Source organism: Streptomyces sp. NPDC107538, from assembly GCF_055657445.1.
On the sequence record NZ_JBVKAY010000004.1, the window covers coordinates 456,851 to 514,331 of the forward strand.

General features: G+C 71.9%; 53 protein-coding genes (2 of these 53 cut by a window edge). 22 read left to right on the forward strand and 31 right to left on the reverse strand.

Going from position 1 to position 57,481, the window contains the following annotated elements; translation table 11 throughout:
• A protein-coding gene (locus ACZ7MG_RS16505; protein ID WP_471380047.1) for a metal ABC transporter permease crosses the window boundary here: on the forward strand, positions 1–171 show its final stretch. 774 nt of this gene lie to the left of the window's left edge; only the last 171 of its 945 coding nucleotides appear in the window; its start codon lies beyond the left edge, outside the window; its stop codon occupies positions 169–171.
• A 71-nt stretch (positions 172–242) separates the two neighbouring features.
• Positions 243–656, forward strand: coding sequence for a Fur family transcriptional regulator (locus ACZ7MG_RS16510; protein WP_471380046.1), 414 nt, complete (start codon positions 243–245; stop codon positions 654–656).
• Here ACZ7MG_RS16510 and ACZ7MG_RS16515 read toward each other — a convergent pair.
• The 5 genes from ACZ7MG_RS16515 to ACZ7MG_RS16535 form a co-directional block, all read right to left on the reverse strand.
• Entirely contained in the window at positions 653–2,044 is a 1,392-nt protein-coding gene (locus ACZ7MG_RS16515; protein WP_471380044.1) for a histidine-type phosphatase, read from the reverse strand. The genes ACZ7MG_RS16510 and ACZ7MG_RS16515 overlap by 4 nt on opposite strands.
• Before the next feature lie 176 nt (positions 2,045–2,220).
• The gene (locus ACZ7MG_RS16520) at positions 2,221–2,742 is read right to left on the reverse strand and encodes a YcxB family protein (protein WP_471380042.1); all 522 of its coding nucleotides are present in this window, start codon (positions 2,740–2,742) and stop codon (positions 2,221–2,223) included.
• 3 nt (positions 2,743–2,745) lie between these two features.
• Complete coding sequence (locus ACZ7MG_RS16525) at positions 2,746–3,594, reverse strand: isoprenyl transferase (protein WP_471380040.1); 849 nt, start codon at positions 3,592–3,594, stop codon at positions 2,746–2,748.
• Positions 3,595–3,669: 75 nt separating this feature from the next.
• Positions 3,670–4,419 carry a DNA repair protein RecO gene (recO, locus tag ACZ7MG_RS16530; RefSeq protein WP_471380038.1) on the reverse strand — a complete coding sequence of 250 codons (750 nt, stop codon included), beginning with the start codon at positions 4,417–4,419 and terminating at the stop codon, positions 3,670–3,672.
• Positions 4,420–4,505: 86 nt separating this feature from the next.
• Positions 4,506–4,736, reverse strand: coding sequence for a hypothetical protein (locus ACZ7MG_RS16535; RefSeq protein WP_471380036.1), 231 nt, complete (start codon positions 4,734–4,736; stop codon positions 4,506–4,508).
• Between the two features lie 299 nt (positions 4,737–5,035).
• On the opposite strand from ACZ7MG_RS16535, the gene ACZ7MG_RS16540 reads away from it, so the two are divergent.
• The 3 genes from ACZ7MG_RS16540 to ACZ7MG_RS16550 all read left to right on the forward strand — a co-directional run bounded on the left by ACZ7MG_RS16540 (position 5,036) and on the right by ACZ7MG_RS16550 (position 9,992).
• Positions 5,036–5,632, forward strand: a complete 597-nt coding sequence (locus ACZ7MG_RS16540; protein WP_471380034.1) for an HD domain-containing protein — start codon at positions 5,036–5,038, stop codon at positions 5,630–5,632.
• Between the two features lie 237 nt (positions 5,633–5,869).
• Positions 5,870–8,965, forward strand: a complete 3,096-nt coding sequence (locus ACZ7MG_RS16545) for an AfsR/SARP family transcriptional regulator (protein WP_471380032.1) — start codon at positions 5,870–5,872, stop codon at positions 8,963–8,965.
• A gap of 370 nt (positions 8,966–9,335) precedes the next feature.
• Entirely contained in the window at positions 9,336–9,992 is a 657-nt protein-coding gene (locus ACZ7MG_RS16550) for a M15 family metallopeptidase (protein WP_471380030.1), read from the forward strand.
• Between the two features lie 201 nt (positions 9,993–10,193).
• Here ACZ7MG_RS16550 and ACZ7MG_RS16555 read toward each other — a convergent pair whose 3' ends face one another.
• Positions 10,194–10,652 carry a protein-tyrosine phosphatase family protein gene (locus ACZ7MG_RS16555; protein ID WP_471380548.1) on the reverse strand — a complete coding sequence of 153 codons (459 nt, stop codon included), beginning with the start codon at positions 10,650–10,652 and terminating at the stop codon, positions 10,194–10,196.
• Between the two features lie 80 nt (positions 10,653–10,732).
• Positions 10,733–11,473, reverse strand: a complete 741-nt coding sequence (locus ACZ7MG_RS16560; protein WP_471380546.1) for a FadR/GntR family transcriptional regulator — start codon at positions 11,471–11,473, stop codon at positions 10,733–10,735.
• 290 nt (positions 11,474–11,763) lie between these two features.
• Between ACZ7MG_RS16560 and ACZ7MG_RS16565 the strand changes: the two genes are divergently transcribed.
• From ACZ7MG_RS16565 to ACZ7MG_RS16585, 5 genes are all read left to right on the forward strand, one after another.
• Positions 11,764–13,395, forward strand: coding sequence for an ABC transporter substrate-binding protein (locus tag ACZ7MG_RS16565; protein WP_471380028.1), 1,632 nt, complete (start codon positions 11,764–11,766; stop codon positions 13,393–13,395).
• A 1-nt stretch (position 13,396) separates the two neighbouring features.
• Positions 13,397–14,356, forward strand: a complete 960-nt coding sequence (locus ACZ7MG_RS16570; protein ID WP_471380026.1) for an ABC transporter permease — start codon at positions 13,397–13,399, stop codon at positions 14,354–14,356.
• A gap of 79 nt (positions 14,357–14,435) precedes the next feature.
• Positions 14,436–16,433: a dipeptide/oligopeptide/nickel ABC transporter permease/ATP-binding protein gene (locus ACZ7MG_RS16575; RefSeq protein ID WP_471380544.1), complete on the forward strand. Its 1,998-nt coding sequence runs from the start codon at positions 14,436–14,438 to the stop codon at positions 16,431–16,433.
• Positions 16,430–17,479, forward strand: a complete 1,050-nt coding sequence (locus tag ACZ7MG_RS16580) for an oligopeptide/dipeptide ABC transporter ATP-binding protein (protein ID WP_471380024.1) — start codon at positions 16,430–16,432, stop codon at positions 17,477–17,479. Before ACZ7MG_RS16575 ends, ACZ7MG_RS16580 begins: the two co-directional genes overlap by 4 nt.
• 15 nt (positions 17,480–17,494) lie before the next feature.
• Complete coding sequence (locus ACZ7MG_RS16585) at positions 17,495–18,436, forward strand: dihydrodipicolinate synthase family protein (protein WP_471380022.1); 942 nt, start codon at positions 17,495–17,497, stop codon at positions 18,434–18,436.
• A 32-nt stretch (positions 18,437–18,468) separates the two neighbouring features.
• Here ACZ7MG_RS16585 and ACZ7MG_RS16590 read toward each other — a convergent pair whose 3' ends face one another.
• The 5 genes from ACZ7MG_RS16590 to leuA form a co-directional block, all read right to left on the reverse strand.
• Positions 18,469–19,149: a response regulator gene (locus ACZ7MG_RS16590; RefSeq protein ID WP_471380020.1), complete on the reverse strand. Its 681-nt coding sequence runs from the start codon at positions 19,147–19,149 to the stop codon at positions 18,469–18,471.
• Complete coding sequence (locus tag ACZ7MG_RS16595; RefSeq protein WP_471380543.1) at positions 19,146–20,438, reverse strand: sensor histidine kinase; 1,293 nt, start codon at positions 20,436–20,438, stop codon at positions 19,146–19,148. Before ACZ7MG_RS16595 ends, ACZ7MG_RS16590 begins: the two co-directional genes overlap by 4 nt.
• A 90-nt stretch (positions 20,439–20,528) precedes the next feature.
• Positions 20,529–22,631, reverse strand: a complete 2,103-nt coding sequence (locus ACZ7MG_RS16600; RefSeq protein WP_471380018.1) for an MMPL family transporter — start codon at positions 22,629–22,631, stop codon at positions 20,529–20,531.
• Between the two features lie 224 nt (positions 22,632–22,855).
• Positions 22,856–23,587, reverse strand: a complete 732-nt coding sequence (locus tag ACZ7MG_RS16605) for a tellurite resistance TerB family protein (protein WP_471380016.1) — start codon at positions 23,585–23,587, stop codon at positions 22,856–22,858.
• Between the two features lie 240 nt (positions 23,588–23,827).
• Entirely contained in the window at positions 23,828–25,549 is a 1,722-nt protein-coding gene (gene leuA, locus ACZ7MG_RS16610; protein ID WP_471380014.1) for a 2-isopropylmalate synthase, read from the reverse strand.
• Positions 25,550–25,967: 418 nt separating this feature from the next.
• Here leuA and ACZ7MG_RS16615 point away from each other — a divergent pair, with 418 nt between their 5' ends.
• From ACZ7MG_RS16615 to ACZ7MG_RS16630, 4 genes are all read left to right on the forward strand, one after another.
• Entirely contained in the window at positions 25,968–27,038 is a 1,071-nt protein-coding gene (locus ACZ7MG_RS16615; protein ID WP_471380012.1) for a M4 family metallopeptidase, read from the forward strand.
• 20 nt (positions 27,039–27,058) lie between these two features.
• Positions 27,059–27,325, forward strand: coding sequence for a protealysin inhibitor emfourin (locus ACZ7MG_RS16620; RefSeq protein ID WP_086762788.1), 267 nt, complete (start codon positions 27,059–27,061; stop codon positions 27,323–27,325).
• Positions 27,326–27,436: 111 nt separating this feature from the next.
• Positions 27,437–28,780: a GH1 family beta-glucosidase gene (locus tag ACZ7MG_RS16625; protein WP_471380011.1), complete on the forward strand. Its 1,344-nt coding sequence runs from the start codon at positions 27,437–27,439 to the stop codon at positions 28,778–28,780.
• A 330-nt stretch (positions 28,781–29,110) separates the two neighbouring features.
• Positions 29,111–31,075 (forward strand): protein-arginine deiminase domain-containing protein, encoded by a 1,965-nt coding sequence (locus tag ACZ7MG_RS16630; RefSeq protein WP_471380009.1) that lies wholly within the window; start codon positions 29,111–29,113, stop codon positions 31,073–31,075.
• A 73-nt stretch (positions 31,076–31,148) separates the two neighbouring features.
• On the opposite strand, the gene ACZ7MG_RS16635 is transcribed toward ACZ7MG_RS16630, so the two are convergent.
• Positions 31,149–31,862, reverse strand: a complete 714-nt coding sequence (locus ACZ7MG_RS16635) for a bleomycin resistance protein (protein ID WP_471380008.1) — start codon at positions 31,860–31,862, stop codon at positions 31,149–31,151.
• A 77-nt stretch (positions 31,863–31,939) separates the two neighbouring features.
• A complete protein-coding gene (gene era, locus ACZ7MG_RS16640; protein ID WP_179203269.1) occupies positions 31,940–32,902 on the reverse strand; it encodes a GTPase Era in 963 nt (320 codons plus the stop codon).
• Between the two features lie 154 nt (positions 32,903–33,056).
• Here era and ACZ7MG_RS16645 point away from each other — a divergent pair, with 154 nt between their 5' ends.
• Entirely contained in the window at positions 33,057–34,370 is a 1,314-nt protein-coding gene (locus ACZ7MG_RS16645; RefSeq protein ID WP_471380005.1) for an ammonium transporter, read from the forward strand.
• Between the two features lie 3 nt (positions 34,371–34,373).
• Positions 34,374–34,712, forward strand: a complete 339-nt coding sequence (locus ACZ7MG_RS16650; RefSeq protein WP_471380004.1) for a P-II family nitrogen regulator — start codon at positions 34,374–34,376, stop codon at positions 34,710–34,712.
• A gap of 93 nt (positions 34,713–34,805) precedes the next feature.
• Here ACZ7MG_RS16650 and ACZ7MG_RS16655 read toward each other — a convergent pair whose 3' ends face one another.
• A complete protein-coding gene (locus ACZ7MG_RS16655) occupies positions 34,806–35,282 on the reverse strand; it encodes a hypothetical protein (protein WP_471380003.1) in 477 nt (158 codons plus the stop codon).
• A 405-nt stretch (positions 35,283–35,687) separates the two neighbouring features.
• On the opposite strand from ACZ7MG_RS16655, the gene ACZ7MG_RS16660 reads away from it, so the two are divergent.
• A complete protein-coding gene (locus ACZ7MG_RS16660; RefSeq protein ID WP_471380002.1) occupies positions 35,688–36,083 on the forward strand; it encodes a hypothetical protein in 396 nt (131 codons plus the stop codon).
• Positions 36,084–36,105: 22 nt separating this feature from the next.
• On the opposite strand, the gene ACZ7MG_RS16665 is transcribed toward ACZ7MG_RS16660, so the two are convergent.
• The 6 genes from ACZ7MG_RS16665 to ACZ7MG_RS16690 all read right to left on the reverse strand — a co-directional run bounded on the left by ACZ7MG_RS16665 (position 36,106) and on the right by ACZ7MG_RS16690 (position 40,746).
• On the reverse strand, positions 36,106–36,465 hold the full coding sequence (locus tag ACZ7MG_RS16665) for a cytidine deaminase (protein ID WP_471380001.1): 360 nt from the start codon (positions 36,463–36,465) through the stop codon (positions 36,106–36,108).
• A 16-nt stretch (positions 36,466–36,481) separates the two neighbouring features.
• Positions 36,482–36,841, reverse strand: a complete 360-nt coding sequence (locus ACZ7MG_RS16670; RefSeq protein ID WP_471380000.1) for an MmcQ/YjbR family DNA-binding protein — start codon at positions 36,839–36,841, stop codon at positions 36,482–36,484.
• Positions 36,838–38,145 carry a hemolysin family protein gene (locus tag ACZ7MG_RS16675; RefSeq protein ID WP_471379998.1) on the reverse strand — a complete coding sequence of 436 codons (1,308 nt, stop codon included), beginning with the start codon at positions 38,143–38,145 and terminating at the stop codon, positions 36,838–36,840. Before ACZ7MG_RS16675 ends, ACZ7MG_RS16670 begins: the two co-directional genes overlap by 4 nt.
• Positions 38,142–38,639 (reverse strand): rRNA maturation RNase YbeY, encoded by a 498-nt coding sequence (gene ybeY / locus ACZ7MG_RS16680; RefSeq protein ID WP_033530060.1) that lies wholly within the window; start codon positions 38,637–38,639, stop codon positions 38,142–38,144. The genes ACZ7MG_RS16675 and ybeY overlap by 4 nt, the downstream gene beginning before the upstream one ends.
• A 14-nt stretch (positions 38,640–38,653) precedes the next feature.
• The gene (locus ACZ7MG_RS16685) at positions 38,654–39,730 is read right to left on the reverse strand and encodes a PhoH family protein (RefSeq protein WP_471379997.1); all 1,077 of its coding nucleotides are present in this window, start codon (positions 39,728–39,730) and stop codon (positions 38,654–38,656) included.
• Between the two features lie 206 nt (positions 39,731–39,936).
• Entirely contained in the window at positions 39,937–40,746 is an 810-nt protein-coding gene (locus tag ACZ7MG_RS16690; RefSeq protein ID WP_471379996.1) for an IclR family transcriptional regulator, read from the reverse strand.
• Positions 40,747–40,893: 147 nt separating this feature from the next.
• On the opposite strand from ACZ7MG_RS16690, the gene ACZ7MG_RS16695 reads away from it, so the two are divergent.
• The 4 genes from ACZ7MG_RS16695 to ACZ7MG_RS16710 all read left to right on the forward strand — a co-directional run bounded on the left by ACZ7MG_RS16695 (position 40,894) and on the right by ACZ7MG_RS16710 (position 46,010).
• Complete coding sequence (locus ACZ7MG_RS16695; protein WP_471380542.1) at positions 40,894–41,829, forward strand: 5-dehydro-4-deoxyglucarate dehydratase; 936 nt, start codon at positions 40,894–40,896, stop codon at positions 41,827–41,829.
• A complete protein-coding gene (locus ACZ7MG_RS16700; RefSeq protein WP_471379994.1) occupies positions 41,826–43,127 on the forward strand; it encodes a glucarate dehydratase family protein in 1,302 nt (433 codons plus the stop codon). Before ACZ7MG_RS16695 ends, ACZ7MG_RS16700 begins: the two co-directional genes overlap by 4 nt.
• Positions 43,128–43,347: 220 nt before the next feature.
• Positions 43,348–44,463 (forward strand): carbohydrate kinase family protein, encoded by a 1,116-nt coding sequence (locus tag ACZ7MG_RS16705; RefSeq protein ID WP_471379993.1) that lies wholly within the window; start codon positions 43,348–43,350, stop codon positions 44,461–44,463.
• A gap of 353 nt (positions 44,464–44,816) precedes the next feature.
• A complete protein-coding gene (locus tag ACZ7MG_RS16710) occupies positions 44,817–46,010 on the forward strand; it encodes an MFS transporter (protein WP_471379991.1) in 1,194 nt (397 codons plus the stop codon).
• Positions 46,011–46,065: 55 nt separating this feature from the next.
• Here ACZ7MG_RS16710 and ACZ7MG_RS16715 read toward each other — a convergent pair whose 3' ends face one another.
• The 10 genes from ACZ7MG_RS16715 to hrcA all read right to left on the reverse strand — a co-directional run bounded on the left by ACZ7MG_RS16715 (position 46,066) and on the right by hrcA (position 57,220).
• Positions 46,066–47,058 (reverse strand): adenosine deaminase, encoded by a 993-nt coding sequence (locus ACZ7MG_RS16715; RefSeq protein WP_471379989.1) that lies wholly within the window; start codon positions 47,056–47,058, stop codon positions 46,066–46,068.
• Positions 47,059–47,104: 46 nt separating this feature from the next.
• Positions 47,105–48,013 (reverse strand): ribonuclease Z, encoded by a 909-nt coding sequence (locus ACZ7MG_RS16720; protein ID WP_471379988.1) that lies wholly within the window; start codon positions 48,011–48,013, stop codon positions 47,105–47,107.
• A gap of 6 nt (positions 48,014–48,019) precedes the next feature.
• On the reverse strand, positions 48,020–48,373 hold the full coding sequence (locus tag ACZ7MG_RS16725; protein WP_220648838.1) for a histidine triad nucleotide-binding protein: 354 nt from the start codon (positions 48,371–48,373) through the stop codon (positions 48,020–48,022).
• A 229-nt stretch (positions 48,374–48,602) separates the two neighbouring features.
• On the reverse strand, positions 48,603–51,830 hold the full coding sequence (locus ACZ7MG_RS16730) for a S41 family peptidase (RefSeq protein ID WP_471379986.1): 3,228 nt from the start codon (positions 51,828–51,830) through the stop codon (positions 48,603–48,605).
• 88 nt (positions 51,831–51,918) lie between these two features.
• Positions 51,919–52,473 carry a hypothetical protein gene (locus ACZ7MG_RS16735; protein WP_471379985.1) on the reverse strand — a complete coding sequence of 185 codons (555 nt, stop codon included), beginning with the start codon at positions 52,471–52,473 and terminating at the stop codon, positions 51,919–51,921.
• 85 nt (positions 52,474–52,558) lie between these two features.
• Positions 52,559–52,951, reverse strand: coding sequence for a VOC family protein (locus ACZ7MG_RS16740; RefSeq protein ID WP_471379984.1), 393 nt, complete (start codon positions 52,949–52,951; stop codon positions 52,559–52,561).
• 41 nt (positions 52,952–52,992) lie between these two features.
• On the reverse strand, positions 52,993–53,742 hold the full coding sequence (locus ACZ7MG_RS16745; protein ID WP_471379983.1) for a 16S rRNA (uracil(1498)-N(3))-methyltransferase: 750 nt from the start codon (positions 53,740–53,742) through the stop codon (positions 52,993–52,995).
• Positions 53,739–54,869 (reverse strand): nitronate monooxygenase, encoded by a 1,131-nt coding sequence (locus tag ACZ7MG_RS16750; RefSeq protein ID WP_471379981.1) that lies wholly within the window; start codon positions 54,867–54,869, stop codon positions 53,739–53,741. The genes ACZ7MG_RS16745 and ACZ7MG_RS16750 overlap by 4 nt, the downstream gene beginning before the upstream one ends.
• A gap of 197 nt (positions 54,870–55,066) precedes the next feature.
• A complete protein-coding gene (gene dnaJ, locus ACZ7MG_RS16755) occupies positions 55,067–56,203 on the reverse strand; it encodes a molecular chaperone DnaJ (protein WP_471379980.1) in 1,137 nt (378 codons plus the stop codon).
• Entirely contained in the window at positions 56,204–57,220 is a 1,017-nt protein-coding gene (hrcA, locus tag ACZ7MG_RS16760; RefSeq protein WP_184894198.1) for a heat-inducible transcriptional repressor HrcA, read from the reverse strand.
• Positions 57,221–57,423: 203 nt separating this feature from the next.
• Between hrcA and ACZ7MG_RS16765 the strand changes: the two genes are divergently transcribed.
• Positions 57,424–57,481 carry the beginning of an MBL fold metallo-hydrolase gene (locus ACZ7MG_RS16765; protein ID WP_471379977.1) on the forward strand. The gene runs 674 nt beyond the window's last position, so only the first 58 of its 732 coding nucleotides appear in the window; it begins with the start codon at positions 57,424–57,426; its stop codon lies off the right edge, out of view.

The window sequence follows — 57,481 nt, forward strand, 5'->3', positions numbered from 1 at the left end:
CTCACCGCGCTGGCGACACCGCTGGCCAGGAGGCGGGCGAAGGCCCTGGAGGCGGCGGCCGGCGACCCGGCGGAGTGTGTGATCCCGGGGGCCCGCGAGGCCGCCGGGGCGGGGGTCGCCAGGGACACGGTTCCGGCCGCCCGGGGTCCCGTGGAGGGGTCCGCGGGTTGACCGGCGGCCGACCCGGGTGCGCGGGGGCTGGCACAATGGCCCCCGCAAGACCGCTACGTGAGGAGGCAACGGTGACGACCGCCGGACCCGTACGAGGTCGTTCCACCCGTCAGCGGGCGGCCGTGGCCGCGGCACTCGACGAGGTCGACGAGTTCCGCAGCGCGCAGGAACTCCACGACATGCTCAAGCACAAGGGCGACTCGGTGGGGCTCACCACCGTCTACCGCACGCTCCAGTCCCTCGCCGACGCGGGCGAGGTCGATGTCCTGCGCACCTCCGACGGCGAGTCCGTGTACCGCCGCTGCTCGACCGGCGAGCACCACCACCACCTGGTCTGCCGGGTCTGCGGCAAGGCCGTGGAGGTCGAGGGCCCGGCGGTCGAGAAGTGGGCCGACGCGATCGCCGCGGAACACGGCTTCGTGAACGTCGCCCACACGGTGGAGATCTTCGGCACCTGCGTGGACTGCGCGGCGAAGACCTCCTAGGCCACCTGGGCCACCTGGGCCACCTGGGCCTTGCGGCCGAAGCAGCGCTCCAGCTCGTTCAGTTCGTAGAAGGAGCTGTTCTTCGACACCGGTCGGCAGCCGGTCTTGAAGGCGGTCTCCTTCTCGTTGTAGAGCATGCGGACGACGTAGGTGGAGCCCTTCTTGAAGACGTCCCACTGGATGTTCGCGCCCAGCGGTGCCACGTCCGCGCCACGCCAGGCGTTGTCGGCGTAGGTGTACGGCTGACCTGCGGTGACGCCCTTCGTGCTGCCGGGCAGGCCCATCAGCGCGGCGAGCGGGATGATCTCCTCGGCGTGGGTGAACCGCAGCTCCGCGCCCAGCTTGCTGGTGCCGTCCCGCTTGGCCTCGACCTGCTGGAAGAAGTCGTCGAGCAGGACACCGGCCATCTTGTAGGTGATGTCGCTGTCGGCGAAGCTCGGGCCCTTCTCGTAGAAGTCCTCGACATCGCCGAGGTAGCCGAACCAGGCGGCGTCGCGCTGCGCGATGTACCGGTTCATCCCCCAGCCCTTGCCGCCGGGGCTCTCCTCGCTCATCGCGGGGGCGATGGCGTAGAGGTTGTAGACCGCCTCGGCGGCGTCGACGGCGCTGCCGGTCGAGGCGAACTCACCGGCCTGGATCCGCTGCACGAAGGCCGGCTCGAAGATCTTCCTCAGGACGTCGCCGGCGGCACGGGCGGTGGCCGGCTGGTCCTTGATGCCGGTCAGCGTGTCCGCGAGGCGCTGGTCGTTCGCCAGCCAGTCCTGGTAGGCGGCGCCGCCCGAGGACTTGTGGAAGTACAGCAGGTCCTTGTCGGTGCGGGTCGGGCCGATGAGCGGCTTGACGGCCGGGGCGGCGTCGCCGAGGGCGCCGGCGAAGGTGGTGCCGCTGTCGACGGCCCGGCCCTGACCGGAGCTGACCACGTCGATCTTCTCGGAGCCCTGGGCGATCCGCTGGAACAGCCCCGGCAGCCGCTTCTCCAGCCGGGCGGCCGTGTCCCGCATCTCCTGCTTGCCGCGCCCGCTGAGGTTGCCGTAGCCGACCTTCGCCATGGCGACTTCGAGAGCGCGCACCTTGGGGCCGAACTCCCGTCCGCGCGAGGTCAGTTGGCCCTCGCTCTCGGCTTTGTCCCACAGGGCGAGGATCAGGTCGCCGTCCGAGCTGTCGGTGGCGGAGCGCGAGCCGTGCCGGGAGACGTTCTCCGTGAACACCGGGACGAAGCCCTTGGGCGCGCTCTGGTAGGTGTGGGCGTTCTGCCGCGGCGCGTACGTGGCCTTCGTGCCGTAGGAGAGGGTGGTGGCCGAGGTGTGTCCGGAGGCGGCCTGCGCGGACAGCGGGGCGAGCAGCAGGGCGCCGAGTCCGAGGGCCACGGCGGGGGTGGTGCGTCTCATGGTGGGACCGTTCCGTCATGGATGTGCGGGGAGTTCATGGAGCTCATGGAGCTCATGGAGCTCATGGAGCTCATGGATCTCTCCCATGCTTCGCGGACGACATGAACGCGCCATGGCTGAAACGTATGGTCCGCCCCAAGCGCCGCACAGGCCCACACCAAGCGGTGCGGCGTGCCCTACACCCGGGCCAGGCCCTGCCGGGCGAGGACACCGCGGACCCGGTCGGCGTCGGCGGGGGTCCGCAGGCCGCGTTTGGGCAGCACGATGGCGTGGGGCGCCTGACCGCCGCCCAGCAGGACGAAGGTGTGCTCGGTCTCCGCGTACCGGGCCATCTGGGACCAGGTGACCCGGCGCTCGGCCCCCTGGTCGTGCTCGACGACCACACCCCACAGGTCCAGCACCGTGCGGTGCACTCCTCGGGCCGCCGCCCGCCGATGGAGGAGACGGCCCTGGAGGCGGGGCAGGCAAAGCCCGGCGGACGCCAGCACCAGCATCACCAGGACCTGGGCGTCAGGCGTACCGCCGGACATCAGCGCCGTCACCACGACGAACAGACTCGCCCCGAGGGCGAACCACAGGAGCCACCACCCCCACCGGCCGACGGACGAGACCCGGGCGACCGCCCGCATGGCCTCGCGGTGGTCGTCGGCGGTCATCCGGTACTCCAGCTCGACGCTCTCCCCGCCCGTGTCCGCCAACCGTCAGCCCTCCGTCCGGCCCTTCATCGCGGCCTCCATCGCGAGCAGCTCCTCGTTCGGGACGGCGCCGCCGAAGCGGCGGTCGCGGGAGGCGAACTCCACGCAGGCCCGCCACAGGTCGCGGCGGTCGAAGTCCGGCCAGAGCACGTCCTGGAAGACCATCTCGGCGTAGGCGCTCTGCCAGAGCAGGTAGTTGGAGGTGCGCTGCTCGCCGCTGGGGCGCAGGAAGAGGTCGACGTCCGGCATGTCCGGGTAGTAGAGGTACTTCGCGAAGGTCTTCTCGGTGACCTTGGAGGGGTCGAGGCGGCCCGCGCGGATGTCCTCGGCGAGGGCCTGGGCGGCGTCGGCGATCTCGGCGCGGCCGCCGTAGTTCATGCAGAAGTACAGGGTGAGCAGGTCGTTGTCCTTGGTCTGCTCCTGGGCGACCTGGAGTTCCTTGGCGACCGACTTCCACAGCTTGGGCATCCGGCCCACCCAGCGGACCCGGATGCCCAGTTCGTCGAGCTGGTCGCGGGTCTTGCGGATGAAGTCGCGGTTGAAGTTCATCAGGAAGCGGACCTCGTCGGGCGAGCGCTTCCAGTTCTCGGTGGAGAAGGCGTAGAGGGAGATGTTGCGGACGCCGATCTCGATCGAGCCCTGGAGGACGTCGAGCACCCGCTCGGCGCCGACCTTGTGGCCCTCGGTGCGCGGCAGCCCGCGCTCCTTGGCCCAGCGGCCGTTGCCGTCCATGACGATCGCCACATGCCTGGGGACCAGCTCGCCGGGGAGCTTGGGCGCGCGGGCGCCGGACGGGTGCGGTGTCGGTGCCTCGTACTCGCGGCGCTGACGCCCCAGGAACCCGCGTACCACCATGTGCTTCTCGTCTCCTCTATACCGCTTGTACCGCTTGTACCACTGACGGCTTGTACCGCTGACGACTTGTACCGCTTACGACTTTTCCACGTACCGGAGGGAGCGCAGGCCGCGCTCCAGATGCCAGTGCAGATAGGCGGACACCAGCCCGCTGCCCTCCCGCACGTGCCGCGGCTCGCTCGCGTCCGCGGTCTCCCAGTCTCCCGTAAGAAGCGCGGCGAGCAGAGCCAGCGTCTGCGGCGAGGGTACGACGCTGCCGGGCACCCGGCAGTCCACGCAGACGGAGCCTCCGGCGGCGACGGAGAAGAAGCGGTTCGGGCCGGGCATCCCACACTTGGCGCAGTCGCTGAAGGTGGGGGCGTAGCCGTTGACGGCGAGCGAGCGCAGCAGGAAGGCGTCGAGGACGAGGTGCGGGGCGTGTTCGCCGCGGGCGAGGGTGCGCAGCCCGCCGACGAGCAGCAGATACTGCTGCACGGCGGGCTCGCCCTCGTGGTCCGTGAACCGCTCGGCCGTCTCCAGCATGGCCGTCCCGGCGGTGTAGCGGGCGTAGTCGCTGACGATGCCGCCGCCGTACGGGGCGATGGTCTCGCTCTGGGTGCACAGGGGCAGCCCGCGGCCGATCAGCTCGCTGCCCCGGGCGAAGAACTGCACGTCCACATGCGAGAAGGGTTCGAGCCGCGCCCCGAACTTCGACTTCGTCCGCCGCACCCCCCGGGCCACCGCCCGCACCCGCCCATGTCCACGAGTGAGCAGCGTGATGATCCGGTCCGCTTCACCCAGCTTCTGGGTGCGCAGGACGACGCCGTCGTCGCGGAACAGGCTCATGCCGCCCATTCTCGCCTACGGGCGCCCCTGGGCGGGACCTCGGCCCGAACCGCCCCATGGCGGGGCCTCGGGTCGTGGGCGCCCCTTCAAGGGACCTCGCCCCGGCTGCGGGCGTTCTCGTACGCGGTCGCGGCGCGGAGTCGTTCTATGGTCGTGGCGGCCCGGACGGCCTCGGGGGCGCAGTCCCACTCCCGTCCTCCGCCGACCGGCCGCAGCTGGACGTACGGTCCCTCGTGGCCCATGACCCGGCCGACCTTGCCGGTGCGGGTGTCGACGGCGTAGGTGCCGATCGCCGGCTTCTTCCCGTTACCGTTCACCGCAGGGCCGCCGCCGAATTACCCGGTACCGGCAGAACAATTCCCGCCTTCCCGGTTGTCCGCCGCAATTCCTCCACCGATTCCTCCGCCTCTTCGACGCGCCCGCCGAGTGTCGTCCCCCGGGCCCTTCTCCCACTGCCTTCACGGTGCTCCCCTGCGTCACCGAATTTCACTCTTCGCATCCCATCGGTGACCTGCTGTGTCTAAACTCGGCGGGAGTCTGTCCCTTACAACTTCGGGACGGCACAAAAGCGTTGGGCCGCACCCCATGGATCCGGCGGGCCCGGTATACACATCCCGTGAATTCGTCCTCGCACCCGTCCGATCCGCTGACCGCCGTCACCGACCCGCCGCTGCGCCCCCTGCCGGAGCGGGCCGTCGCGCTGCTGCGCGGCCTCGGTGCCCCGCCCCGGCTCGCGGCGCATCTGCGGCTCGTGCACGACGTGGCGTACGAGCTGGCCGACTGGACGGAGCGGCACCACCCGGAGCTGCCGTTCGACCGCGCGGGTGTGCTCTTCGGCGCGGCCACGCACGACATCGGGAAGATCACACACCTCGGGGAGCTGTCGGGCCCCGGTTCCGCGCACGAGGAGGCCGGGCGCCGGCTGCTGCTGGAGCACGGGGTCGAGCCGGAGTGGGCTAGGTTCGCGGGGACGCACGCGGCGTGGGCGGAGCCCGGGGCCGGGGTCGAGGATCTGCTGGTGGCGCTGGCGGACAAGGTGTGGAAGAACAAACGGGTCCGGGAGCTGGAGGATCTCGTCGTCGGGCGGCTGGTCGCGGTGAGCGGCAGGCCCGCCTGGGAGGAGTTCCTCTCGCTCGACGACCAGTTGGAGCGGCTCGGCGCCGACGCGGACCGGCGGCTGGCCTTCCAGGCGGCCTACCCCGTCCACCCGTAGCCCCGGCGGCCGGCGGTTCGCGGACCTCTGGGCTCCCTCACAGCATCGTCACAGTTGGTCCTCACCTACGTGGGGAATCTCCGCGTCGTCCACCTAAGATTCCCTTCGGTTCCCCCGTTTTCCGACAACTCACTGGCGCATCACGCGTCCTGGGAAACCACTCGGCGTGCATGAGCGTCGAACGTTGCGTGAGCAACCGCTGTCCCGGCGGTCCGACGGCACGGAAGATGGGGACCCGTGGAGCTGGAATTCCGACTGCTCGGCCCGGTCGAGGCGTGGCACGGTGACAGACCCCTGCGGCTGGGCGGCCCGAAACCACGCGCACTGCTGGCCGTGCTGCTGCTCCGGGCCGGACAGGTGGTGCCCGCGGACGCGCTGGTGGACGTGATCTGGGGGGACGAGCCGCCGGACACCGCGCGGGCCCTGGTGCAGACGTATGTGTCGGCGCTGCGGCGGGCCCTGCCCCCCGAGGCGGCGGAGGCGATCGAGACCCGCCCCCCGGGCTATGTGCTGCGGCCCGGCGTGGGCCGGGTCGACCTGGCGGAGTTCGAGGCGCGTACGGCCGACGCCCGGCGGGCCTCCGCCGACGGCGACCACGCGGAGGCCGCCCGGCTGCTGCGGGAGTCCCTGGAGCTGTGGCACGGGCCCGCGCTCGGCGGCGTCGGGGACGCGCTGCGGGGTGAGGCGGGCCGGCTGGAGGAGGCCCGGCAGGCAGCCCTGGAGGAACGTATCGCCGCGGAGCTGGAGGCCGGCGGGCACGAGGCGGAGCTGGTCACCGAGCTGACCGCGCTGGTCGAGGACCATCCGGCGCGGGAGCGGCCCCGTGGTCAGCTGATGCTGGCGCTGTACCGGCTGGGCCGGCAGGCCGACGCGCTGGCCGTGCACGCGGAGGGCCGGGCCGTGCTCGCCGAGGAGCTGGGGCTCGATCCGGGCCCGGAGCTGACCCGGCTGTACGAGGCCATCCTGCGCGCCGACCCGGCGCTGCTCGCCCCCGCGGCCACGACCGCCGCCGCGCCCCGGCGGCCGGCGGCCGTGCCCCGGCCGGTGTCCCTGCTCCCGCCCGCCATCGGCGACTTCACCGGCCGCGAGGAGGAACTCGCGACGGTCGTCGCGGGGCTCACCGGCGCCCGGGAGGCGATGCCGGTGGTCGTGGTCTCGGGGGCCGCCGGGGTGGGCAAGTCCGCGCTCGCCGTGCAGGCCGCGCACCGGGTCGCCGAGGACTATCCCGACGGGCAGCTCTACGCCGAACTGCACGGCTTCAGCGAGCCCGTACCGCCCGCCGAGGTGCTGGGCCGGCTGCTGCGGGCGCTCGGCGCGGACCCGCCGGAGGACACGGCCGAGCGCGGCGACCTGTTCCGCAGCCTGGTCGCCGGGCGGCGGATCCTGCTGGTCCTGGACGACGCGAACGGCGAGGCCCAGGTACGGCCGCTGCTGCCGGGCAGCGCCACCTGCGGGGTCCTGGTGACCTCCCGGGCCCGGCTCGGCGGGCTCGTCGGGGCCCGGCGCACCGACCTGGACGTCCTGGACGACGCCCGCGGCCTGGAACTGCTCACCCGGGTCACCGGCCCCGACCGCACCCCGGACGACCCCCGGGAACAGGCCGCCGCCCGCCGCATCGTCGAGCTGTGCGGCGGGCTGCCCCTGGCCCTGCGGATCGCGGGCGCCCGCCTCGCCACCCGCCGCCACTGGACGCCCAGCATCCTCGCCGAGCGCCTCGCCGACGAACACCGCCGCCTCGACGAGCTGTCCGTGGGCGACCTGGAGGTCCGGGCCGGCCTCGGCCTCAGCTACCAGGCCCTCGACGGCTGCGCCCGCCGCGTCCTGCGCCGTATCGCCGGCCTCGGCTCGGCCGACGTCGCCCTGTGGACCGTCGCCGCGCTCTCCGGCACCTCCGAGGACGAGGCCGAGGAAATCCTCGAACGCCTCCTCGACGCCCAGCTCATCACCTGCCCCGGCACCGACCAGGTCGGCCAGCCCCGCTACCGCCTGCACGACCTGGTCCGCGTCTACGCCGGCGAACGCGCCGAGACCGAGGACCCGGTGGACGACCGCACGGCGGCGATCGGCAGGGCACTCTCGGCCGGCCTGTGGCTGATGGACCGGGTGACGGAGAAATCCCCATCGGGCGCGGTCACTTTGAGACAGGGGTTCGCCCCCAAGGGGCGCGGGGAACTGCGCGAGAAGCCCCACCGGACCGAAAGCCGCGAACCGACCGAACAACCCTCCCCCGTAGGCGCACAGACAACCCGCCGAGCCCTGGCAGACCCCTTCGCCTGGTTCGACGCGGAAGCGGACACCCTCACCAACGCGGTCGAGCGGGCGGCAGCCATGGGCCTGCACACCCTCGCCTGCGAAGCCGCGGCCGCACTCTGCTCCTCCTCCTTCGCCATCAAGAACCGCTTCGACGCCTGGTGGCGCAGCCACGACGCCGCCCTCGCCGCCGCCCGCCGCGCGGAGGACCGCTCGGGCGAGGCCCTGCTGATCATCGGCCTCGGCCAGCTCCGCTACGAACAGGACCGCATCGCCGAGTCCCAGGAGTACTTCCGCACGGCGGAACGCGTCTGCACCGAACTCGGCGACGTACGCGGCCGTTCCGCCGCCCTCGCCGGCCTAGGCAGCGCCTGCCGCGAAGTCGGTGAACTCCGCGACGCGGAACGCGCGTTGACCGACGCCGCCGACGGCTTCCGCCGGATCGGCGACGACACCGGCGTCGGCGTCGCCTGCCGGTACGGCGGTTCCGTACGCCTCGAACTCGGCGACCAGGAGGGCGCGTTCCCGCTGCTCGACGAGTCGCTGCGGGCCTACCGGCGGCTCGGCAGTCGGCGCGGCGAGGCGCTGGCGCTGCGCACGCTCAGCCTGGTGCACCGCTCGCTCGGCGCGTACGAGGAGGCCGCGCGGGTGGCCGAACAGGCGCTGGAGATCCTGCGCGCCCTCGGCGACCCGCACATGGCGGCGTACGCACTGCGGGCCCGTGCCAAGGCCCGGATGCGGCTGGGGCACACCCGGGAGGCGGAGGCGGAGCTGCACGAGATCCTGGAGGTCTGCCGGGTCCACGAGGACCGCTTCGGCGAGGCACTGACCCTGCGCACGCTCGGCGAGTGCGCGCTCGCCGAGGGGCGACTGCCGGACGCGGAGGGCCTGTTGACCGCCTCCGCCGCGCTCTGGGAGGTGCTCGCGCTGCCCCTCCCCCGGGCCCGCGCCCTGCGCAACCTCTCCGTCGTCCGGGCGGCGCTCGGCGACCGGGCCGGCGCCGAGACGCTGCGGGCCGAGGCGATGGCGGTGTTCGACGCCTGCGAGGCCCGCGAGCGGGACGAGCCGTGGCCGTGGGTGTGACCCTCTCGGCGCGGGCGGCGTAGGCGCGTTCCGGCCCCTCGGGCAGGCCGAAACCCGCTTGCGGCGGACTTGCAGAGAACTTCCAGCGGAGTGCGCCATTCTCGTTGTTCTCGGGGGAACAACGGATCGGCCGGGCGACCACCGCCCGGCCGGTCGGCCCACCGGAGCGCACAGGGGACGGACCGGTGGGAACGTGACAACAGTGGAATCGCACGCGCAGGACGGGCTCGGGGGACGCCCGGAGCCCGGCCACGAACCACCACTCAAGGGGGGAAGCCCCCGGGGAGGGACATCAGGGGATCAGGTCCCTCCCCGGGGTGCTGCCGCACCCCCCGCCGCATCGCCCCTCCCGCCCGGTGGAAGACGACGCATGCCTTCGATCATCCTGATGAGCGACCCCGAGGTCGCCGGTGTCCCGGTCCAGGAGTGCGGTGAGCCCCTCGTCGATCTGAGGGATCTGCCCTTCGTCGTGGTCGACTCCCGCCAGGCCGACCCCGAGGGTTCGTACGCGCATCTGCGCGAGGGCGTCGCCTGGCGTCTCGCCCGCGCCGCCCGGCTGCTGCCCGACGGGCTGCGGCTGCTGGTCACCGAGGGGTACCGGCCGCTGACCCTGCAGATCGAGTACTTCCAGCGGTACGCCGCCGAACTGCGCGAGGCCAACCCGGACTGGTCCGAGGAGTACCTCCACGTCCAGACCAGCCGTTCCCTGTCGCCGCCGGAGATCGGCCCGCATGTCGCCGGCGCCGCAGTCGACCTCACCCTGTGCACGGCCGCCGGGGAGGAACTCGACATGGGCACACGGCTCGACGCCAGCCCCGAGGAGAGCGACGACGCCTGCTACACCGACGCGCCGAACATCTCCGAGGCCGCCCGCCGCAACCGCCGCACGCTGAGCGCGGCGCTCACCACGGCCGGGCTGGTCAACTACCCCACCGAGTGGTGGCACTGGTCGTACGGGGACCGGTACTGGGCCCTGATGACGGGCGCGCCCCACGCGCTGTACGGGCCCGCGACCACCGGCCCCTGACCCACCACCGGACGCCCGGGGTGCCGTCCTCTTCCCCCGCCGTCCCTGCCCGTCCCATCCCCGAGGGCTGCACCCCGTCCTCCGTGCCGCCTCGGCGGCAACCCCGTAGCGGGGGTCAAGGGCAGCACCCTGCGGATGGGACGGGCAGGGGCGGCGGGGTCGGCCCCGGCTTTCCGGGTGCCCGGCACCCGCTCCCGTCCGTCAGGCCTCGAACCGGCGTACGTAGCGCCGCTGCCACGGCGTCTCCACCGCGTGCCGGTCGTAGTGCCGGCGGACGTACGCCACGGCCTCCTCGGCGGGTACGCCGTCCAGCACGGCCAGGCAGGCCAGGGCGGTGCCGGTGCGGCCTCGGCCGCCGCCGCAGGCGAGTTCGACGCGGCCTGTGGCCGCCCGGTGCCAGGCGTCGCGCAGCATCTCGGCGGCCTCCGCCCGGTCGCCGGGCAGCCGGAAGTCGGGCCAGCGCAACCAGCGGGCGGCCCAGGGCACTTCGGGCGGCTGCTTGCCGAGGCAGTACACGGCGTAGGTGGGGACCTTCCCCTCCGGGAGCGGGTGGCGGAGCCCACGGCCGCGCACCAGCCGCCCGGAGGGCAGCCGCAGCACACCGGGGTCCGCCGGGTCCCAGGGCTCCCTGCCCGTCTCTTCCCTGGCCGTCTCTTCCATGCCGGTCCCCTCCGCGCCCGTCTCTTCCATGCCCGTCCCCTCCACGCTCGTCTCCTCCACGCCCGTCTCCCCCATGGGGCCTAGCCGACCCCGCGCGACGCCTGCGCCGCTCTCGTCTCGATGCCCCGGAAGTGGTCGGCCATCGCCCGTTGCGCGCCCTCGACGTCGTGGGCGCGCAGGGCGGCGACGATGTCGCGGTGGCGGCGGATGGTCAGCTCGGGGGTGGGGTCGTCGGTCCAGCCACGGGCGCCGGCGACGCGCAGGAAGACGGTCCAGAAGGCGCCGAGGAGCTGGGGGACGAGGGTGTTGCCGAGGGAGGCGTAGAGGAGTTCATGGAAGTCGCGGTCGAGTTCGGCAACGGGCTCACCCGCCTTCTGGGCCGCCTCCATCCGGTCGACGACGGCCGCGAGACCGTCCAGTTCCTCGTCCGTGAGGGTGGCCGCGACCCGTCGTACGAGGCCGTCCTCCAGGACCTCGCGGATCTGCAGGATCTCGGCGAGCGCGGCGGTGTCGCCGTCGGGCCGGGCGAGGGCGCGGAAGGTGAGGCCGTCGACGAGGGGGGTGAGGGAAGCCTCGCCGACATAGGTGCCGTAGCCGTGCCGGATGTCGACTATGTCGAGGGCCTGGAGGGCCTTGAGGGCCTCACGGACGGAGTTGCGGCTGACGCCGAGGTCCTCCATCAGCTCGGTCTCGGTGGGCAGGGGCGCGCCCGCCTGGAGCTTGCGGTCGAGGATGAGCTGCATGACCTCGTGCTGGATCTGGCTGCTCACCCGCCGCTCGGGCCGGCGCCGGCTCCCGCTCTCCTGAGACATGCGCCGCATCGTACGCTCGCCGGACATCCGACGTCCCACCTCCGGACGGTAACCGCGTGAACTGGCCAGGGGAACGTCAGGTTAACTCCCTGTGGCGAGACCGGGAAATTCTTTCCTAACGGGCCCTCAACTGTCCTTCTTTCATACCGGACTTCGCGCCGACAATGATCCGCCATTGGTCGCACCTTTGGCAGGTACGCCATTCGTGTGCGATCACTTGACCGCCCTCAACGGTGCTTTTAAGGTCACGCTGCCCCTACAGGACGTAGGACGTCGTATCTCCCCTCCCTGGAGGAACCGTGCGCGACGTGATCCGTGACGCCCCGGCGCCGACCCGCCGGTCACTCCTGAAGTACTCCGGCGCGCTGGGCGCGGCCGCCGCCGTCTCCTCGTCGCTGGCCGCCTGCTCGGCCGGACCGGAGTCCACCAACGACACCGGCGGTGGCGGGACCGGGAAGAACAGCACCCTGACCGCCGTCATCGGCTACGGCAACGACGGCAGCTGGGACCCGACCCAGACGGCGTCCGCCTTCTGCATGGCCGCGAACAACCACATCTACGAGGGCCTCCTCGACACGGACCCCATCTCCCGCGAGCCCTACGCGGCGCTCGCGACGGCCGTGCCGGGCGACACCTCCGGCACCTCGTGGAAGTTCGAACTGCGGCCCGGCGCTACCTTCCACGACGGCAAGCCGGTCACCGCCGACGACGTCGTCTTCGTCTACGAGCGCATCCTCGACCCCGGCATCCAGACCCTCGCCAAGGGCTTCTTCGCGAGCTGGCTGAAGGAGGTCCGGAAGATCGACGCGCGCAACGTCGAGCTGGTGCTCAAGTTCCCGTTCCCGGACGGCATGTCCCGGCTGACGCTGGCGAAGATCATGCCGAAGCACGTCTTCTCGCAGCCGGGGGCCTGGGAGGACGCCATCAAGGGCAAGGCGATCGGTTCGGGGCCGTACCGGCAGACCGCGCACCACCCGAAGTCCAACACCACCTTCGAGGCGTACGCCGACTACAACGGGCCCCGCCCGGCCGCGTTCAAGAAGATGAACTGGCTGACCATCGTGGACGCGGCCCCGCGCGTCGCGAAGATCTCCGGTGCGAGTGCCGGCGCGCAGATCGCCGACAACATCCCGTACGCCAATATCGGACAGCTGGAGAACGGCGGAATGTCCGTCCAGGGCGGCTCCGGGATGAACAACCTTTTCCTGATGTTCAACACCGCACGCAAACCCTTCGACGACGTCCGGGTCCGGCAGGCGCTGCATAGCGCGATCGACCGGGACAAGATGATCGAGGTGGCTCTGAAAGGGCACGGAAAACCGGCGAGTTCCTTTCTGAACGAGCAGAATCCGAGCTATCGGCCGGCGAAGAGCGTGTACGCGTACGACCCCGACAAGGCGAAGGAACTGCTGGCGGACGCCGGGGTGAAGGGGCTGAGGATCGAGATCCTGGCGGTGAACGTCAGCTGGATCGTGGACTGTCTGCCGACGATCAAGGCGTCCTGGGACGCGATCGGGGTCGAGACGACCCTCTCTCCGCAGGAGACCACGGCCGTGTTCACGAAGATGGACCAGAAGCAGGACTACCAGGTGGTCGCCGCCGCCTCGAATCCCAACCAGTTCGGCCTCGACGCCGATCTGATCATGCATTACAACTACGGGCCGCAGAACCTGTGGATGCAGTACGCCCGATGGGCGGACAACTCGGTGGCCAAGGGGCTGTTCCGGGACATGGACCTGGCCACCCGCGAACCGGACGCCGACAAGAAGAAGACGATGGTCCAGGACTACATCGACATCGTCGCCGAACAGGCCGTGCTCTATCCGGTGGTGCACAACGAGCTGATGACGGCGTGGAATCCGAAGCGGCTGTCGGGGATAAGGGCACAGCCGTATCCGGGGATCAATCTGCTCCAGGCCAAGTGGGTCTAGCGTGGTCGCTGTCCTGCGCATTCTGATCCGGCGGGTCGCCCTGCTCGTTCCGCTGCTGCTCGGAATCGTGCTGTTCGTGTTCGTCGTCATGCGGTTCTCGGACGTCGACCCGGCATCCGCGTTCTTCCAGGGCGCCAATCCGACACCGCAGCAACTGCACGACTTCCGGGAGGAGAACGGCCTGCTGGATCCGCTGCCCGTCCGCTACGCCGGCTTCATCGGCGATCTGCTGCACGGGGACATGGGGATCAGCGCGCTCACCCGGGCGCCCGTCGTCGACCAGGTGATGACCGCGCTGCCGCTCACCCTCCAGCTGACCTTCCTGGGGCTGGGCATCGCGGTCGTGCTGGCGCTGCTCGGCGGGATCACCGCGGCGATCTACCGGGACCGGCTGCCGGACCAGATCATCCGGGTGGTGTCGCTGACCGGGGTCGCGGCGCCCGGGTTCTGGCTGGCGCTGCTGATGATCCAGTACCTGGCGGTGGACCTGGGCTGGTTCCCGACCGGCGGCTACGTCAACCCGGCGGACTCCTTCACCGGCTGGCTGAAGACGATGACGCTGCCGGCGTTCGCGCTCTCCCTGCCGGTGGCCGCGCAGCTCACCCGGATCGTACGGACCGCGATGGTGGAGGAGCTGGACAAAGACTACGTCCGCACGGCGATCGGGAGCGGGCTGCCACCGAGGGTGGTCGTCGGCCGGAACGTCCTGCGGAACGCGCTGATCAACCCGCTGACCGTGCTGGGGCTGCGGGTCGGCTATCTGCTCGGCGGCGCGGTCGTCATCGAGACGATCTTCTCGCTGCCCGGGATGGGGAAGCTGATGATCGACGCCGTGAAGAACGGGGATCCGGCGGTCGTCCAGGGCGTCGTCCTCACCACGGCGGCGGGCTTCGTGGTCGTGAACCTCGTCATCGACGTCCTGTATCTGCTGGTGAACCCACGGCTGAGGGAAGCGAGTTGACGAAGACGTTGGCGAAGACGTTGACGAGGACGTCGACGAAGGCATCGGCGAAGGCGGAGGGATCCCGATGTTCGGCCTGATGGTCACCACGCGCAAGCGCCTGACCGAGGCCCTGTCACGGCCCGGTGTCCGGCTGCGCTCCTGGCGCCGGCTGCCGCCGCTGTCCCGGATCGCGGTCTGCTTCCTCGCGGTCGTGGTCCTCACCGCCCTGCTCGCGCCCTGGCTCGCCCCGGACGACCCGCTGGACCAGCAGACCCTGGTCGGCGGCACCGGCGCGCCCTCCGCCGAGCACTGGATGGGGCAGGACAGCCTCGGCCGGGACATCCTGAGCCGGCTGATGTACGGGGCGCGCTGGTCGCTGGCGATCGGGCTCGGCGCGACCGCACTGGCCCTGGTCGTGGGCGCGCTGATCGGGGCCGTGGCGGCGACCTCCCGCAAGGCGGTCGACGAGACGCTGATGCGCTGTCTGGACGTCGTCATGGCGTTCCCCGGCATCGCGCTGGCCGCCGTCCTGGTGGCCGTCTTCGGCGGGGGGATCACCGTCCTGATCTGCGCCATCGCGTTCCTGTTCACCCCGCCGGTGGCCCGGGTCGTCCGGGCCAACGTCCTCGACCAGTACGGCGAGGACTATGTAACCGCCGAGCGCGTGCTGGGGGCCCGTACGCCGCACATCGTGCTCCGGCACGTGGCGGTCAACTGCGCCGCCCCGGTGCTGGTGTTCTGCACGGTCCAGGTCGCCGAGGCCATCGTCTTCGAGGCGTCGCTGTCCTTCATCGGCGCGGGTGTACGGCCGCCGGACCCGTCCTGGGGCAGTGTCATCGCCGACGGCAAGAACATGGTGCTGACCGGCGGCTGGTGGGCGACCGTCTTCCCCGGGCTGCTGATGCTGGTCACGGTCCTCTCCCTGAACATCCTCTCCGAGGGCGTCTCCGACGCGTGGGCCGCGCCGGCCGCGCGGGAGACGGAACCGGGGGCGTCGCGGGAGACGGAGGACCCGCTGGAGGCCCCCGAGCCGGGCGGCGGCTCCGGGGCGGGCCTCGGGGCCGTCGAGCTGCCCGGTCTGACCGAGGCGGCGGCGCGGCTGCGGACCCGGGCCCGCCCGTTGCCGTCCGGGCGGCCGGTGCTGTCCGTCGAGGAGCTGACCGTCGGCTTCGCGGAGCGCCACCGGGGCGTGGACATCGTCGACGGCATCAGCTTCGAGGTCCGGCCCGGTGAGGTGCTGGGTCTGGTGGGCGAGTCGGGCTGCGGCAAGTCGCTGACCGCGCTGACGGTGATGGGCCTGGAGCCGAAGGGCGCCCGGGTGCGCGGCCGGGTCCGGTTCGACGAGCGGCAGTTGGTGGGCGAGCCGATGCGGGTACGGCGCCGGCTGCTCGGCCACGAGATGGCGATGATCTACCAGGACGCCCTGTCCTCCCTGAACCCGGCGATGACGATCCGCGCCCAGCTGAAGCAGGTCGTGCGCCGGGGCGGCAGCCGCCCCGCGCCCGAACTGCTGCGCCTGGTCGGCCTGGACCCCGACCGCACCCTGCGCAGCTATCCGCACGAACTCTCCGGCGGCCAGCGGCAGCGCGTCCTCATCGCGATGGCCCTGTCCCGCGACCCTCGGCTGATCGTGGCCGACGAGCCGACGACCGCGCTCGACGTGACCGTGCAGGCGCAGATCATCGAACTGCTGCTGCGGCTGCGGGAGGAGCTGGGCTTCGCGCTGATCCTCGTCTCGCACGATCTGGCGCTGGTCGCGGACGTCACCGACCGGGTGGTGGTGATGTACGGCGGGCAGATCGTCGAGACGGGTGTCACGGCGGACCTGGTGGAACTCCCCGCCCACCCCTACACCCGCGGACTGCTCGGCAGTGTCCTGTCGCTGGAGTCGGCGGCCGAGCGGATGACCCAGATCAGGGGCGTCGTCCCCTCCCCCGCCGACTTCCCGGCGGGCTGCCGCTTCGCCGGCCGCTGCCCCCGGGCGAGCGAGGTCTGCCGTACGACGGCCCCGGCCCTGCTGGGCACCCGTACGCACACGGCGGCCTGCCACCACCCGGCGGTGGACCTCATGGAGAGCACGGAGGTGAACCGGTGAGCGCGCTCGTGGAGGTCTCCGGCGCCCATGTCGTCCACCGGGCGCGCAGCGGCGGGGTGTTCACCCGGGACCGGGTGTACGCGCTGACCGGTGCCGATCTGGTGATCGCGCCCGGTGAGACGGTGGGTGTGGTGGGCGAGTCGGGGTGCGGCAAGTCGACGCTGGCGAAGCTGCTGGTGGGGGTGGACCGGCCGACGGCCGGGACGGTCTCCTTCCGGGGGCGGGACCTGTGGTCCATGTCGCCCGCCGAGCGCCGGACGGCCGTCGGCGGCGGCACGGGCATGATCTTCCAGGACCCGTCGACGGCCCTGAACCGCCGGCTGACCGTCCGCCGGATCCTGCGCGACCCGCTCGATGTGCACCGGCGCGGCACCCCGGCCGAACGGGAGGACCGGGTAAGGGAGTTGATGGCCCTGGTCGGTCTGCCCCCGGCGCTCGCGGACGGGCTGCCCGGCCAACTCTCCGGCGGTCAGCGGCAACGCGTGGCGATCGCGCGGGCGTTGGCGCTGGACCCCGAGCTGGTGGTGGCGGACGAGCCGACGAGCGCGCTGGACGTCTCGGTCCGCGCCCAGATCCTCAACCTCCTGCTGGACCTCAAGGAACGCCTCGGCCTCGCGCTGGTGTTCGTCTCGCACGACATCCAGACGGTACGGCGGATGAGCGACCGGGTGATCACCATGTATCTGGGCCGGATCGTGGAGGAGACCCCGGCGACCCTGGTCACCGACCGCGCCCGGCACCCGTACACCCGCGCGCTGTTCTCGGCGACGCCCGGTCTGCTGGACCCGATCGACCCGATCCCGCTGGTGGGCCCCGTCCCCTCGGCGACCCGGCCGCCGAGCGGCTGTCCGTTCCGTACCCGCTGTTGGAAGGCCGACGACGACTGCGCGGAGATCATGCCGGAGTTCACGGCCGCGTCGGCCGCCGGACACCGTTTCCGCTGCCACCATCCTGTGCAGGAGACGGAGTCGACGCGTGACCTGGTCGCCCAGGCGGTGAGCGGGCCCGCGCCCGACGCCGCCGTACGAGGTAGCCAGCACATCTAGCACGAGGGAGCCGTCATGACCGTCCCCGTCCCCGCCCCGCTGACCGGTGTCGTCCCGCCCGTCTGCACGCCCCTGACACCGGACCGCGAGGTGGACGTCGCCTCGCTGGTCCGGCTGGTCGACCATCTCGTGGCGGGCGGTGTGGACGGGTTGTTCGTGCTCGGCTCGACGTCGGAGGCGGCGTATCTGACGGACGCGCAGCGGCGGCGGGTCGTGGAGACGGTCGTCGGGCACGTCGGCGGCCAACTCCCAGTGCTCGCCGGGGTGATCGACATGACCACCCCCCGGGTCCTGGACCACGTCCGCGCGGTGACGGCCGCCGGCGCCGCGGCCGTCGTGGCCACCGCCCCCTTCTACGCCCGCACCCATCCGGCGGAGATCGCCCGCCACTACCGGCTGCTCGCCGCCGCCTCCCCCGTCCCCGTCTTCGCCTACGACATCCCGGTCTCCGTCCACTCCAAGCTGCCCGCCGACCTGGTCCTGGAGCTGGCGGCGGAGGGGGCCGTCGCGGGGCTGAAGGACTCCAGCGGGGACCTGGCCGCCTTCCGTACGGTCCTCACGGGCGCCCGCGCCGACTCCGCCCTCACCGGCTTCACCGTCCTCACCGGCTCCGAACTCGTCGTCGACTCCGCGATGGCCCTGGGCGCGGACGGCGCGGTGCCGGGGCTGGCGAACGTCGACCCCGTCGGCTACGTCCGTCTCGACCGCCTCTGCCGTGCCGGCGACTGGGACCGCGCCCGCGCCGAACAGGACCGCCTGTGCGCCCTGTTCGCCCTCGTCGGCGTCGGCGACCCCACCCGCATGGGCCCCGGTTCCTCCGCCCTCGGCGCCTTCAAGGCCGCCCTCCACCTGCGCGGCGTCATCGCCTGCCCGGCCACGGCGGACCCCCAGATCCCCCTGTCGGAGGCGGAGACCGAGCAGGTGGGCAAGTACCTGGCGGCGGCGGGGTTGTTGTAGTCACCGTCGCCCCGACGGCTGTTGACGCGCCGTCAGGCACCGCCCGGTGTCACCATCCCCGACTCGTACGCCACGATCACCAGCTGGGCGCGGTCGCGGGCGCCCAGTTTGCCCATGATGCGGCTGACGTGGGTCTTGGCAGTCAGCGGGCTGAGGCCGAGGGTGTCGGCGATCTCGGTGTTGTTGAGGCCGCGTGCCACGAGGGTGAGGACCTCCTTCTCGCGGTCGGAGAGGTCCTCGGGGCCGCCGGCGGGCAGGGGCGGCGGCGCGGTGGGGCTCCGGAGCAGCCGGGCGATGAGGCGGGCCGTGGGGCCCGGGGAGAGGAGGGCCTCGCCGGCGGCGACCGTGCGGATGGCGTCGAGGAGTTCGGCCGGCCGCATGTCCTTGACGAGGAAGCCGGAGGCACCGGCCCGCAGGGCCTCCACGACGTGCTCGTCCGTGTCGTACGTGGTGAGCACCAGGACCCGTACGCCCGCGAGGTCCTCGTCCGCCGCGATGAGCCGGGTCGCCTCGATGCCGTCCAGGTCGGGCATGCGCAGATCCATGACGACGAGGTCGGCCCGCGCGGTCCGCGCCAGCTCCACCGCCTCCCGGCCGGTCCCGGCCTGCCCGACCACCTCCATGTCCCGCGCCGACTCCACGAGCATGGCGAACGCGGCCCGCACGAGGGTCTGGTCGTCGGCGAGGAGGACGCGGATCGTGCGCTCGGTCATCGGTCCGCCTTCCGCTCGGCGGCCACGACGACCACGGGCCGCTCCCCCGGTCCGCCCAGCGGCAGCACGGCCTCCACCTCGAAGCCGCCGCCCGCCCGGGGCCCGGCCTCCAGCGTGCCGCCCACGCTGCGGGCCCGCTCACGCATCCCGAGGATCCCGAAGCCGGAGCCTCCCGTCACCGGTGTCCCCACCGCGCCCGCCACCGCACCCGCCACGGCTCCTCCGACCGCTCCTCCGACCCCGTCGTCCGTCACCCGCACCCGGAGCGCGCCCTCCCCGGCCCGCAGCTCCACCCGTATCGACAGGTCCGCTCCCCCGTGCCGTACGGCGTTGGTCAGTGCCTCCTGGACGATGCGGTAGGCGGCGGCGCCCACCCCGGACGGCACCCCGTCCGCCGCGACCGCGATCCGCACGCGGGCGCCCGCCGTACGGGCCGCGTCCACGAGGTCGGCGAGGCCGTCGAGGCCCGGCAGCGGGCCCCGGTCGCCGGTGCCCGCGTGGTCGGACTCGCGCAACACCTCCAGGGTGCCGCGCAGTTCGCCGCGTGCGGTCCGGCAGGTCTCGGCGATGTCGTCGAGGGCCTTGGCGACGGCGGCACGGTCGAGACGGTCGGGGTCGGCGGCCAGGACATGCGCGGCGACGGAGGTCTGCACACCGACGAGCGTGATGCTGTGGGCGAGCAGATCGTGCAGATCGCGGGCGATGCGCAGCCGCTCCTCCGCGACCCGCCGCCGCGCCTCCTCCTCCCGGGTGCGCTCCGCGCGCTCGGCGCGTTCGACGACGGAGGCGACGTACTGGGTGTGGACGCGGACGTATCCGCCGAAGATCAGGACGGAGACGATCCAGCCGGAGATCCGCAGGAACTCCGGAAGCTGGTGGGGGGTGAACAGCGCGTTGACGACCAGGGTCAAGCCCACCACGGCGGCGCCGTTGAGCAGGGTGCGCCGGGCCGTGCCGCTCACCGCGACCGTGTAGAGCGCGAGCATGGCCGGGGCCACGGCGGCGGGATGGTTGTTGTCGAGCGCGTGGTAGGGGGCGACCAGCGCCACCAGCAGCCAGAGCGTGAGCACGGGCCGGCGCCTGCGCCAGACCAGCGGCACATGGACGGCGAGCAGCAGCGCGAACCCGAGCGGGTCCGGGACCCGTCCGTCCCCCTTGATCACCACGGCCGTCACGCAGTCGACGACGGCGAGGACGGCGGCGAGGTACGCGTCGTACCGCAGGGCCTCGGCCCCGGTGGCCGTCCGCAGCCGTTCGACGAGCCCCGGTCCGATCCTCGTGGTGCCCATGATTGCCGTCACGCGCTCATCCTCCGTCAGGAGGGCGCCCTTCCGGGAGGGAAGGGCGCCCTTGGGGTCGTCACCATCGGACCTGGGGCTCTAGCGGCCGACCGCCACGCGTTCCCGGTCCGTCGCATCACCCGGTGGCGGCTCCACCGGGTGCGCGGGGGCTTTGGACAGCGGTCCGGGCCACCACACCCTGCGGCCGAGCGCCACGCTCGCGCTGGTCACGAGGTAGGTGCGGACCAGGAAGGTGTCGAGGAGGACGCCGACCGCGATGACGAAGCCCAGCTGGACCAGTTGGACGAGGCCCATGTTGAGCAGCACGGCGAAGGTGGCGGCCAGGACGAGCCCGGCGGAGGCGATGACCCCGCCGGTGGTGCGCAGCGCGGTGAGCGCGGCGGCGGCCGGTTCGGCGCCCGCCAGGGAGTCCTCGCGCATCCGGTGCATGAGGAAGATGCCGTAGTCGACGCCGAGGGCGACGAGGAAGACGAACGAGAGCAGTCCGAGTCCGGGGTCGGTGCCCTCGAAGCCGAGGACCGGCCCGAAGACCAGCCCGCCGATGCCGAGCGAGGCCGCCCACACCGCGACCACGGCGGCGACGAGCAGCAGCGGAGCGACCAGGCTCCGCAGCAGCGCCACGAGGATCAGCAGCACGGACACGAGCACGATCGGTACGACGACGAGCCGGTCCCGGGCGTTGGTGTCCTTCAGGTCGAGCTGTTCGGCGCTGGGCCCGCCGACGTAGGACCCGGGGAGCCGGTCGCGCAGCGCCTCGATGGTGGCGGTCTCGGCGGCCGACTGCGGCGCGCTCTTCGCGATGACGGAGATCTCGGTCCAGCCTCCGCCCGTACGGCCCCGCTCGACCGCCGCGACCCCCTGCTGCCCCTCGATCGCGGTGATCGTGGCGTCGGCCCGTCCGGTCGGGGTGATGACCGAGATGGGCTGGGTGCCCTGGCCGGGGAAGGCCCGGCCCAGGGTCTCCATGGCCGCGACCGACTCGGGCTGGTCGACGAAGGAGTCCTCCTGCTTCAGCGAGCCCGGCAGGTTGAGGGTGCCGAGCGCGAGCGCGCCGAGCAGGACGGCGCCGCCCGCCAGCACGACCAGGGGGCGCCGCCCGGCGGACGAGCCCATGGCCGAGAACAGGCTCCGCCGCTGCTTGGGCGCGCTGCCGAACGCCGGGACGAGCGGCCAGAACACCCGCCGCCCCAGCAGGACGAGGAGGGCCGGCAGCAGGGTGAGCATGGCGAGCAGGGCACACAGCACGCCCACCGTGCCGAGCGGGCCCATGCCCCGGCTGCTGTTGAGGTCGGCGGCGAGCAGGCAGAGCAGCCCGGCGGCGACCGTCCCGGAGGAGGCGAGCACGGCGGGCCCGCAGCCGCGCAGGGCGACCCTCATCGCCTCGTACGGCCGCTCGATACGGCGGAGTTCCTCGCGGTAGCGGGAGACGAGCAGCAGGGCGTAGTCGGTGCCCGCGCCGAAGACGAGGATCGTCATCACGCCCGAGCTCTGCCCGGACACCGTCGTGCCGAAGGCCTGGTTCAGCCCGTAGGCGACACCCATCGACAGGAAGTCCGCGATCCCGGCGACGACGAGCGGCACCAGCCACAGCACCGGGCTGCGGTAGATGACGATCAACAGGACGGCGACGACCGCGACGGTGGTGTACAGCAGGGGCCCGCCGAGCGAATCGTAGACTTTGCCCGCGTCGGTGGCGAGGGCGCCCGACCCGCCCACCTCGACGGTCAACCCGCCCTCGCTGTGGGCGACTTCGCGTACCCGCTCGACGAACGCGTCCCGCAGCTTCTCGTCGGTTCCGGGCCCGTTGCTCGCGACCGGGTACATGAGCGTGGTCCCGTCCGCCGAGGGCACGCCCTCCGGGGCGGCGGCCAGCCGGTCCCGCTGCCCGATCTCGGCGACCTGGGCCTCGGCGGCGGTCCGGTCGGCGGCCGTCAGCCCGCCGTCCCGGTGGTAGACGAGCACCAGCTCGGTGGTCTCGCCGCCGGGCAACCGGTCCTGGATCTCGGCGACCTGGGTGGAGTCGGCGCTCGCCGGGAGATAGTCCACGGCCCGGTCGTTCTGCACCTCCGACAGCTTCGCCGCAAAGGGCGAGACCACCGCGAGCAGCACCACCCACAACCCGAGCACCAGCCAGGGCACGGCCCGCCGTCGCCCACGTACGTCTTTCTCTCCGGACCCCATGACGGGTCCCCCTCCCTCGCCGGGTGCGTCTGGACGTTCACCAGACTCCCGGCGCGAGCGCCCCGATTCGTCGGACGGCAGGGCGAGTTGCGGGGTACTGCGAGGGGTGACCCGGGGGTCGCGTTACTCCCTGGGGAGTACGGCGGGGGGGGCGACGGCCGGCGCAGGGGTGCGAGGCGGCCGTACGGGGCGGGCGGAGGAACGTTACGACGGGGTGCGGAACGTTACGACGGGGTGCGGGCCGCTGCCAGCAGGCGGGTGACGTCGTCCGAGCAGATCGTGAGGGCCGCGCCGACCGTGGCCAGCGCGTCCCGCTCGGCCGGGGTGTACGGGCCGTCCGCGAGGGCGATGCGGGCGCCCTGGAGCAGAATGGCCTCGCGGCCGGTCGGGGCGAGGTGGGGGGCCAGCGGGTCCAGGGCCTCGTGCAGCTCTATGGCCAGACCGGGGCCGCAGGGTTCGCCGAAGACACGGCCCGTGTCGGCGGCCAGCGCCTCGACGAGGGCGCCGAGTTGGTCCTCGGTGCAGTCGTCGAACCCGGCCGAGCGGACGGCGCTCGCGGCGACGGTCAGCGAGGTGCGGGAGCAGGTGCCGCTGGCCGCGAGGACGGCCAGGGCCACCGTGTGGACGGCGTCGCGGAGCATCGCGGAGAAGCGGGTGGTGGTGGGGTGGTCGAGGACGTCGGTGGCGTAGTGGTGGCGGCAGGCCGCGCACTCCACCACGGGCCCGGTCACGCCGCGCGGCAGGACGGGGACGCCGAGGAGGGTGAAGCGGCGGCGGCCGGTGAGGCGCTGGTAGTTGCGGTCGCCTCCGCAGCCCGGACAGAAGAACTCACCGTCACCGACGCCCGTCCACGCGATCCGGGTGCCCATCACGCGGGACAGACCGGTGACTCGGCTGGTGTACCCGACGCGGGCGAGCGCGGCGGCATCGCCGATCGGGTCCCGTCCTGGCAGCACGTCGCACCTCCGTCACTCCCCCACACACGGCCCCTGGGCGCGGGAGGTGCCCTCTCGGCATCATCGCCGCGCTTGCGTGATGTTAGCCACATTGGTGAGGCGCAGTCAGTACCCCGGACGAGGCCTACCCCCGACGATCACCGGGTTTGGCCGGTAAACGACGGCCGGACGACGGCCCCCGTCCACCGGATTCCGGTGGACGGGGGCCCTCAACGGAATTTAAACCGCCGGTCCGGCTGGTCAGCGGGCCGCGCGGTTGACGGCCGAGACGACCGCCTTCAGCGAGGCACGCGTCGTGTTCGCGTCGATCCCGATGCCCCACAGGACCTTGTCCTCGATGGCGACCTCGATGTACGAGGCGGCCTGCGCGGAGGCGCCCTCGCTCATCGTGTGCTCCTGGTAGTCCAGCAGCCGCGCGTCGATGCCGATGCCCTGCAGCGCGTGGAAGAACGCGGAGATCGGGCCGTTGCCGGTACCGACCAGGGTGGTCTCGGCGCCGTCGACCTCGGCCTCCACGGTCAGCGTGTCCACGCCGTCCTTGTCGGTCGTCGACTGGTTGTTGCGGACCTGGACGCGGCCCCACGGGTTGTCCGGGTTCGGCAGGTACTCGTCCTGGAAGACGGCCCAGATGTCGCCGCCGGTGACCTCGCCGCCCTCGGCGTCCGTCTTGGCCTGGATCAGCTTGGAGAACTCGATCTGCATCCGGCGCGGCAGGTCCAGCTTGTGGTCGTTCTTCAGGACGTAGGCGATACCGCCCTTGCCGGACTGCGAGTTGACCCGGATGACGGCCTCGTAGGAACGGCCGACGTCCTTGGGGTCGATCGGCAGGTACGGGACGGCCCACTCGATGTCGTCGACCGTCTTGCCCTGCTCGGCGGCGGACGCCTCCATGGCGTCGAAGCCCTTCTTGATGGCGTCCTGGTGGGAGCCGGAGAAGGACGTGTAGACCAGGTCGCCCACGTACGGGTGGCGCGGGTGGACCTCCATCTGGTTGCAGTACTCCCACGTGCGACGGATCTCGTCGATGTCGGAGAAGTCGATCTGCGGGTCGACGCCCTGCGAGAACAGGTTCATGCCCAGGGTGACCAGGTCGACGTTGCCGGTGCGCTCGCCCTGCCCGAACAGACAGCCCTCGACGCGGTCGGCGCCGGCCATCAGCGCCAGCTCGGCCGCCGCGACGGCCGTACCGCGGTCGTTGTGCGGGTGGACGGAGATGACGACGTGCTCGCGGCGGGAGAGGTTGCGGCTCATCCACTCGAAGCGGTCCGCGTGGGTCGAGGGGGTGGAACGCTCCACGGTGGCGGGCAGGTTGAGGATGATCTCGCGGCCCGGACCGGGCTGGTAGACGTCCATCACCGCCTCACAGACCTCCAGCGCGAAGTCCAGCTCGGTGTCGGTGAAGATCTCGGGGCTGTACTGGTAGCCGAACTCCGTCTCCGGACCCAGCAGCTTCTCCGCGTACTCCATCACCAGCCGCGTACCGTCCACGGCGATCTGCTTGATGTCGTCCTTGGAGCCGCGGAAGACGACCCGGCGGAAGACGGGCGCGGTGGCGTTGTACAGGTGCACGGTGGCCCGCTTGGCGCCCTTCAGCGACTCCACGGTCCGCTCGATCAGATCCTCACGGGCCTGGGTCAGTACGGAGATGGTGACGTCGTCCGGGATGGCACCGGGCTCTTCGATGATCGACCGTACGAAGTCGAAGTCGGTCTGGCCGGAGGCCGGGAAGCCGACCTCGATCTCCTTGTAGCCCATCTTGACCAGCTGGTCGAACATCCGGCGCTTGCGCTCGGGCGACATCGGGTCGATCAGGGACTGGTTGCCGTCGCGCAGGTCGGTGGAGAGCCAGCGGGGGGCGGCGGTGATCCGGTTGTTCGGCCACGTGCGGTCCGGGATGTCGACCTGGTCGTACTGCCCGTACTTGTGGATCGGCATGGACGTGGGCTGCTGGCGGTTCGCCATGATGCGTGGGCTCCTCGGTGGTCCGGTCACTACCGGAAAGGACGGCCGACGACACAACGCCAAAGCACCGCGGGGAGGGGGTCGGCCTCTATTACAGGCCCTCGCCGCGGCAGCTAAGGAGAAGCAGCCCGAAACGCATGATGCTGCGCAGCCTAGCCGAGTCCTGCCGGGTGCGGGGGGCCGTATCAGTATGCGGGACCGAGGCGAATAGGGGGACAAAAGGTGCGCAAGCCCACACCGGGCACGACAGCGCGCCCTTCAGGGGCGCGGGGAACTGCGCGAGAAGCCCCACCCACGGAAAGCTCGAACTCAACCCTCAGTAACACGGCGCTGACGAAACGCAACCCATACAGCCACATTTCACCAATCATGGTTGCCCCCAGTGACACGTCCCCAACGGAGTGCAACCGTGAGAACCATGACGACCAACGGGGGCCACGAGCCCGTCTTCTGCACCGTCGTACCACCACACGTCCTCGACAAGCTCTCCCGGGCCGAGGACCCGGCACTCGCCCGCGCCGCGCGCAAAACCCTGGAGCGCGACGCCTTCGAGCGCACCCACCGCCGGCTGACCACGGTCATCGGCGCCCCGAGCATCGCCGCGCCGGCCGGCGCCGAGGCGGGCACACCGCACCGCACCATCCACGACGCCCGCCACGGCACGGACCTGCCCGGCCGCAAGGTGCGCGGCGAGGGCGAGGAGCCCGGCAAGGACGCCACGGTCAACCGCGCGTACGCGGGCCTGGGTGCCACGTACGAGCTGTTCTGGAAGTCCTTCGCACGGGACTCGATCGACGGCGGCGGACTGCCGCTCAACGCGACCGTGCACTACGACCGCGACTACAACAACGCGTTCTGGAACGGCGAGCAGATGGTGTTCGGCGACGGCGACGGCGAGATCTTCCTCGACTTCACCATCCCGATCGACGTCATCGGCCACGAACTGAGCCACGGCGTCACCCAGTACACGGCGAACCTCACGTACTTCGGCCAGCCGGGCGCGCTCAACGAGTCGATGTCGGACGTCTTCGGCGCCCTCATCAAGCAGTTCACCCTCGGCCAGACCGCCGCCGAGGCGGACTGGCTGATCGGCGCCGGCCTGCTGGCACCCCGCGTCACCGGGGTCGCGCTGCGCTCGATGAAGGCCCCGGGCACGGCGTACGACGACGACGTCCTCGGCAAGGACCCGCAGCCGGCGACCATGGACGACTTCGTCCGCACGGGCCGCGACAACGGCGGCGTGCACATCAACTCCGGTATCCCCAACCACGCGTTCTACCTCGCGGCCACGGCGCTGGGCGGCCACGCCTGGGAGCGGGCCGGCCGGATCTGGTACGACGTCCTCACCGGCGGCGAACTGAGCGAGCAGGCGCTCTTCGTGGACTTCGCCACGCTCACGGTGAAGGCGGCGCGGGCACGTTACGGCGAGGGCGACGAGCTGACGGCCGTCCTGAAGGCCTGGGAGCAGGTGGGCGTGCGGACGCTGTAGTTCCGTACTAGACAGGACCCATGCGTATTCAAGTGCGGCGCACGGGCGGTTTCGCGGGCATCGAGCGGCACGCGGTGGTGGACACCACCGGGCGGCCCGACGCCCCCGTCTGGCACGCCCTGGCCGAACGGGCCCTCACCACCGGCCGCGGCTCACCGCCGCTCGGGGTGCCGGACGGCTTCTCGTACGAGATCACGGTGGACGGCAGGGTCGTGCACTGCGCGGACCCCGGGCTGTCGGAGGACCAGCGGGAGCTGATCAGAAAGGTGCTCAAGGAGGGGGCGTGAGCGGGCACCGGGTCCGGGCCCGGGGCGCGTAAACGGGCACTTCCCCCTCCTTCGCCCCGCCTTCCCCCTCGGGCGTTGACTTCCGTTACCAGTGGTACGGATGATCCGCTCATGGCGACGAACCCAACGGACTCGACGAACCCGATACCCCAGTTCCCGGCAGGCTTCCTGTGGGGCGTCTCGACCTCCGCGCATCAGATCGAGGGGGCCTCGGGCGAGCGCGAGCCGTCCGTGTGGGACGCCTTCTCGGCCGGGGCGGGTCATATCAAGGACGGCTCGACGGCGGCGGTGGCCTGCGACCACGTCCACCGCTACCCCGAGGACGTGGCCCTGCTGCGCGACCTGGGCGTCGGCGCGTACCGCTTCTCGATCTCCTGGCCGAGGGTGAACACCCCGAACGGCCTGGACTTCTACGACCGCCTGGTGGACGAACTCGTGAGCGCGGGCGTACGCCCCGTCCCGACCCTCTTCCACTGGGACCTGCCGTCGTCGCTGGAGGAGGCGGGCGGCTGGCTCAACCGGGACACCGCCGAGCGGTTCGCGGAGTACGCCGCCCTGGTGGCCGCGCGGCTCGGCGACCGCGTCACCAAGTGGATCACCATCAACGAGCCCGCCGAGCACACACTGCTGGGCCACGCCCTCGGCACCCACGCCCCGGGCAAGCAGCTGATGTTCGACGCCCTCCCGGCCGCCCACCACCAGCTGTTGGGCCACGGCCTCGCCGTACGGGCCCTGCGCGCGGCCGGAGTCACGGACATCGGCGTCGCCAACTCGCACGGGCCGACCTGGGCGGCGTCGGAGGCCCAGCAGGACGTGGAGGCGGCCGGCTTCTACGACCTCCTCCTGAACCGCCTGTTCGCGGAGCCGATCCTGCTGGGCGAATACCCGGAGGGGATCGGCGAGTTGATGCCGGGCACGGACATCGACTCCGACCTCAAAACCATCTCCGAGCCGATCGACTGGTACGGCGTCAACTACTACGCCCCGACCCGCGTCGGCGCGCCCGAGGGCGAGGACATCGAGTTCGGCGGCGTCTCCATCCCGGCGGAACTCCCCTTCACCGTCAAGCAGATCGAGAACGTCCCCACCACGGACTTCGGCTGGCCGGTCGTCCCCGAGGCCCTCACCGAGCTGTTGACGGACTTCCACACCCGCTACGGCGACCGTCTGCCCCCCGTCGTCATCACCGAGAACGGCTGCGCCTACGAGGGCCTCGACGACCAGCAGCGCATCACCTACCTCGACACCCACATCCGCGCACTGCACCGCGCGTCCGAGGCGGGCGTCGACATCCGCGGCTACTTCGTCTGGTCCCTCCTGGACAACTTCGAATGGGCAGAGGGCTACGCCCGCCGCTTCGGCCTGGTCCACGTCGACTTCGAGACCCTTGAGCGGACCCCGAAGGCGTCCTACGCGTGGTACCGGGAGGTACTGAGGGCGCAGGGTCGGGGGTAACTGGGGTCGGGAAGCGGCTGCGGGTGAGTGGGGCTTCTCGCGCAGTTCCCCGCGCCCCTTAAGGGCCTACGGCCCTTTCGGGCCGAAAAGCACGGGGCGCAGCCCCTGCTTTTCAGGGGCGCGGGGAACTGCGCGACAAGCCCCCACCGACCCGCACCTACCCACCCACCCCGCGCGAAGCGCGAAAGGGGGTCAAAGGGGCACCGCCCCTTGAGGATGGGACGGGTAGGGGCGGCGGGGGCGAAAAAATCACAGCGAACCCACAGGGAACGCTTCACCACCCACCCCCCTCTTCAGTGTTGACCACCCTCACCACTGAAGGGACACCCCGTGCCCCCGCGTCCAGCCACCCCCACCCGCAGAGCGATAGCCGTACTCGCCGTCTCGGGCACCCTCCTCGCCACCCCCACCCTCACCACCCCCACCGCCTTCGCCGCCGGCCCACCCCCCACCGACCTCCGCGTGGACACCAACCGGGACGGCAAGGTCGACGTCACAGGCACCACGGACACCGCGGGCGAGAACGGCTGGACCCTCTCCCGCGGCGCCCTGATGCTCCCCAACATCGACGACGACACCCGCCGTTGCCCGGTCACGGGCCCGAAGGGCAAGCCCCTCACCGACGCCCAGCTGGCCGCCTGCAACGACGCCTCCGACACCAAGGTGAACGGCACCGCGGACGCCGCCGACCTGGCCCGCGTACGGTCCGTACCGCGGAGCGTGCCCGCCGGCGCGCAGGGCACCGTGAAGATCACCGCGGGCGACCGGCAGACCCGCGTGTTCGTCAAGCGCGGCAAGAAGTGGGAGCCGGTCACGGCGAAGACCCGGCTGTCGCGGGCCGAGTTGAAGGCCGGCGTCGAGTTCGGCGTCGAGGCGAAGGACGTCATCCGGGACACGGCGAAGTGGGACGGGACGGCCCGGGTCCGGCTGACGGTGAAGTCCTCCCAGGGCACCACCGCCGACTCGGTCACCCTGCGCGTCGCCCCTCTCCTGACCCACCACCATCTGCAGAACGCCCAGCAGTTGCTGGTCACCAAGGTCACCGGCGGCAACTACGGCAAGCTCAACCGCGCCTTCCGCGAGGGCCTGGACAAGGCGGCCAAGAACGCCGGCATCACCCAGCCGACGGTGAACTTCACCAAGTACGGCGACATCTGGGCGCAGGACTTCGTGGAGCCCGCGTACGTCAGCATGACCGGCTCCAACGGCAAGCGGCAGGCCATGCGGGTCATGCTGCGCTCCGCCCAGCTGGACCGCGAGTCCGGCCGGGAGCTGTTCGAGAAGATGCGCGGCCCGAACATCGGTGCCGTGCAGGTGACGGGCGCCAAGGACTCGGAGGAGTGGACGCTCAACTCCATGGGCAACCTGGAGACCATTCCGCCCTACGCCCACGGCGAGCGTTCGTTCCCGGCGGGCCGGATCATCATGGGCCAGCGCCCGGACCTGGGCTCCAAGCCGGCCAAGGTGATGCGGACGTTCCTCAAGTCCCAGGGGCTGCAGGACCCGCTGTTCCTGGACACGTCCTGGCTGCACGTGGGCCATGTCGACGAGTTCGTGCAGTTCCTGCCCGCCGACACCCCGCGCGGCTGGAAGATCGCGATCGCCGACCCCGAGGCGGGGCTCAAGCTGCTGCGGGACGCGAAGGCCGCCGGTCATGGCGCGAAGCCGATGTTCTCCCTCCCGAACGTCCCCTGGGAGTCCATCTCGGAGGCCCTCGCCTCCAAGAACCTGGTCTCCGACAACAACCTCGCCACGCGCCGCATCGAGGCCAACCTCGCGGTCCTCAAGCGCGAGACGGGCGTGACGGACGCCGAGGTCGTCCGGGTCCCGGCGCTCTACACCCAGGGCCGGGAGATGGTGGGCGAGACCCGGTCCGGCGAGGACGCCAAGACCCGCCTCCCCCGGCTGACCCGCCTCGGCGCGGGCGCCGAACTCCCGGAGGTGGCACGGGAGTACGGCCAGCAGCGCCGTCTGGACGAGGGCCCGGCGTCGAGGGAAGGCATGACCACCGCCTCCCCCGCGGCACCGGCTCCCCCGGTCATGACCAGCGCCTACGTCCCCGGCGCCGTCAACGGCATCGTCCTCAGCCGTACCCACTACCTCGCCCCGCGCCAGTGGGGTCCCGTCATCGGCGGCAAGGACATCTTCACCGAGGCCGTGACGGCCGCGTACAGCGGCGCCGGCATGAAGGTGTCCTACCTGGACGACTGGGAGACGTACCACCTGGGCATGGGCGAGATCCACTGCGGCACCAACACCCTGCGGAACACGTCGGCGGCCTGGTGGACCCGCTGACCCCGGCCACCGCCTGACCTGGCCTCACGTGGCATGACCGCCGCCGCCCCGGAACTCCGGGGCGGCGGCTCTCTCATGCCCGCTCCCGGCCCCGCAGATCCTCCAGGCGTACGAGGGCGTCGTGTGCCGTCTCCCGTTCGCCGTCGGTGAGGGGGACGGCCGCCGCACGCGCCAGCGCGCTCGTCGCCGTCTCCTCGTCCCCGAGCCGGAGGGCCACATCCGCACGCAGCACGAGGAGGTGCAGCAGCAGTACGCCGGGAGGCCGCTCGGCGTCCTGTCCCAGCGCCCGGTCGACGGCCCGGGCCGCGCCCGCCGGGTCGTTCTTCGAGTCCGCCAGCAGGGACGCGAGGTGCAGGGCCCGCGCGAAGGGTTCCTCGGGGGCGGGCCGGTGGCTCTGGTCCTCGCTGGTCGGCTGCCCGACCCGGACGCAGTTGCCGCCCGGGTCGGTCATCAGGAACTGCCGCATGCCGTACGACATGTCCTTCAGCGGCCCGAGACGCGGCAGCCCCCGCGTCGGTATCCGCCCGTAGGTCTCCTTGAGCCCGGCCCGGAACGCCGCGTACAGCCCGTCGACATCGTCCGTGCGCACGTAACAGGTACTGAAGGACTGCTCCGGGTCGTACCGCTTCAGTCCGAAGAACTGCAGCTCGATGCCGTCCCGCACGACCACGGCGTACGGGTTGGGGCTGCGCTGCTGGAAGGCGACCTCGAAGCCGAGGGCCTCGTAGAAGTCGAGGAGATGTGGAAGGCTCTGACAGGGAAGGATCGGAATCGTCTTCTCGCCCATACCCCGACCCTAGTCAAACTTGACCAGAGGGGGCGAGCGATTAAGGACAAGCCGACTCCACGGCGGTCACCGGCCGCTCAGAATCCCAGCTTCCGCAGCTGGCGGGGGTCCCGCTGCCAGTCCTTGGCGACCTTCACATGGAGGTCCAGGAAGACCGGTGTGCCGAGCAGCGCCTCGATCTGCTTGCGGGACTTGATGCCGACCTCCTTCAGGCGCTTGCCCTTGGGGCCGATGATGATGCCCTTCTGGCTGGGGCGCTCGATGTAGACGAAGGCGTGGATGTCGAGGAGGGGCCGGTCGGCGGGGCGGTCCTCGCGCGGCAGCATCTCCTCGACGACGACGGCGATGGAGTGCGGGAGTTCGTCGCGGACGCCCTCCAGGGCCGCCTCACGGATCAGCTCGGCGATCATGACCTGCTCGGGCTCGTCCGTGAGGTCGCCCTCCGGGTAGAGGGCGGGGCCCTCCGGGAGCAGCGGGACGAGCAGATCGGCCAGCAGGTCCACCTGCTTGTCGGCGACCGCCGAGACGGGCACGATCTCGGCCCACTCGAAGCCCAGCTCCTTGCCGAGCTGGTCGATGGCGATCAGCTGCTCGGCGAGCGCCTTGCTGTCCACCAGGTCGGTCTTGGTGACGATCGCGATCTTCGGCGTCTTCTTGATGGACGCCAGTTCCTTCGCGATGAACCGGTCACCCGGGCCGAGCTTCTCGTTCGCCGGCAGGCAGAAGCCGATCACGTCGACCTCGGCCCACGTCGTGCGGACGACGTCGTTGAGACGCTGGCCGAGCAGTGTGCGCGGCTTGTGGAGGCCGGGGGTGTCGACCAGGATCAGCTGGGCGTCCGGCCGGTGCACGATGCCCCGCACCGTGTGCCGCGTGGTCTGCGGCTGGTCCGCCGTGATCGCCACCTTCTGGCCGACCAGAGCGTTCGTGAGGGTGGACTTGCCCGCGTTGGGGCGGCCCACGAAGCAGGCGAAGCCCGCACGGTGGGGGGCCTCGGCCGGCTGCTCGGATGACTGGGTACGCACGCTCATGGCGCCCATTCTCCCTGATCGACAGAGCCCCACCGCACTCGGCACCGAGCGTGAGCTTTCCGAAACCCTCACGCAACGAAACGTCACGGAAACACACCCGTACACGTCCGGAAACGCACGCCGATCACCCTCTGACGAGCCCCCGCACCCGTTGGAGACCATCGTGACCCTTGCCGCACAGGGCATCGACACCGGCGACACCGCCTGGCTGCTCGCCGCCACCGCCCTCGTCCTGCTGATGACCCCGGGCCTGGCCCTGTTCTACGGCGGCATGGTCAGGACGAAGAGCGTCCTCAACATGCTGATGATGAGCTTCGTGTCGATCGCCCTGGTCACGGTCGTCTGGCTGGCCGCCGGCTACTCCCTGGCCTTCGGGGACGACGCCTTCGGCGGTCTCATCGGCGGCCTGGACCACCTCGGGATGGCCGACCTCGGTCCGGCGAGCGTCCACGGCACCGTCCCCACCCTCCTCTTCGCCACCTTCCAGCTGACGTTCGCGGTCATCACGGCCGCGCTGATCAGCGGCGCGATCGCGGACCGCGCCAAGTTCGGGGCCTGGCTGGTCTTCGTCCCGGTGTGGGCGCTGCTCGTATACGTTCCGGTCGCGCACTGGGTGTGGGGGCCGGGCGGCTGGATCCTCGACGATCTCGGCGCCCTCGACTTCGCGGGCGGTCTGCCGGTCGAGATCACCTCGGGCGCCTCCGGACTGGCCCTCTGCCTGGTCCTCGGTCCCCGCCTGGGCTTCAAAAAAGACGCGATGCGGCCGCACAACCTGCCGATGGTCATGCTGGGCGCCGGTCTGCTCTGGTTCGGCTGGTTCGGCTTCAACGCCGGCTCCGCGCTCGGCGCCAACGGGCTGGCCGCCGCCGCGTTCCTCAACACCCTCGCCGCCGGCTGCACCGGTCTGCTCGGCTGGCTCTTCGTCGAGCAGAAGCGCGACGGCCACCCGACGACGCTGGGCGCGGCCTCCGGCGCGGTCGCGGGCCTGGTCGCCATCACCCCGTCCTGCGGCTCGGTCTCGCTGCTCGGCGCGCTGGTCATCGGCCTGGCCGCCGGTGTCGTCTGCTCGTACGCCGTGGGCTGGAAGTTCAGGCTGAACTACGACGACTCCCTCGACGTCGTGGGTGTCCACCTGGTCGGCGGGGTCATCGGCACGGTCCTGATCGGGGTCTTCGCCGTCGAGTCGATGACCGGCGGCGCCGAGGGCCTCCTCTACGGCGGCGGGCTCGCCCAGCTCGGCAGGCAGCTGGTGGCCGTGGTCGCCGTCGGGGCGTACGCGTTCGGCGTCACGTACGGCATCGGGAAGCTGATCGACAAGGTGCTGGGCTTCCGCGCGGAAGAGGACCACGAGCACACCGGCCTGGACCTTACGGTGCACGCCGAGACGGCATACGATCACGGCGTCCTGGGCCATGGCGCCCCGGTCGGCGCGTCCGTCACGTCCTCCGTCCCCTCCTCGCAGAAGGCCAAGGCCTAAGGCATGAAGCTCATCACCGCGATCGTCAAGCCGTACCGCCTCGACGCGGTCAAGACCGCCCTGCAGGAGTCGGGCGTGCACGGTCTGACCGTCAGCGAGGCCAGCGGCTACGGCCGGCAGCGCGGTCACACCGAGGTGTACCGGGGCGCCGAGTACCAGGTCGACCTCGTTCCCAAGGTCCGGATCGAGATCATCGTCGAGGACGCCGACGCGGACGCCGTGATCGAGACGATCGTGAAGGCCGCCCAGACCGGCAAGATCGGCGACGGCAAGGTGTGGGCGCTGCCGGTGGAGACGGTCGTCCGGGTGCGGACAGGCGAGCGGGGGCCCGACGCGCTCTGAGCCGGCGGGATTCCGGCACGCGGAGTTCCGGCATGAGGGGGTGCCGCCTTCGAGGCGGCACCCCCTCACACGTCAACTACCCGCCCGGGTCCGTCAGTCGAAGACGAACGGGCCCGGCGACTGCGGTCCGCTCGCCGTGCAGCTCACGGTGATGCCGAAGACCACCATCTGCAAGGAGCCGCCGTACGCCTCCAGGCTGTCGCCGGGGGCGACGGTGCCCGTGAGCGGGCCCACGACCATGCCGTCACCGGCGGCCAGGGCCGGGTTCTCGGTGCCGGTGAAGGACGTCGTGCCGCCGCTCGCCTTGACGAAGGTGAGCGTGGACTGGATGGAGTCCTCGGCGAGGCCGATCGGGGCGGTGATCTCCTCGGACGAGAGGGTGACCGTGGCGGACGTGCCGCTCTGGGTGGCCGTGAGCGTGGCCACACCGGAACCGCCGATCGTGCAGCTGGCGTTGATGGTCGCGGTCGCGGGGGTGACCGCGAGGGCGGTCGGCGCGAACGCCAGGCCGGTGACGGCCAGTGTTCCGGCGGCGAGCGCCGCGCCGACACCGAGTCGTTTGCGTGTCATCGAGCGAATTCCCTTCCCTGGTACGGGACTTGCACGGGGCCTGGGGACGCCCCGTACGTCCCGGTACGGGCGTTGCCATGTGGGGGCGATGCAATGCGCGGCCGCGCGGCGGAATATGACGGTCCGCCAGGAGAACGGCTCCATTGAGACGTGCGCGGGCTGAGATTGCAAGGCTCTTCCGCCGGTTGCGCCAAGGGTCGGCGAAAGTGGCCGAAGGTGATCGCCGGGGGTGCGGGTCAACGCGCCGGCGGGGTCGGGCCGTTGAGTCGATCTGTCCCGGGCCGCACGGTTTCGCCGGACGCCCGGCTCGGGCGTCCACTCGCGCGGGCATGATTTTCACGCAGCTCGGATGGCTGTTACCGGCCGTAACACTACGCCGGGAGCGTAGATCACTAACCTGTAGGCGTGCTCTCCTACGACGAGTTGACGCCGCCCGAGCGGGAAGTGTGGAACGCGTTTCCGGAGGGGCGGCGGGTGGATCTCCGGACCGGCCGGGACGCGGAGGACCGGGTCGCCGGGGGCGCGGTCTGGGGGCCGGGGCGGACGGTGCGGGCGGCGGCCGTCGCGGCGCTGGCCCTGGGCGCGGGCACCGCACAGCCGGGCGCCCTCCCCTGCCTGCGGCTGGCCGGTGCGCGGATCACCCTCGACCTGCTGGTCCCCATCGGCGGCCTGGGCCAGCGCACCGCCTGGTACTGGGGGGACAGCACCCTCCAGTGGCTGGCCTACACCCTCGTCGCCCTCGGCTGGATCCTGACGACGGCCGTCATCGCGGGGGTGACCCGCACGCTGCAGAAGAACTGACCCCGCGGAGGTCGAGCGAGGCTCAGCCCGCCGTCACCGTCGCCCGCACCGAGCCGTCCGGCCCGGCCAGCAGCACCGGTGTCTCCGGCCCGCCGAGGTCCCGTACGGCCGCCCGGTCCTCGTCGGCGACGGCCTCCGCGTCGGTCACCACGGCCGCCGCCTCAAGGGACTTGGCGCCGGAGGCCACCGCCATGGCCACGGCGGTGCGCAGGGCGCTGAGCCGGAGGGAGTCGAGGGCCACGGTTCCGGCCACGTAGGTACGGCCGTTCTCGTCGCGCACGGCGGCCCCCTCGGGCACCCCGTTCCGGGCCCGCGCGGAACGGGCCAGCGTGACGATCTTGCGGTCCTCGGGATCGAGGTCGGGCGCGCTGCTGTCGGTCATGCCCCGAGCATACGTTTCACGCCCGGTCGAGCCGGAGCCGGTCCGCCCGGGGCAGACCCGCCACGACCAGGTCGTACGAGTCCTCGATCAGCTCCCTGATCAGGGGCTCGGGGAGGTCGCCGGCCAGGGTCACCGTGTTCCAGTGGCGCTTGTTCATGTGATAGCCGGGGGCGATCAGGCCCGGGTGGTCGGCGCGGAGCCGGAGTGCGTCCTCGGGGTCGCACTTGAGGTTGACCTTCAGGGGGCGTTCGTCGATCCAGCTCAGGGCGAACATCTTGCCGAGGACCTTGAAGACGGAGATCTCGGGGCGGAAGGGGAAGTCCTCGACGGCCTCGTTGAAGGAGAGGCAGAAGGCACGCAACTCCTGTGGGGTCACTCGGACTTCGTCTCCTCCTCCGGCGGCCCGGCGGGGCCGATCGGCTCCACCAGCACCGTGACGATCTTGTTCCGGCGGCCGGCCGCGGCCTCCGCCGTCAGGCGCAGCTCGCGCTCGTCCGGCAGGGCGACCACCGAGGAGGCACCGGCGATGGGGACGCGGCCCAGGGCCTTGGCGAGGAGGCCGCCGACGGTCTCCACGTCCTCGTCGTCGTAGGCGTCGAGCCCGTACAGCTCGCCGAGGTCGGTGATGTCGAGGCGGGCGGTGACGCGGTAGCGGTCGTCGCCCAGCTCCTCCACCGGCGGCAGTTCCCGGTCGTACTCGTCGGTGATCTCGCCGACGATCTCCTCCAGGATGTCCTCGATGGTGACGATGCCGGCGGTGCCGCCGTACTCGTCGATGACGACGGCGACGTGGTTGCGCTCCTGCTGCATCTCGCGGAGCAGATCGCCGGCGTTCTTGGTGTCGGGTACGAAGACGGCCGGGCGCATGGCCGTGGAGACCAGTTCGCTCTCGGCGTCCCGGCTGATGTGCGTCTTGCGGGCCAGGTCCTTGAGGTACACGATCCCGACGATGTCGTCCTCGTTCTCGCCCGTGACGGGTATCCGCGAGAACCCGGAGCGCAGGGCGAGGGTGAGGGCCTGCCGGATGGTCTTGTACCGCTCGATGGCGACCAGGTCGGTGCGCGGGACCATCACCTCACGGACGAGGGTGTCGCCCAGCTCGAAGACCGAGTGCACCATCCGGCGTTCCTCGGCCTCGATCAGGGACTCCTTCTCGGCCAGGTCGACCATCGCCCGCAGCTCGGCCTCGGAGGCGAACGGGCCCCGGCGGAAGCCCTTGCCGGGCGTGAGCGCGTTACCGATGAGGATCAGCAGGTTCGGGATCGGGCCCATGATCCGGGCCAGCGGCAGCAGCACGTACGCCGCCGCCGTGGCCGTGTTCAGGGGGTGCTGGCGGCCGATGGTGCGCGGGGAGACGCCGACGGCCACGTAACTCACGAGGACCATCACCCCGATGGCGACGACCAGCGCCTCCCAGGTCGCGTCGAACTGCTTCAGGCAGGCGTACGTGACGAGCGCGGCGGCGGCCATCTCGCAGACCACACGCAACAGCAGCGCGACGTTCAGATAGCGGGTCGGGTCGGCCGAGATCTGGGCGAGGCCCGCGCTGCCGCGCCGCCCGGACCGTACGGCCTCCTCGGCGCGGAAGCTGGAGACGCGCGCGAGGCCCGCCTCCGCGCAGGCGGCGAGCCAGGCGACGACGACCAGGGCGACGGCACCGCCGATCAGGGTCACGCTCATGAAACGGTCGGTGCCGGGGAGGGGCCGGTGAAGCCCTTCTCCGCGCGCCAGCCGTCCACGATGGCGGCCTGCAGACCGAACATCTCGGCCTTCTCGTCCGGCTCCTCGTGGTCGTAGCCGAGCAGGTGCAGCACCCCGTGGACGGTGAGGAGCTGGAGCTCCTCGTCCATGGAGTGCTGCGTGTCGGCTTCCTTGCCCTGCTTCTCGGCGACCTCGGGGCAGAGCACGATGTCACCGAGCAGCCCCTGCGGCGGCTCGTCGTCGTCCTTCGACGGCGGACGCAGCTCGTCCATCGGGAAGGACATGACGTCGGTCGGACCGGGGAGGTCCATCCACTGGATGTGCAGCTGCTCCATGGCGTCCGCGTCCACCACGATCACCGACAGCTCGGAGAGGGGGTGGATGCGCATCCGTGTCAGCGCGTAGCGGGCGATGTCGAGGATCGCCTGCTCGTCGACCTCGGTTCCGGACTCGTTGTTGACGTCGATCGACATGGTGCGGTGTCTGTCTACTTCCCCTTGGGCCCGGACTGCCGGCCCCGGCCGCCACCCTTGTGACCGCCGTTCTCGGTGCCGTGCTCGCTGTCGTACTTCTCGTACGCGTCGACGATACGGCCGACGAGCTTGTGCCGGACGACATCCTGCGACGACAGCCGGGAGAAGTGCACGTCATCGAGCCCCTCCAGGATGTCCTGCACCTGACGCAGCCCGGACTTCGTGCCGTTCGGCAGGTCGACCTGCGTCACATCACCCGTGATCACGATCTTCGAGTCGAACCCGAGCCGGGTGAGGAACATCTTCATCTGCTCGGGCGAGGTGTTCTGCGCCTCGTCGAGAATGATGAAGGCGTCGTTGAGCGTACGGCCGCGCATGTACGCCAGCGGCGCGACCTCGATCGTCCCCGCCGCCATCAGCCGGGGGATCGAGTCGGGGTCGAGCATGTCGTGCAGCGCGTCGTACAGGGGGCGCAGGTAGGGGTCGATCTTCTCGTAGAGGGTGCCGGGGAGGAAGCCCAGGCGTTCGCCGGCCTCGACCGCGGGGCGGGTCAGGATGATGCGGTTGCACTGCTTGGCCTGGAGGGCCTGGACGGCCTTGGCCATGGCGAGGTACGTCTTGCCGGTGCCGGCCGGGCCGATGCCGAAGACGATCGTGTGCTTGTCGATGGCGTCGACGTACCGCTTCTGGTTGAGGGTCTTGGGGCGGATCGTGCGGCCGCGCGAGGACAGGATGTTCTGTGTCAGCACCTCGGCCGGGGTCTCCTGGCCGTCGCTCTTCCCGTTCTCGCTCGCCCTCAGCATGGCGATCGAGCGTTCCACCGCATCCTCCGTCATCGGCTGTCCGGTGCGCAGCACCAGCATCATCTCGTCGAACAGGCGCTGGACGAGAGCGACTTCGGGAGCGTCGCCGACCGCGCTGATCTCATTGCCCCGGACATGGATGTCGACCGCCGGGAAGGCCTTCTCGATCACGCGCAGGAGGGAGTCGCCGGAGCCCAGCACGGTCACCATGGGGTGCGCCGCGGGGACGGTGAACTGCGCTCTCGCCTTGCCCTGCGCGGGGGTGTGAGCTGTGCGTGTCTGAGTCATGGGCCGGCTCTGTAGGCCGCGGGTCCTCCTCTTGGCCGTGGGGCTCGTGTTGCCCTTTTCCAGGGTACGACGCGGGGGTGACAGTGCCGTAGGGCTTTTACGGGGGGAGCTCGGGGGGTGGCTGTGCGTCGCGGGATGCGGGTCGGTGGGGCTTCTCGCGCAGTTCCCCGCGCCCCTGAAAGGCGGGGGCTGCGCCCCCCTGCCTTTCAGCGCCAGGCCGGCGCGCCCGCCGCTCCCGTTGCCGTGCTCTCGATCCTTGTTCGGATCTCGCTCATCACCGTCACGATCTGTCTCTCGTGATCCGGGGTCAGGCGGGTGGCCGGGACCGAGCAGCTGATGGCGTCGGTGGCGGGGGTGTCGGTGCGGAGGGCGAAGCCGAAGCCGATGATGCCCGGGACGCCTTCCTCGCGGTCGACGGCGTAGCCGCGGGCGCGGACAGCGGCGAGGTCGGCGGTGAGGGCGGCGCGGGTGGTGCGGGTGTGCGGGGTGAGCGCCTCGTAGGGGCCCTCGGGGAGGTCCGTGTCGGGGCGTTCGGCGAGGAGGGCCTTGCCGAGAGCGCCGGCGTGGGCGGGCAGGCGGCGGCCGACGCGGCTGATGGTGCGCAGGTACTCGTGGGACTCGCGGGTGGCGAGATAGGCGACGTCCATGCCGTCGAGGCGGGCGAGGTGGATGGTCTCGCCGAGCGCCTCGGACGCCTCGTCGAGGTACGGCCGTACGGCGCGCACGCGCGGGTCGGAGTCCAGATAGCTGGTGCCGGTGAGCAGGGCGCGGATGCCGATGCCGTACAGCGAACCGGTGGTGTCCGTGCGGACCCAGCCGCGGCCGATCAGGGTCTGGAGCAGGGCGTACATCGAGCTGCGCGGGACCCGGAGTTCGTCCGCCAGTTCCTGGAGGCGGGCGGGGCGGTCGCCGCGCGCGGCCAGCAGTTCCAGCAGGTCGACGGTGCGCGCCGCCGACTTCACCTCGCGTACGCCCCCGGCGCCGGCCGTGCCACCTGCGCTTTCCGTCTCCGCCATGCGCCGATCGTAATCGGGGCGGCTCGTCCCCTTGACGCTCCTTGTTCGCCTATCTAACCTCCATCTCCATACATAGATGACGTCTACATAGGGAGATGGCTGGCAGTGAGTCCCGGTACGGACACGGTCCGGCGGCTGCGGCACGGCATGGCGAACGGCGTCCTGTCGTTCCCCCTCACCAGCTTCGGCGCCGACGGCTCCCTCGACCTCGACGGCTTCCGCGCCCACCTCGACGCCCAGGTCGCCACCGGCCCCGGCGCCGTCTTCCCGGCCTGTGGCACCGGGGAGTTCTTCTCGCTGGACGAGGACGAGTACCGGCAGGTCGTGACCGCCGCAGTGGAGGTCACGGCGGGCCGGGTGCCCGTCGTCGCGGGTATCGGCTACGGCTGGGCGCAGGCCGTACGGTTCGCCCGCATCGCCGAGGAGGCCGGCGCCGACGCCCTGCTGGTCCTGCCGCACTACCTGGTCGCCGCCCCGCAGGACGGGCTGGTCCGGCAGCTGGAGGAGATCGCCGCCCGCACCCGGCTGCCGCTGATCGCCTACCAGCGCGGCCAGGTCGCCTTCACCGCCGAGTCCCTGCGCCGGGTCGCCCGAATCCCGAACGTCGTCGGCCTCAAGGACGGCCACAGCGACCTCGACCGCCTCCAGCGCCTCACCCTCGCCGCCCCCGAGGGCTTCCTCTTCTTCAACGGCGCCGCCACCGCCGAGATCCAGGCCCGCGCCTACGCCACCGTCGGCGTCCCCGCCTACTCCTCCGCCGTCCACGCCTTCGCCCCCGAGATCGCCGGCGCCTTCTTCGGCGCGCTGCGGCGCGGCGACGACCCGGCGGTGGAGCGGCTGCTCCGGGAGTTCTACGTCCCCCTCGTCGAGCTGCGCGACCGGCGGCCCGGGTACGCCGTCTCGCTGGTCAAGGCGGCGGCCCGGCTGCGGGGACGCCCCGTCGGCCCCGTACGCGCCCCGCTCACGGACCCCGGCGGGAGTGACCTCGCCGATCTGGAGGCGCTGCTGGCCACGGGTCTCGACCTGGCCGCCGCGCTCGCCCCCGCCGAGTCCCTCACCTCCGCCGTAGGAGCCGCCCTGTGACCGCGACCCGCGATCTGACCGTCACCGAGGTCCGGCTGACCCCGATCCTGGTCGCCGACCCACCGCTGCTGAACACGCAGGGTGTGCACCAGCCGTACACCCCCCGGCTGATCGTGGAGGTGGTGACCGCCGACGGGATCACGGGCGTCGGCGAGACGTACGGCGACACCAAGTACCTGGAGCTGGCCCGCCCGTTCGCGGAGAAGCTGGTGGGTCGTCAAGTCAGTGACCTGAACGGGCTGTTCACCCTCGCCGACGAGGTGGCGGTCGACGGGTCACGGGTCGCCGGGCAGGTCGACGTGGGCGGGCTGCGCGGGGTCCAGACCGCCGACAAGCTGCGGCTGTCGGTGGTCTCGGGGTTCGAGGTCGCCTGTCTCGACGCGCTCGGCAAGGCGCTGGGGCTGCCCGTGCACGCGCTGCTCGGCGGCAAGGTGCGGGACACCGTGGAGTACAGCGCGTACCTCTTCTACAAGTGGGCGGACCATCCGGAGGGTGTCACCGCCGAGAAGGACGACTGGGGCGCGGCCCTGGACCCGGCCGGGGTGGTGGAGCAGGCCCGGAGGTTCAAGGAGCGGTACGGGTTCACGTCGTTCAAGCTGAAGGGGGGTGTCTTCCCGCCGGAGGAGGAGATCGCCGCGATCCGCGCGCTGGCGGAGGCGTTCCCCGGGCATCCGCTGCGGCTGGACCCCAACGGGGCCTGGTCGGTGGAGACTTCGCTGAAGGTCGCGGACGAGTTGGGTGACGTCCTCGAATATCTGGAGGACCCGGCGCTGGGCACGCCCGCGATGGCGGAGGTGGCGGCGCGGACGTCCGTACCGCTCGCCACCAACATGTGCGTGACGACCTTCGCGGAGATCCAGGAGGCCTTCACAAAGGGCGCCGTGCAGGTCGTCCTCTCCGACCACCACTACTGGGGCGGGCTGCGCAACACGCGCGAACTGGCCGCGATCTGCCGGACGTTCGGGGTCGGGGTGTCCATGCACTCCAACACGCATCTGGGGATCAGCCTCGCCGCGATGACCCACGTGGCGTCCACCGTGCCCGATCTGCACCACGCCTGCGACTCCCACTACCCCTGGCAGTCGGAGGACGTCCTCACCACCCGGCTCACCTTCGAGAACGGCGCGGTACGCGTGTCCGACGCGCCCGGCCTCGGCGTCGACCTCGACCGCGACCGGCTGCGGCTCCTCCATCAGCGCTGGCTGGACGACGACGGTTCTTCGAGGGACCGGGACGACGCCGCGGCGATGCGGGTCGCCGACGCGGGGTGGGTGACACCGGGGGTGCCTCGCTGGTAGCGGGTGCGCTGCCGAGTGTGGGTGCGTTGTCGAGTGTGGGTGGGGGTGGGGAAAAGCACGGGGCGCAGCCCCTGCTTTTCAGGGGCGCGGGGAACTGCGCGACCAGCCCCCACGCACCCGCACCCGACAACACACCGAAGCCCCCCACCACCACACTCGCCCCACCCAGCGGAGCGTTGCGGCAGACTGGCTGGATCCGCACCACGCCAGGGAGCACATCGTGACCGCGTTCAAGGGAGAACGTCCGCACCGGCCCCAGGTCGACCCGCTGAGGGACCTGAGAACGGCCGGAGACCCGCCCTGGGACGTCTATCTGACAGGCACCGTCTTCCTCGACATCATCTTCACCGGCCTCGACTCCGCCCCGGTACGCGGAACCGAGTCCTGGGCCCGCGGCATGGGATCGAGCCCCGGCGGCGTGGCGAACATGGCCACGGCCCTGGCCCGGCTCGGCCTGAAAACCTCCCTCGCGGCGGCCTTCGGCGACGACCACTACGGCGAGTACTGCTGGGACGCCCTGGAGCAGGGCGAGGGCATCGACCTCTCCACCTCCCGCACGGTCCTCGACTGGCACTCCCCGGTCACCGTCTCCATGGCGTACGAGGGCGAACGCACGATGGTCTCGCACGGCCACGCGGCGCCCCCGGAGCAGTCCGAGCCGGAGTGCCCGCCCTCCGCCCGCGCCGCCGTCGCCTCGCTCACGCCCGGCGTACGCGCCCCCTGGATCGCGAAGGCGGCCGGCGAGGGCACCCTGATCTTCGCGGACGTCGGCTGGGACGAGACCGGCGCCTGGGATCTGGCCGGGCTCCCCGATCTGGCCCACTGCGAGGCGTTCCTGCCCAACGCGGCCGAGGCGATGCGGTACACCGGCGCCGAGTGCCCCCGGGCCGCCGCCCGCGCCCTCACCGAGCATGTCCCGGTGGCCGTGGTGACGCTGGGCGCGGAGGGCGCGTACGCGGTGGACGGGCGGAGCGGTGAGACGGCGGAGGTGCCGGCCATCGCGGTGGAGGCCCTGGACCCGACGGGTGCGGGTGATGTGTTCGTGGCCGGTTTCGTCACCGGCACGCTGGCGGACTGGCCGCTCGCGGACCGGCTGGCCTTCGCGGGGCTGACGGCGGCGCTGTCGGTGCAGGAGTTCGGGGGGTCGCTGTCGGCGCCCGGCTGGGCCGAGGTCGCCGCGTGGTGGCGGCGGGTGCGGTCGTTGGACCCGGACCGTCAGGATCCCGCCGCGCTGCGTCGGTACGCCTTCCTGGAGGGCCTCCTCCCCAAGGACCACGTCAGCCCGTGGCCCCTGCGCCGTGCCGTCCCGACGATCGGCTTCCGCCGCTCGGCTTGAGCCGGGGCGCCCAATAGCTCGGGGGTGCGGGTTCGTCCGGCGAGTGCGGCTCCGGTGGGGCTTCTCGCGCAGTTCCCCGCGCCCCTTAAGGGCCTCCGGCCCTTTCGGGCCGAAAAAGCATGGGGCGCAGCCCCTGCTTTTCAGGGGCGCGGGGAACTGCGCGAGAAGCCCCACTCACCCGCACCCGCCAACGCACCCCACCCACCCCGAGCCCAACGCGCCTACCCAACCCCGTTCACCCCAAACGCGCCGTGATACAAATTCTCCGCGCGTCCCTGTCCGTCGACAGCCAGCCGCCCAACTCCCCTCATCGAGCTCATTCGAGCCGCACCTTCGCACGTCCAGGAACGCCCGTGTCCCCCCGCACCACCACCCCGCCCTGGCCCCTCGTCGCCCTTTTCACGGCCGGGTATCTCGCCGCCTACCTCCTGCCCACCACGGTCGGCAGACTCGACGCGGCCCTCCCCCTCACCACCACCGGCGCCGGAGCCGTCGGCAGCGCCCTGCTGCTGGGCTCGGCCACGGCCGGCTTCACGCTCGCCGCCCACGTGGAACGCCTCGGCCCCCGCCGCCTCGCCCGCGCCGGCCTGCTGCTCGCCGCAGTCGGCTACGGCACCGCCGCGCTCACCACCGCCCTGCCCGCCGTGGTCACCGGCGCGGTCCTCGGCGGCTTCGGCTCGGGTACGGCGACCGCCGTAGCCGCGACCGGGATCGCCGCGCAGCGCGACCCGCACCGGGTGTCGACGGCGGGCCTGTTGAGCGTCTCGGCGCTGGCCGGCGCGCTGTATCTGACGATCCCCCGGCTCGGCCCCGGCCACGGCCTCCCGCTCGCCGCCCTCGCCCTCACCGCCCTGCTCACCCTCCCGGCGACCACCCGGCTCGCCGCCCCGGTGGCCACCGACCGGGTCGCCCGGGAGCGGGGCCCGTTGCCCCATCTCCGCCACGGCCTGACCCTCGCCGTCACACTCCTGCTGTGGTCCCTGGCGCAGAACTCCCTCTGGGGGGTCAGCGGCCGGATCGGCACCACCCAGGCGGGGCTGTCCGAAGTCACCGTCGGGGCGGTGTTCGCGACGGCGCTCGGCGCGGGCCTGCTCGGGGTCATCGGGGCGAGTGCGCTGGGCGCACGCTTCGGCCGCGCGCTCCCCATAGGGGGCGGCACCGCGCTCATCGCCGGCTGTATCGCGCTCAGCGCCAACGCCACCGACCTGCCGACCTTCGCGACGGGCGAGATCGCCTGGAACGCGCTCTACCCGGTCGTCCTGTCGTATCTCATCGGCCTCGCCGCCTCCCTCGACCCGCGCGGCCGTTGGGCGGTCCTGATCGGCTCCGCGTCCTCACTGGGCACGGCCGCCGGTCCGCTCGTCGGCAGCCTGCTCTCCGCCCACGCCGGCTATCCGGCGATGGGCGCGATCCTCGCCGTGGGCCTCCTCGTCATCGCGGCCCCGATGACCCGGGTCGCCCTGCGCACCCATACGGCCACCACGGAACACGCCCGCTACCAGGAGCAGGCGACCGCCGGGCACGCTGAATACCGCCCGGCGGCCTGAGCCCACTCACCAGTCACCAGTCGCCGGTCACGGGTCACCGGTCACCGGTCACCGGTCACCCGAACTCGTACGCCTCCACCTCCGCGAGATACCGGGCCCGCCGCTCCTCGTCGTGCTCCAGGAAGGAGGCCGTGAAGGAGTTGCGGGCCAGCTCGCGCAGCCGGTCCTCGCTCAGGCCGAGGGTCCGGCGTACGGCGTCGAAGTTGTCGCCGGCGTAGCCGCCGAAGTAGGCCGGGTCGTCGGAGTTGACCGTGCAGAGCAGGCCCGCGTCGAGCATGGCGGGCAGGGGGTGGTCGGCGAGGGTGTCGACGGTCCGCAGCCGTACGTTGGACAGCGGGCACAGGGTCAGCGGCACCCGCTCGCGCACCAGCCGCTCCACGAGCGCCGGGTCCTCCATGCAGCGCAGCCCGTGGTCGACGCGCTCGACCCCGAGGATGTCGAGGGCCTCGGTGATGTACTCCGGCGGGCCCTCCTCCCCGGCGTGCGCGACCCGGCGCAGCCCGAGCGCGGCGGCGGCCTCGTACACCTCGCGGAACTTCACCGGCGGATGCCCGACCTCGGCGGAGTCCAGCCCGATCCCGACGATCCGGTCGAGATACGGCTTCGCGGCCTCCAGGGTGGCCAGGGCCGACTCGGCGGACTCGTCCCGCAGGAAGCAGAGGATCAGCTGGGTGGAGATGCCGTGGGTCTCCTCGCTCCGCCCCAGCGCCCGCCACAGCCCCTCGACGACCGTCCCCATGCCCACGCCCCGGGCGATGTGGGCCTGCGGGTCGAAGAAGATCTCGGCGTGCCGAACGCCCTGGGCGGCGGCGCGGGCGAGATAGGCGTCCGCGAGGTCGGCGAAGTCCTGCTCGGTGCGCAGGACCGCCATCAGCTCGTAGTACAGGTTCAGAAAGGACTGCAGATCCTCGAACTCGTACGCCTTGCGGAGCGCGTCCGTGTCCGCGTACGGCAGCGCGACCCCGTTCCGCGCGGCCAGCGCGAACGCCAGCTCCGGCTCCAGGGTGCCTTCGATGTGCAGGTGCAGTTCAGCTTTGGGGAGGGACATCGAAGCATCGTACGGCGGTCCTGTCGCCCTTCGTAAAACAGCCGCCCTAGCGCCGTTTCGGAAGCGCCACCCTCATCAGGTCCTGGGCCACGGTCAGCTCGCCCTCGAACCCGGCGGCCCGCGCCTGCCGTTCGAACTCGGCGGGTTCGGAGTAGCGCTGGCTGAAGTGGGTGAGCACGAGATGCCGTACGCCGCAGTCACGGGCGACGGAGGCGGCCTGACCGGCCGTCAAATGACCATGGTCGACCGCGAGTTGAACGTCCTCGTCGAGAAAGGTGGACTCGATGACGAGCATGTCGGCCGCGTCGGCGAGGGCGTAGACCCCGTCGCACAGGCGGGTGTCCATGACGAACGCGAACCGCTGGCCGCGCCGCACCTCGCTCACGTCGTCCAGGGAGACACCGCCGATCGCGCCCTCCCGCTGTATGCGTCCGATGTCCGGACCCTTGATCCCGCGCTCGGCGAGCCGCTCGGGCAGCATCCGGCGGCCGTCGGGCTCGACGAGCCGGTAGCCGTAGGACTCGACGGGGTGGGACAGCCTGCGGGAGTCGAGCGTGTAGGCGTCGGTCACGGCCAGCACCGCGCCCTCCCCCTCCACCGGGGCCTCGATCAGCTGGACCGTCTCCCGGTACGCGGTGGCGTACCGCAGCCGGTCGAAGAACCGCTGTCCGGAGCGCGGGTAGTGGGCGGTGACGTCGTGCGGGACCCGGTCGAGGTTGATGCGCTGGATGACTCCGGCGAGCCCCAGCGAGTGATCCCCGTGGAAGTGGGTGACGCACAGCCGGTTCAGGTCGTGCGCGGCGACCCCGGCGCGCAGCATCTGGCGCTGGGTGCCCTCGCCGGGGTCGAAGAGGAGGCCCTCGGCGTCCCAGCGCAGCAGATAGCCGTTGTGGTTGCGGTGCCGGGTCGGGACCTGGCTGGCGGTGCCGAGGACCACCAGTTCACGTACGGACACGGCTGGTCAGCCGGGGGGCCACTGCAGGCCGCGGCCGCCGACGACGTGGGCGTGCGCGTGGAACACGGTCTGGCCGGCGCCGGTGCCGGTGTTGAAGACGATGCGGTAGCTCTCCAGCTTGTCCTCGTCCGCGACGGCCTGGGTCTCGCGGAGGACGTCCGCGGCGAGGTCGGGGGCGGCGGTGGCGAGTGTCGCGGCGTCCGCGTAGTGCGCCTTCGGGATGACCAGGACGTGGGTCGGTGCCTGGGGGTTGATGTCCCTGAACGCGACCGTCGTCTCCGTCTCCCTCACGATCGTCGCGGGCACGTGCCCCGCGACGATCTTGCAGAACAGACAGTCGTCCTGCGGCTCCCCAGCCATGTATTGCCTCCCAGCCACCGGTGATCGCCTACCGGGGCATGCTATCGCCAGGGTGCGTTGTCGGGTGCGGGTCCGGTGGGGCTTCTCGCGCAGTTCCCCGCGCCCCTTAAGGGCCTACGGCCCTTCCGGGCCGAAAAGCACGGGGCGCAGCCCCTGCTTTTCAGGGGCGCGGGGAACTGCGCGACCAGCCCCCACCGGACCCGCACCCGACAACTCACCCCACCCGGCGCTAACCCTCCGGCAGCGGCGGTGCCACCTTCGCCGGCGTCGACTCCAGCCCCTCCAGCGCCAGACGAATCGCCTCGTCCAGCTGGGGATCACGCCCGGCCGCGTGGTCCTGCGGCGCCTGGACGACCTCCACATCGGGATCGACCCCGTGGTTCTCCACGCCCCACCCGTACCCCTCCAGCCAGAACGCGTACTTCGGCTGGGTCACCAGCGTCCCGTCCACCAACCGGTACCGGCTGTCGATCCCGACGACCCCACCCCACGTCCGCGTCCCCACCACCGGCCCGATGCCGAGCGCCTTGATCGCCGCGTTCACGATGTCCCCGTCGGACCCGGAGAACTCGTTGGCGACGGCGACGACGGGCCCCCGGGGCGCGTCGTCGGGATAGCTGGTCGCCCGCATCCCGCGCGGCAGATCCCATCCCACGATCCGCCGGGCCAGCTTCTCCACGACGAGCTGGGAGGTGTGCCCGCCCCGGTTCTCCCGGACGTCCACGACCAGCCCCTCCCGCGCCACCTCGATCCGCAGATCACGGTGGAGCTGGGCCCACCCGGACCCGACCATGTCGGGCACGTGCAGATAGCCGAGCCGCCCGCCGGACTTCTCGTGGACGTACGCCCGCCGGTCCGCGACCCACGCGTGGTACCGCAGCGGCTCCTCGTCGGAGATGGGCACCACCACGGGATGCCGGAGGTCGCCGCCCCCGGCCGGCAGCACGGTCAGTTCGACCGCCTTGCCCGCCGTCCCCACGAGCAGCGGCCCGGGCCCCGCCACGGGATCGACCGGCTGCCCGCCGACGGCGACGATCGCGTCCCCGGCCCGTACGGCCACCCCGGGCGCGGCGAGCGGCGCGTGCGCGTCCGGGTCGGAGGTCTCCGACGGCAGCACCCGGTCGATGCGCCACAGCGGCGATCCCTGCGGGCCGTCCTCGTGCCGGGAGACGTCCGCCCCCAGCAGCCCCTGCCGGCGGTCGCCGGAGCCGCCCCGGCCGCGCGGGGTGACGTAGGCGTGGGACGTGCCCAACTCGCCGTGGACCTCCCAGAGGAGGTCCACGAGGTCGTCGTGGGTGGCGACCCGCTCCAGGACGGGGCGGTAGCGGTCCAGGACGGCGTCCCAGTCGACGCCGCCGAGGTCCGGGCGCCAGAAGTTGTCGCGCATCAGCCGGCCGGTCTCGTCGAACATCTGGCGCCACTCGGCGGCCGGGTCGACGGTCCGCCGTACGCGGGAGAGGTCGACGGTGATGTTGGTGTCGCTCTCGTCGTCGCCCGAGGCGCGCCGGTCGCTGGGGACGACCTTGAGCTTGCCGTCGGTCCACAGCAGGACCCGTTTGCCGTCGCCGCTGACGGAGAAGTGGTCGGCGTCGGAGGCGAGATACTCCAGGCGCCGCTGGGCGAGGTCGTACCGCTCCAGCGAGGTCTTGGGGTCCGGGTCGTCGGGCGTGGCCCGGGAGTGGCCGAGGACGCCGGTGACCGGGTGGCGCAGCCAGAGCACACCGTCCTTGGCGGCCCGGAGCGTGGAGTAGCGGGCGGCCTCGACCGGGAAGGGGACGATCCGGTCGGCGAGCCCTTCGAGGTCGATCCGGGTCGCGGGGGCGCCCTCGCTGTCCGGGGTCTCGTCCTTGTCGGGCGCCTCGAACGGGCGGCCGTGCCGCTGCGGTCCGAAGGGGGACGGGGTGGTCGCGGCGAGCGTGATGAGGTGCGGGCGGGCGCCGCTGACGAAGTGGAGGTCGAAGACGTGTTCGTCGTAGACCGGGTCGAAGGCGCGCGCGGAGAGGAACGCGAGGTGTTTGCCGTCGAGGGTGAACGTCGGCGAGAAGTCCTGGAAGCGGAGCGGGGTCGCCTCGGTGACGGACAGGTCGGCGGTGTTGGCGAGCTTGAGCTGACGCAGCGGGCGCGCCCCGGGGTGCGACCAGGCGAGCCAGGCGGAGTCGGGCGAGAAGGCGAGGCCGGAGACCTCGCCGTCCTCGCTGCGGTCGACCTCCCGTACCTCGCCGGTCTCGCGCTCGACGAGCAGCACCCGGCCGTCGTGCGCGGCGACGGCGACCCGGCTGCCGTCGGGGGCCATGGCAAGTCCGAGGACGCGGCCCAGCTGTCCGGCGGCGAGCCGGCGCGGGGTGGCGCCGGGGCCGACGCCGGTCGACGGCGCGAACTCCAGCGCGTCGTCGCCCTCCGCGTCCGTCACCCACACCACCCACTCCTCGCCGTCCACCCGGAAGGTGCGCGGCAGCCGGGCCCGTACGCCGTCCTCGGCGGCGAGCGCGCGGGCGGGGCCGGAGCGGTGGGTGATCCAGTGGATCGAGCCGCGTACGGAGACGGCGCTGCCCCGGGCCGTGTGGTCGGGCGAGGCGGAGCCGAACCAGCGGGAGGCGTTCACCGGGAAGGGCTGGAGGTCGGCGCGCTGTCCGCCGAGCCGGATGTCCAGCCTGCGCGGCTCGGCGCCGTCCAGGTCGTCCAGCAGCCACAGTTCACCGGCGGAGGCGTACACGACGCGGGTGCCGTCGGTGGCCGCGTGCCGGGCGTAGAAGCCTTCGGTCGGGGTGTGGCGGCGCAGGTCGGAGCCGTCGGCGAGGGAGGAGTACAGCGCGCCGACGCCCTCGTGGTCGGAGAGGAACGCGATCCGGTCGCCGACCCAGAGCGGATACTCGATGTTCCCGTCCAACTCGGCGTGCAGCCGCGCGAATTCCCCGGTGCCGTCGTGGTCGGCGTCGGCCCGGTCGATCCACAGCTTGCCCGCCGTGCCGCCCCGGTACCGCTTCCACCAGGCGGCCTCGCGGCCCATGGGGGCGGACAGCAGCACGGTGGCGGGCCCGTGGGCGACATCACCGACCGGCCCGTACGGCAGGGTGGTGGCCGGGCCGCCGTCGAGCGGGATCGCCCGCGCCCAGCTGCGCCGGAGGCTGGCCTGGCCGTGGGTGCTGAGCGCGAGGACCTGGCCGTCGGGCGTCCAGCCGCGCACCTGGGTGCGCCAACTCCCCCAGTACGTCAGGCGCTTGGCGGAACCGCCGTCGACGGGCGCGATATGCACCTCGGGGGCGCCGTCCCGGGTGGAGGTCCACGCGACGGTGGTGCCGTCCGGGGAGATCCGGGGATGGTTCACGGGCACGTTGTCCGCGCTGACCCGCCAGGCACGGCCGCCGTCCAGAGGCGCGACCCACACGTCGTCCTCGGCGGTGAAGGCGACCAGGTCGCCGTGCAGGTGCGGATACCGGAAATACGCGAGCTGAGTCACCCGGTCACTGTAAGCAGCGTTTCGGTCCGATGGGGAGGGGTTTGGATCATGTCCCCCGTGCCGGGCCCCACTTGCTCCGTGCCGGGCCTCACTTGCCCTCGGGTACGCAGGCCGGGTCCTTCTGGCACCAGATGGTCTGGGTGACGGTGACCGTCACGGTCGGTCCCGGCTGACCGGGCCCGCCCGGCGGGTCGGACTCGGGGGCGTCGCAGTTGCCCAGCCCCTCGACGTGGAACCACTCCTTGCCGCCGACCTTCGCGGTCAGATCACCGCGTACGCACCGGCCGTTGACCTCTTTGGTCACCTTCCCGGTGACGGTGATCTTCCGGCCTTCCTTGTCCTCGCCCTGGCAGTCGACGTTCGCGACGGTGGCGACGGACGCGGACGGCCCCTCCGACTTCTCGCCGTCCCCGCCCCCGTCGCCGTCGTACGACGCCGTGCAGGTGAGCCACTGGACGTCGAGGCCCTCCCGCTCCAGTTCCTTGGTGGCGAGTTGGTCCGTGGTGAACGCGACCGCGCCGGTGTTGAGTGCGCCGCCCTCGCAGGCCACCAGGCCGGCGACCGCGCCGATGCCGAGCCCGACTCCCAGCAGGAGCCGGCGCCCGCCGGCCCGGTACGCCCTGATCCGCCTCCATGCCCCCATGCACGGCAGCCTGCCACCGCCCGCCGCGCCGGGGAAGACCGCATGCGGCCATGCTGCCGGGACCGGTGGACGCGGGCGGCGGACGTCAGCCGCCCATCAGCAGCCATTCCTGCAGCTCCACCAAGTTCCCCTCGGGATCCTTGAGATGGGCCACCCGCATGCGGTCGGTCATCAGTGCGGGTCCGTGGAGGAGGGTGGCGCCGCGCTCCACGATCCCTTCGCAGTAGGCGTCCAGATCGTCGACCCGCAGCACGACCAGCGACCGGTGCCCGTTGGCCGCGCCTGCCAGCTCCCCGAGCACCTCGGCCATCATCGCCCGGTCCTGCAGGGCGATCCCCGCGGACCCGACTGCTGGGCTGAACTTCTCGTACGGCCCGTCGACCGCCCCGGACTGCGGTTTCAGTCCGAGGACATCGGCGTAGAAGCGGTAACACGCGGCGAAGTCGGAGACGAGCAGCCTTACTTGGGCGAGTTCCACGATGCTCCCAGGGTCGGGGAAGCCGGTCGGGACCGGGGCGGTCAGGACCAGCGTCCGGTGCGGCCCAGCAACAGCGCCCCGGCCGCCGTCCCGGCGGTCGAGGTACGCAGCACGCTGGGCCCGAGTCGATACGCCCCCGCGCCCGCCTCGCCGAAGAGCGCCAGCTCCTCCGGCGACACGCCCCCCTCGGGCCCCACGACGAGCACGATCTCCCCGGCCGCCGGCAGCTCGGCCGTGGCCAGGGTCTCGTCACCGCTCTCGTGCAGGACGGCGGCGAAGTCGGCCTTCGCCAGCAGCGCCGCGACCTGCTTGCCGGTGGCCACCTCGGCGATCTCGGGGAACCGGACCCGGCGGGACTGCTTGCCCGCCTCCCGTGCGGTGGCCCGCCACTTGGCGAGGGCCTTCAGTCCCCGGTCGCCCTTCCACTGGGTGATGCAGCGGGCGGCGGCCCAGGGCACGATCGCGTCGACGCCGACCTCGGTCATGGTCTCGACGGCCAGTTCGCCCCGGTCGCCCTTGGGCAGCGCCTGGACGACGGTGATCCGGGGCTCGGCCGGGGCCTCCTCGTGCACGGTCTCCAGGTCCATGACCACGAGCCGGTCCTTGCCCTCGGCCGCCTTGACGATCCCCTCCGCCCAGCGTCCGCGCCCGTCGGTCAGGACCACGTCCTCACCGGCCCGCAACCGCTTCACGGAGACGGCATGCCGCCCCTCGGGCCCGCCGAGCACCAGCTCGCCGCCACAGCCGTCAGGCAGGTCCAACGAGTCGACCACGAACACGGGTGCAGTCATCGCCCCTCACTCCCGGCCCGAGCACCGGCCTGACCGGCCTGGCCGCCACCCTGGCTGCCGACCTGGGCGGAGGCCTGCGCCGCCTGCGCGGTGGTGATCTCGGTGGCCAGCAGTTCGACCAGTTCCCCGGCGGACAGCTCGCGGGCCATCCGGTGGCCCTGCCCGGCCCACAGCGCCATGCCCTGGGCGTCCCCGGCTTTGGCGGCGGCCTTGCGCAGCGGCGAGGTGAGGTGGTGGACCTCGGGGTAGGCGACGGGCGCGTACGGGCCGTGCTCGCGCAGGAACCGGTTGACCAGCCCGCGGGCCGGGCGCCCGGAGAAGGCGCGGGTCAGCTCGGTGCGGACGAAGAGGGGGTCGGTGAGCGCCTGCTTGTGCACGGCGTGCGCGCCGGACTCGGCGGTGGCGAGGAACGCCGTGCCGAGCTGGGCCGCGCTCACACCCGCGGTGAGGAGGGCGGCGATCTGGCCGCCGCGCATGATGCCGCCGGCCGCGACCATCGGCAGGGCCACGGCCTCCCGGACCTGGGCGACGAGCGAGAGCAGGCCGACACCAGCACGGTCCCGCTCGGGGTCGTCCCGGTGGGTGCCCTGGTGGCCGCCCGCCTCCACGCCCTGCACGATCACGGCGTGGGCCCCGGACCGCTCCACGGCCTGGGCCTCCTCCGCCGAGGTCGCGGTGACCAGGGTGAGGGTGCCCTTGCGGGCGAGGGACTCGATGACCTCGGGGGTCGGGCAGCCGAAGTGGAACGACACCACGGGCACCGGGTTGTCGAGCAGCACGGCGAGCTTGGCCTCGTAGCCGTCGTCACGCCCGCTGTCGGGATCGCCCAGCTCGGCGTCGTACCAGGTGGCCTCCCCGGCGAGCTGCTCCGCGTACACCTCGACGGCGGCGGGCTCGGCGTACTCGGGCTGCGGCATGAAGAGGTTCACGCCGAACGGGCGGGACGTCAGCGCCCGGAGCGCCTTGATCTCCTGGTACATCCCGTCGGCGGTCTTGTACCCGGCGGCGAGGAACCCCAGCCCGCCCGCCTCGGACACGGCGGCGGCCAACCGCGGCACGGAGACACCGCCCGCCATGGGGGCCTGCACGATCGGGAGCGGGACGAGATCGGTCAGTGCGGAGGACATGACGGCATGGTGCCATGCCCTCCGGGTGTAGCCGAATCGGGTACGGACGGTTGTTCGGGTGCGGGTGCGTCGTGGCTGGTCGCGCAGTTCCCCGCGCCCCTCAAAAAGCAGGGGCTGCGCCCCGTGCTTTTTGTTTTTAGGGGCGCGGGGAACTGCGCGAGAAGCCCCACCGGACCCGCACCCGACAACGAACCCACTCAGCGCCCGTTGAACGCGTCCTTCAGCCGGGAGAACAGCCCCTGCTGCCCGGGCTGGAACTGCCCCGTGGGCCGTTCCTCACCCCGCAGCGCGGCCAGCTGCCGCAGCAGCGCCTCCTGCTCGGGATCCAGCTTCGTCGGCGTCTGCACCTCGACGTGGACGATCAGATCCCCACGCCCACCACCGCGCAGATGCGTGACACCGCGCCCGTGCAGCGGGATCGACTGCCCGGACTGCGTGCCGGGCCGGATGTCGACCTCCTCCAGCCCGTCCAGCGTCTCCAGCGGCACCTTCGTGCCGAGGGACGCCGCCGTCATCGGGATCGTCACCGTGCAGTGCAGATCGTCGCCGCGCCGCTGGAACGTGGAGTGCGGCAGCTCGTGGATCTCGACGTAGAGGTCACCGGCGGGACCGCCACCGGGCCCGACCTCGCCCTCACCGGCGAGCTGGATCCGCGTGCCGTTGTCGACACCGGCCGGGATCTTGACCGTGAGCGTCCGCCGCGACCGCACCCGCCCGTCGCCCGCGCACTCGGGGCACGGGTTGGGGACGATCGTGCCGAACCCCTGGCACTGCGGGCAGGGCCGGGAGGTCATGACCTGACCGAGGAAGGACCGCGTGACCTGCGAGACCTCACCGCGGCCGCGGCACATGTCACAGGTCTGGGCGGTCGTACCCGGGGCCGCGCCCTCGCCGCTGCACGTCGTACAGACGACGGCCGTGTCGACCTGGATGTCCTTCGTCGTACCGAAGGCCGCCTCGTCGAGGTCGATCTCCAGCCGGATCATCGCGTCCTGGCCCCGGCGCGTACGCGACCGCGGGCCACGCTGGGACGCCGTACCGAAGAACGCGTCCATGATGTCCGAGAAGTTGCCGAAGCCACCGGCGCCGAAGCCGCCCGCGCCTCCGCCGCCCGCCTGGGACAACGGGTCGCCGCCGAGGTCGTAGACCTGCTTCTTCTGCGGGTCCGACAACACCTCGTAGGCGGCGTTGATCTCCTTGAACCGCTCCTGGGTCTTCGGATCGGGATTGACGTCCGGGTGCAGCTCGCGAGCGAGCCTCCGGAACGCCTTCTTGATCTCGTCCTGGGACGCGTCGCGGCGCACGCCGAGCACGGCGTAGTAGTCCGTGGCCACTTAAGACTCCGCCAGGATCTGTCCGACGTACCGTGCCACCGCTCGTACCGCTCCCATCGTTCCCGGATAGTCCATGCGCGTAGGTCCGACCACGCCCAGTTTCGCTACTGCCTCGCCGCCCGAACCGTAGCCGACGGAGACGACGGACGTGGAGTTGAGTCCCTCATAGGCGTTCTCATGACCGATCCGTACGGTCATGCCCGAATCCCCGGCCTCGCCAAGCAACTTGAGGAGGACGACCTGTTCCTCCAAGGCTTCCAGAACGGGCCGGATCGTGAGGGGGAAGTCATGTCCGAAGCGGGTGAGATTGGCGGTTCCGCCGATCATCAGCCGCTCCTCGCTCTCCTCGACGAGTGCTTCGAGGAGGGTGGAGAGCACCGTCGCGACCGTGCCCCGGTCCTCGACGTCGAACGCCTCCGGCAGGTCCTCCACCAGCCGGGGCACGTCGGTGAACCGGCGGCCCGCGACCTTGCTGTTCAGCCGGGCGCGAAGATCCGCGAGTGACGTTTCTCCGAACGGCGCCGGACAGTCCACCAGCCGCTGTTCCACCCGTCCCGTGTCCGTGATCAGCACGAGCATCAGCCGGGCGGGGGCCAGCGACAGCAGCTCCACATGCCGCACCGTCGACCGTGTGAGCGACGGATACTGCACGACGGCGACCTGCCGCGTCAGCTGCGCGAGCAGCCGTACGGTCCGCGCCACGACGTCGTCCAGATCGACCGCGCCGTCCAGGAAGTTCTGGATGGCGCGCCGCTCGGGCGGGGTCATCGGCTTGACGCCCGCCAGCTTGTCGACGAAGAGCCGGTACCCCTTGTCGGTGGGGATGCGGCCCGCGCTGGTGTGGGGCTGGGCGATGAAGCCCTCGTCCTCCAGCGCCGCCATGTCGTTGCGGACGGTCGCCGGGGAGACGCCGAGGTTGTGCCGCTCGGTGAGCGCCTTGGAACCGACCGGTTCCTCGGTGCCCACATAGTCCTGGACGATGGCGCGCAGCACCTGCAGCCTGCGTTCACTGAGCACTCGCGCACACCTCCAGCTCGTCTCTCTCGTGCGACTCCCCCTTGGCACTCACCCCGGGCGAGTGCCAGCACTCCCCGCCCAGTGTACGGCGGTGGGGTACGCCCCCGGCAAGGCCGGGCTCCGGCGGAGCCACTTTCCTACTGGGGAGTACGCGACCACGCCGTCCCGCGAGCCACAGCGCGAGCTACCGCTAGCGTCGGCGCATGACGGTGACTTGGGAAGAGTGCGGGTGGCAGGAATTGACGCCCCGGGTCGGACGGT

Coding starts and splice junctions, on each gene's coding strand:
- ACZ7MG_RS16550 (WP_471380030.1), top strand. CDS start 9,336: ATGCCTTCGATCATCCTGATGAGCGACCCCGAGGTCGCCGGTGTCCCG.
- ACZ7MG_RS16690 (WP_471379996.1), bottom strand. CDS start 40,746: ATGGCGGAGACGGAAAGCGCAGGTGGCACGGCCGGCGCCGGGGGCGTA.
- ACZ7MG_RS16515 (WP_471380044.1), bottom strand. CDS start 2,044: ATGAGACGCACCACCCCCGCCGTGGCCCTCGGACTCGGCGCCCTGCTG.
- ACZ7MG_RS16600 (WP_471380018.1), bottom strand. CDS start 22,631: ATGGGGTCCGGAGAGAAAGACGTACGTGGGCGACGGCGGGCCGTGCCC.
- ACZ7MG_RS16635 (WP_471380008.1), bottom strand. CDS start 31,862: ATGGGCGAGAAGACGATTCCGATCCTTCCCTGTCAGAGCCTTCCACAT.
- ACZ7MG_RS16625 (WP_471380011.1), top strand. CDS start 27,437: ATGGCGACGAACCCAACGGACTCGACGAACCCGATACCCCAGTTCCCG.
- ACZ7MG_RS16745 (WP_471379983.1), bottom strand. CDS start 53,742: ATGACTGCACCCGTGTTCGTGGTCGACTCGTTGGACCTGCCTGACGGC.
- ACZ7MG_RS16655 (WP_471380003.1), bottom strand. CDS start 35,282: ATGACACGCAAACGACTCGGTGTCGGCGCGGCGCTCGCCGCCGGAACA.
- ybeY (WP_033530060.1), bottom strand. CDS start 38,639: ATGTCGATCGACGTCAACAACGAGTCCGGAACCGAGGTCGACGAGCAG.
- ACZ7MG_RS16675 (WP_471379998.1), bottom strand. CDS start 38,145: ATGAGCGTGACCCTGATCGGCGGTGCCGTCGCCCTGGTCGTCGTCGCC.
- ACZ7MG_RS16735 (WP_471379985.1), bottom strand. CDS start 52,473: ATGGGGGCATGGAGGCGGATCAGGGCGTACCGGGCCGGCGGGCGCCGG.
- ACZ7MG_RS16725 (WP_220648838.1), bottom strand. CDS start 48,373: ATGGCTGGGGAGCCGCAGGACGACTGTCTGTTCTGCAAGATCGTCGCG.
- ACZ7MG_RS16525 (WP_471380040.1), bottom strand. CDS start 3,594: ATGGTGGTACGCGGGTTCCTGGGGCGTCAGCGCCGCGAGTACGAGGCA.
- ACZ7MG_RS16685 (WP_471379997.1), bottom strand. CDS start 39,730: ATGACTCAGACACGCACAGCTCACACCCCCGCGCAGGGCAAGGCGAGA.
- leuA (WP_471380014.1), bottom strand. CDS start 25,549: ATGGCGAACCGCCAGCAGCCCACGTCCATGCCGATCCACAAGTACGGG.
- ACZ7MG_RS16615 (WP_471380012.1), top strand. CDS start 25,968: ATGACGACCAACGGGGGCCACGAGCCCGTCTTCTGCACCGTCGTACCA.
- ACZ7MG_RS16695 (WP_471380542.1), top strand. CDS start 40,894: ATGGCGAACGGCGTCCTGTCGTTCCCCCTCACCAGCTTCGGCGCCGAC.
- ACZ7MG_RS16650 (WP_471380004.1), top strand. CDS start 34,374: ATGAAGCTCATCACCGCGATCGTCAAGCCGTACCGCCTCGACGCGGTC.
- era (WP_179203269.1), bottom strand. CDS start 32,902: ATGGGCGCCATGAGCGTGCGTACCCAGTCATCCGAGCAGCCGGCCGAG.
- ACZ7MG_RS16560 (WP_471380546.1), bottom strand. CDS start 11,473: ATGCGGCGCATGTCTCAGGAGAGCGGGAGCCGGCGCCGGCCCGAGCGG.
- ACZ7MG_RS16585 (WP_471380022.1), top strand. CDS start 17,495: ATGACCGTCCCCGTCCCCGCCCCGCTGACCGGTGTCGTCCCGCCCGTC.
- ACZ7MG_RS16715 (WP_471379989.1), bottom strand. CDS start 47,058: ATGTCCCTCCCCAAAGCTGAACTGCACCTGCACATCGAAGGCACCCTG.
- ACZ7MG_RS16575 (WP_471380544.1), top strand. CDS start 14,436: ATGGTCACCACGCGCAAGCGCCTGACCGAGGCCCTGTCACGGCCCGGT.
- ACZ7MG_RS16750 (WP_471379981.1), bottom strand. CDS start 54,869: ATGTCCTCCGCACTGACCGATCTCGTCCCGCTCCCGATCGTGCAGGCC.
- ACZ7MG_RS16620 (WP_086762788.1), top strand. CDS start 27,059: ATGCGTATTCAAGTGCGGCGCACGGGCGGTTTCGCGGGCATCGAGCGG.
- ACZ7MG_RS16590 (WP_471380020.1), bottom strand. CDS start 19,149: ATGACCGAGCGCACGATCCGCGTCCTCCTCGCCGACGACCAGACCCTC.
- ACZ7MG_RS16555 (WP_471380548.1), bottom strand. CDS start 10,652: ATGGAAGAGACGGCCAGGGAAGAGACGGGCAGGGAGCCCTGGGACCCG.
- ACZ7MG_RS16595 (WP_471380543.1), bottom strand. CDS start 20,438: ATGGGCACCACGAGGATCGGACCGGGGCTCGTCGAACGGCTGCGGACG.
- recO (WP_471380038.1), bottom strand. CDS start 4,419: ATGAGCCTGTTCCGCGACGACGGCGTCGTCCTGCGCACCCAGAAGCTG.
- ACZ7MG_RS16665 (WP_471380001.1), bottom strand. CDS start 36,465: ATGACCGACAGCAGCGCGCCCGACCTCGATCCCGAGGACCGCAAGATC.